This is a genomic window from Bacillus sp. 205(2023) (genome assembly GCF_037027485.1).
Lineage (GTDB): Bacteria > Bacillota > Bacilli > Bacillales > Bacillaceae > Bacillus > Bacillus halotolerans.
In genome coordinates, this window is sequence record NZ_JAXCHF010000001.1 from 115343 (window position 1) to 173013 (window position 57671).

Here is a 57671-nt window from a genome sequence, read left to right on the forward strand (position 1 = left end):
AAGGAGAATTTCTCTCAAAAGAAGATTTGCAAAAGAGAGGGAAAGTATCAAAAACGATTTTAGAGTATTTAGATCGTCACGGCTGTTTGGAGTCATTGCCGGATCAAAACCAATTATCGCTGTTTTAGCATATAAAAGCCGAATTTCTTAAGAAATTCGGCTTTTATGCATACATGAGCGGCAAAAGTGCAATCGTATGAGTAAGAGTCCCTGTGATCAGCTTAACAGCGTAAAGGTAAACGTATATCCATTTGCAATAAAAATATGGTTATGGTATAGTTTTATTGGAAATGCTAACGATTACCGAGGCAAAGAGTGGGGAAACCCGCTCTTTTGTATTGAACAAGACAATTTTGTCTCGACATGTTCATCGTTTACTTTAAAGCCCCTGCTCTTTTGAAGCAGGGTTTTTATGCAGAGTGACGAGACGAATATGATATCGACAGCACAAGGAGGAAGAACATGAGCAAAAAAGTGACTGACACCGTTCAAGAAATGGCTCAGCCAATCGTAGACAGCCTTCAGCTCGAACTCGTTGACATTGAATTTGTCAAAGAGGGTCAAAGCTGGTTCCTTCGCGTGTTTATTGATTCCGATGACGGTGTGGATATTGAGGAATGTGCCAAAGTAAGCGAAGCTCTAAGCGAGAAGCTTGATGAGGCAGACCCAATCAGCCAAAATTACTTTCTTGAGGTTTCATCCCCGGGAGCTGAGCGTCCATTAAAGAAAAAAGCCGATTTCGAAAAATCACTTGGGAAAAATGTATACATTAAGACCTATGAGCCGATTGACGGCGTAAAAGTGTTTGAAGGACAGCTGGCTGAATTCGATGGACAAACAGTGACAGTTGAGATGACAATCAAAACAAGAAAGAAACGGATCGATATTCCGTATGAAAAAATAGCTAACGCAAGATTAGCTGTCACATTCTAATGAATACAAGTTTTAAGGGGGGAGACCGTTAACATGAGCAGTGAATTATTAGATGCTCTCACCATTCTTGAAAAAGAAAAAGGCATCAGCAAAGAAATTATCATTGAAGCAATCGAAGCTGCTTTAATTTCTGCTTATAAGCGAAATTTTAATCAGGCGCAGAATGTACGGGTGGATTTGAACCGTGAAACAGGTACAATCCGTGTATTCGCAAGAAAAGATGTCGTTGATGAGGTATACGATCAAAGACTGGAGATCTCAATCGAAGAGGCGCAAAGCATCCACCCGGAATATATGGTAGGCGATGTTGTAGAGATTGAAGTAACGCCTAAGGATTTCGGACGCATTGCGGCCCAAACAGCGAAGCAGGTCGTGACACAGCGTGTGCGCGAAGCTGAACGCGGTGTGATCTATTCTGAGTTTATTGACCGTGAAGAAGACATCATGACTGGTATCGTCCAGCGCCTGGACAATAAATTTATCTATGTGTCTCTAGGCAAAATTGAAGCTTTGCTGCCGGTTAATGAACAAATGCCGAATGAAAGCTATAAGCCTCATGACCGCATTAAGGTTTATATCACAAAAGTAGAAAAAACGACGAAAGGCCCGCAGATTTATGTGTCAAGAACACACCCAGGCCTCTTGAAGCGTTTATTTGAAATCGAAGTGCCGGAAATTTATGATGGAACTGTAGAGCTGAAATCTGTTGCCAGAGAAGCAGGCGACCGTTCGAAAATTTCTGTTCGCACTGATGATCCTGATGTGGATCCGGTGGGCTCTTGCGTCGGTCCTAAAGGCCAGCGTGTTCAGGCGATTGTCAATGAATTAAAAGGTGAAAAAATTGACATTGTCAACTGGTCGAATGATCCTGTAGAATTTGTCGCGAATGCGCTCAGCCCTTCGAAAGTGCTGGATGTCATCGTGAATGAAGAAGAAAAAGCGACAACTGTTATTGTTCCTGATTACCAGCTGTCTCTGGCGATTGGCAAAAGAGGACAAAACGCACGCTTAGCTGCTAAATTGACAGGCTGGAAGATTGATATTAAGAGCGAAACAGACGCAAGAGAGCTTGGAATCTATCCGAGAGAACTTGAAGAAGAAGACGAAGAGCCGCTCTTTACGGAGCCTGAAACTGCTGAATCGGATGAATAAGAGGTGACCTTAGGTGAATAAACACAAAAAGATCCCGTTACGCAAGTGTGTAGTGACTGGAGAAATGAAGCCTAAAAAGGAACTAATCCGAGTTGTACGTTCAAAAGAAGGCGAAATCTCAGTAGATCCGACCGGGAAAAAGAACGGGCGGGGTGCTTATTTAACGCTGGATAAAGAGTGCATCTTAGCGGCAAAAAAGAAAAACACTTTGCAAAATCAATTTCAATCACAAATCGATGACCAGATTTTCGAAGAATTGCTGGAACTGGCGGAAAAGGTGAAAAAATAAAATGTCTGGAATGGAATGGTTTCCCTTGCTGGGTCTGGCCAATCGAGCTCGTAAGGTCGTGTCAGGCGAGGACTTGGTTATTAAAGAAATCAGGAATGCGCGTGCGAAGCTTGTCCTGCTTACAGAGGATGCATCATCTAACACAGCAAAGAAAGTAACCGACAAGTGCAATTATTATAAAGTTCCTTATAAAAAAGTCGCGGATCGCGCGATTCTTGGACGCTCTATCGGTAAAGAATCCCGTGTCGTTGTCGCCGTCACTGACCAAGGTTTTGCGAATAAGCTGATCAGCTTGCTCGATTAATATTTTTGGGGGTGAACGAATGGCTAAAATGAGAGTATACGAATATGCAAAAGCGTTAAATGTTTCAAGTAAGGAAATTTTGACCGCACTGAAGAACATGGATTTAGAAGTGAATAATCATATGGCCATGCTTGAAGAAAAGGCCATTAAACAGCTTGATGCCAAATTTAAAAAAGGCGGCGCAGCCGTTAAATCTCAAAAGCCTGCGGAAACGAACAAAAACAAACAGCCGCAAGGGGTAAATCAGCAGTCTGCTGGAAATCAACCAAATAAAATTCGAGACGGAAAGAAGAATGACGTGCAGAATAATCAATTTAACAAAAACAAGAAGAATAACAACAACAAAAAAAATAAACGCAACAATAACAACAACAGAAACCAACATCAGCAAAAGCCTGTGAAGCCGAAAAAAGAGCTTCCTGAAAAAATTACGTTCTCAGGCACTTTAACAGTCGGCGCGCTGGCTGAAGAGCTTGGCAAAGAGCCTTCTGAACTCATCAAAAAACTGATGCTTCTTGGAGTTATGGCGACCATTAACCAAGAGCTCGATAAAGACACAATCGAACTGATTGCATCAGAATACGGTGTTGAAACTGAAGAAGTTATTGTCCTTGAAGAAACTGAATTAGAGAAATACGAAGAGCCTGACAAAGAAGAGGATCTTGAAATTCGTCCTCCTGTCGTTACAATCATGGGTCACGTTGACCATGGGAAAACAACGCTTCTTGACAGCATCCGTAAAACAAAGGTTGTTGAAGGAGAAGCTGGCGGAATCACTCAGCATATCGGAGCCTACCAAATCGAAGAAAACGGCAAGAAAATCACTTTCTTGGATACCCCGGGTCACGCCGCATTTACAACAATGCGTGCACGCGGTGCGGAAGTAACTGATATTACGATCCTGGTTGTAGCTGCGGATGACGGTGTAATGCCGCAAACAGTAGAGGCGATCAACCACGCCAAAGCGGCAGAAGTACCGATCATCGTTGCTGTGAATAAAGTTGATAAAGAAGCTGCAAACCCTGACCGTGTGATGCAAGAACTGACAGAATACGGACTTGTGCCTGAAGCTTGGGGCGGAGAAACGATTTTTGTTCCGCTTTCCGCTTTAACTGGAAAAGGCATTGATGAACTCGTTGAAATGATTTTGCTTGTCAGTGAGGTAGAGGAACTGAAAGCGAACCCGAACCGCCAGGCAAAAGGAACTGTTATTGAAGCGGAACTTGATAAAGGCAGAGGGTCAGTTGCGACATTGCTCGTACAGACTGGAACACTGCATGTCGGTGATCCGATTGTAGTCGGCAATACATTTGGCCGTGTCCGTGCAATGGTCAATGATATTGGTCGCCGTGTGAAAACAGCGGGACCGTCTACTCCGGTTGAAATTACCGGTCTAAATGACGTGCCTCAAGCGGGAGATCAATTCCTTGTCTTTAAAGATGAAAAAACAGCTCGTTCTGTTGGAGAAGCCCGTGCTTCCAAACAGCTTGAAGAGCAGCGCAGCGATAAAGCGAAGCTGAGTCTTGACGACTTATTCGAGCAAATTAAACAAGGTGATGTAAAAGACATCAACCTCATCGTAAAAGCTGACGTTCAAGGATCTGCCGAAGCTTTAACAGCCGCACTTCAAAAAATTGAAGTTGAAGGCGTTAAAGTGAAAATCATCCACACAGGCGTTGGTGCAATCACAGAATCTGACATTATTTTAGCATCTGCTTCCAATGCAATTGTTATCGGGTTTAATGTGAGACCGGACGGTAATGCTAAGAGTACGGCTGAAGCTGAAAACGTAGATATTCGTCTTCACCGTATTATTTACAAAGTAATCGACGAGATTGAAGCAGCTATGAAAGGTATGCTTGATCCTGAATATGAAGAAAAAGTAATTGGTCAAGTAGAAGTGCGCCAAACATTTAAAGTATCTAAAATCGGTACGATTGCCGGCGGATATGTTACTGAAGGAACGATTACGCGCGACAGCGGCCTCCGTTTAATTCGTGACGGCGTCGTGATCTTCGAAGGCGAAGTGGACGTTCTGAAACGCTTTAAAGACGATGTGAAAGAAGTTTCACAAGGCTACGAATGTGGTATAACGATTAAGAAATACAATGACATTCGTGAAGGTGACATCCTTGAAGCGTTTGTCATGCAAGAAATTGAAAGAACGTGATCGGATTTGCGGAATGTGAATGCATCATTTATGATGCAGGATCGTTAAAAGAAAAGCGCGCCGTTCTGAAGCGGATCTTAACCAGGGTTCAAAATAAGTTCAATGTTTCGATTTCGGAGATTGGCTATCAGGACACATGGCAAAGAACCAGCTTTGGAATTGCCGCTGTTTCTTCCTCTCGCGTTCAGACAGAAAAAGAGTTGCAGCGTGTTCTTGCGTTTATCGACTCTTTTCCTGAAATTGAACGGACGATCACTAGAACAGAGTGGTTTTAACTTAGAGGTGATTGAATTGAGTATGAGAGCAAACCGTGTCGGCGAGCAAATGAAAAAAGAACTCGGTGATATTATCAGCCGAAAGCTGAAGGATCCGAGAATTGGTTTTCTGACAGTAACGGATGTACGTGTATCAGGTGATTTACAAATTGCAAAGGTGTATATTTCCGTTCTCGGAGACGAGAAAAAACGGGAGGAAGCACTGAAAGGGCTTGCTAAGGCGAAAGGGTTTATTCGCTCTGAAATCGGCAGCCGCATCAGACTTCGTAAAACGCCTGAAATTGAATTTGAGTTCGATGAATCAATTGATTACGGAAATCGAATCGAAACATTGATTCACCAATTGAATTCAGAGAACCCGTCTGAATAACAAATGAAGAGGATAGGCGTTCGTCGTCTGTCCTCTTTTCTGCGTTTTGAAGAAAATCCTCACAACAGAAGGAGTGAAAGGCATATGGTTAACGGAGTTCTCCTTTTACATAAACCGGTCGGCATGACATCACATGATTGTGTCATGAAGATCCGGAAGCTGCTAAAAACAAAAAAAGTCGGACATACGGGAACGCTTGATCCTGAGGTATCAGGTGTGCTTCCGATTTGTGTGGGCCGGGCTACAAAAATTGTCGAATATTTAACTGAGAAGTCTAAAACATATGATGCTGAAATTACGCTTGGTGTTTCAACGACGACAGAGGATCAAACCGGAGAAACCGTTGAAACAAAGCCAGTAGATCAAGCTGTTGATGAAGCAGAAGTAGAAAAGGTTTTAAACAGTTTAAAGGGACAACAAGAACAGATTCCCCCGATGTATTCCGCAGTAAAGGTAAACGGCAAAAAATTATATGAATATGCAAGAGCGGGACTTGAAGTAGAACGGCCAAAACGTCTTATTACCATTGAAGATATTGTGCTCACTACAGGGGTTAAACATAATGGAGAGACAGCGAGTTTCCGGTTTACAGTAACATGTTCAAAAGGAACCTATGTGCGGACATTGGCGGTTATGATTGGCGAAAAGCTCGGATATCCGGCTCATATGTCTCATTTGATCCGTACGGCATCCGGTGACTTTTCTCTTGATGAATGCTTTACGTTTGAAGAGCTGGAAGCTCAAGCCGAGTCCGGAACTGTAGCAGAGCATACAGTCTCTATTGAACGTGCGCTCAATCATTTGCCGAAATGGATCATAAGTGATACATTAGCTAAGAAAGTAGAAAATGGGGCTTTGCTTGAAACACCAGAACAATTCTCGGATCTGACAAGTAACGACCGTCTCGCAGTCTATACGGAATCCGGAAGCTGTCTGGCGATTTATTTCCCTCATCCTACAAAACACGGGCTGTTAAAGCCGGCAAAAGTATTGATGCAAAAAAGCGAACAATAGAAAAAAGGTGACCGTTCTGTGAAGACGATACATATTACACATCCGCATCATTTAATCAAAGAGGAGCAGCCAAAGTCTGTGATGGCGTTAGGTTATTTTGACGGCGTTCATTTAGGGCATCAAAAGGTAATCGGCACAGCTAAACAGATAGCTGAAGAAAAGAATCTGACATTAGCTGTGATGACCTTTCACCCCCATCCTTCCCATGTGCTGGGCAGGGATCAGGAACCAAAGGATCTGATTACCCCTCTTGAAGATAAAATCAGCCAAATTGAACAATTAGGCACGGAGATTCTGTATGTCGTTAAATTCAATGAAGTGTTTGCTTCTCTGACTCCTAAGCAGTTTGTCGATCAGTACATTTTAGGCCTGAATGTACAGCATGCAGTGGCAGGCTTTGATTTTACGTACGGAAAATACGGCAAAGGAACAATGGAAACGATGCCGATTGATTTAGATGGAAAAGCTGATTGCACAATGGTGGAAAAATTGACGGAGCAGGATAAAAAAATCAGCTCCAGCTATATTCGGACTGCACTTCAAAACGGAGACGTTGAACTGGCCAATGTCTTGCTTGGACAGCCCTACTTTATTAAAGGAATTGTCATTCACGGAGATAAAAGAGGGCGGACAATCGGGTTTCCGACGGCCAATATCGGCTTAAATAACAGCTATATTGTCCCGCCGACCGGTGTATATGCCGTCAAGGCGGAAATAAACGGCGAAATTTACAACGGCGTTTGCAATATCGGCTATAAGCCGACGTTTTATGAAAAACGTCCGGAACAGCCTTCAATTGAGGTCAATTTATTTGATTTTGATCAAGAAGTATACGGAGCCGCTATAAAAATTGAATGGTATAAACGTATTCGGAGCGAGCGCAAGTTCAACGGCATTCAAGAATTAACAGAGCAAATTGAGAAAGATAAGCAGGAAGCGATCCGTTATTTCAGCAATTTGCGGAAATAACATGCAGCGCACACAAATTTTATTCTAAAATATTTGCATATAGGCTCGATTTTTAGTATGATAGTTTTCGTAGTCTTAAAACCTTTGCTTGGCAATCCGAAGTCACCGACGGTTGCTAGGTAACTGGGGCTAAATATTATTTGGAGGTGAAACAGGATGGCAATTACTCAAGAGCGTAAAAACCAACTCATCAGCGAGTTTAAAACACACGAATCTGATACTGGATCTCCAGAAGTTCAGATCGCTATCCTAACTGATTCAATTAACAACTTGAACGAGCATTTACGTACTCACAAGAAAGACCACCATTCACGTCGCGGTCTTCTTAAAATGGTAGGTAAGCGTCGTAATCTTCTTACGTATCTGCGTAATAAAGACGTAACTCGTTACCGTGAGTTAATTAACAAACTAGGCTTACGTCGATAATCGTAAAAAGCGGGAGGATTCCCGCTTTTTTATCGTATAAAAGCGAAAAAATTTTCATAACCAATCATTGAAATCCTTTTACATACTACTTTGACATTGATATGTTCAATCCATTTCGTTCATAATAGGAGTAATTGATTATTTCACACAACGAAGAGAGGAGTTCGTAATCGTATGGGACAAGAAAAACATGTCTTTACCATAGATTGGGCCGGCAGAACGCTTACTGTTGAAACCGGCCAGCTTGCCAAACAGGCAAATGGTGCTGTTATGGTTCGCTATGGCGATACAGCAGTACTCAGTACAGCAACCGCTTCAAAAGAACCGAAACCGCTTGATTTCTTCCCGCTTACTGTAAACTATGAGGAAAGATTGTATGCGGTAGGTAAAATACCTGGCGGGTTTATTAAAAGAGAAGGACGTCCAAGTGAAAAAGCCGTTTTGGCGAGCCGTTTAATCGACCGTCCGATCCGGCCATTGTTCGCCGATGGATTCCGTAATGAAGTTCAAGTTATCAGCATCGTCATGAGTGTTGATCAAGACTGCTCTTCAGAAATGGCTGCTATGTTCGGTTCATCGCTTGCACTTTCTGTATCAGACATCCCGTTTGAAGGACCGATTGCAGGGGTAACTGTCGGACGCATTGACAATCAATTTGTGATTAACCCGACGGTTGATCAGCTTGAGAAAAGTGATATCAATCTTGTCGTTGCCGGAACTAAAGATGCAATTAACATGGTGGAAGCAGGAGCAGACGAAGTTCCTGAGGAAACGATGCTAGAAGCGATTATGTTCGGCCATGATGAGATTAAACGCCTGATTGCATTCCAAGAAGAAATTGTTGCAGCTGTCGGCAAAGAAAAATCAGAAATTAAGCTTTATGAAATTGATGAAGAGCTGAGTGAAAAAGTTAAGGCTTTAGCAGAGCAAGATTTGCTGAAAGCAATCCAGGTTCATGAAAAGCATGCTCGCGAAGATGCCATTAATGAAGTGAAAAACACAGTTGTGGCAAAATTCGAGGATGATGAGCATGACGAGGAAACAATCAAACAAGTCAAACAGATTTTGTCCAAGCTTGTCAAAAATGAAGTGCGCCGCCTGATTACTGAAGAGAAAGTAAGACCTGACGGCCGCGGGGTCGATCAAATCCGCCCGCTTTCTTCAGAGGTTGGCCTCTTGCCGAGAACACACGGTTCCGGATTGTTTACAAGAGGACAGACTCAGGCTCTCAGCGTTTGTACGTTAGGTGCTCTCGGAGATGTGCAAATCCTTGATGGTTTAGGTGTCGAAGAATCGAAACGGTTTATGCATCATTACAACTTCCCGCAATTCAGCGTCGGGGAAACTGGACCGATGCGCGGACCGGGACGCCGTGAAATCGGACATGGAGCTCTTGGTGAACGTGCGCTCGAGCCTGTTATTCCGTCTGAAAAAGACTTCCCTTATACTGTCCGTCTTGTATCCGAAGTGCTTGAATCAAACGGTTCCACTTCTCAGGCAAGTATTTGTGCAAGCACACTTGCGATGATGGATGCCGGTGTACCGATTAAAGCACCAGTCGCAGGTATTGCAATGGGACTTGTCAAATCAGGCGAACATTATACTGTTCTGACTGATATTCAAGGTATGGAAGATGCGCTTGGAGACATGGACTTTAAAGTTGCCGGAACTGCAAAGGGCGTAACGGCGCTGCAAATGGACATTAAAATTGAAGGCCTCTCCAGAGAGATTCTTGAAGAAGCGCTTCAGCAGGCGAAAAAAGGAAGAATGGAAATCCTCAACAGTATGCTTGCTACATTAAGCGAATCAAGAAAAGAGCTTTCTCAATATGCGCCTAAGATTTTAACAATGGCTATTAATCCTGATAAAATCCGCGATGTCATCGGACCTAGCGGAAAACAAATCAATAAAATCATCGAAGAGACCGGTGTTAAAATTGATATCGAGCAGGATGGCACAATCTTTATTTCATCGACAGTTGAAAGCAGCAACCAAAAAGCGAAGAAAATCATCGAAGACCTCGTCAGAGAGGTTGAAGTCGGCCAGCTTTACTTAGGTAAAGTGAAACGAATTGAAAAGTTCGGCGCTTTCGTTGAAATTTTCAGCGGAAAAGACGGTTTGGTGCACATTTCAGAGCTTGCGCTTGAGCGCGTAGGAAAAGTTGAAGATGTTGTCAAAATCGGAGACGAGATTCTTGTGAAGGTTACTGAAATCGATAAGCAAGGACGGGTCAACTTGTCTCGTAAAGCTGTGCTCCGTGAAGAGAAAGAAAAAGAAGAACAAAAATCTTAAATGAAAACATAAAAGGAGCCTGGGAGACCCGGCTTCTTTATTTTGACGCTTTAAAAAGCAAGCGGGTTCTACCTTGTCCTTCTCCTTCATAATGTGAGGTGAGGGGGGGACAGAACATGTACAAAAAATTTGTACCGTTTGCCGTTTTTCTATTTCTTTTTTTTGTTTCATTCGAGATGATGAAAAATCCGCACACACTTGATTATATAGGGGCAATGAAACAAGATACGGTGACCGTCTCGGCGTCCAAAGACCCGTTATATGAAGAATTGCTTCAAAAGGCGCCAGATTATGAAGTAAAGCCTCAGAATGCAAGAATAGACAAGGTGTGGAAAAGCATTCCCGGTTACAATGGTTTAAAGGTCAATATTGAAAAATCATATAAAAAAATGAAAAAGCACGGTGAATTTCGGGAAAACGATTTAGTGTACAGTCAAGTAAAACCAAGCGTTCATCTTGAGTCTCTTCAGCCAGAGCCTATTTACAAAGGGAATCCGGAAAAACCGATGGTGGCTTTTTTAATTAATGTGGCATGGGGAAACGAATATTTGGAAAGAATGCTCCCTGTCCTTCAAAAGCATAACGTGAAGGCTACGTTTTTTCTGGAAGGCAATTGGGTGAAAAACAATGAACAGCTGGCTAAAAAGATTGCGGAAAAAGGACATGAAATCGGAAATCATTCATACAATCATCCGGATATGAGCAAACTGACTACAGGAAGAATTTCCGAACAGCTCGACAAGACGAATGAGCAAATAGAAAAAACGCTCGGCGTCAAGCCGAAATGGTTCGCTCCGCCAAGCGGGAGTTTCAGGAAAGCGGTTGTTGACATTGCAGCTGAGAAACATATGGGAACGGTGATGTGGACAGTTGATACAATCGACTGGCAAAAACCGGCTCCGTCTGCACTTCAAACCCGGGTGTTAAGCAAGATACATAATGGTGCCATGATTTTAATGCATCCGACTGATCCCACGGCGGAAAGTCTTGAAGCGCTGATTACAAAGATAAAAGATAAAGGATATGCGCTTGGAACAGTCACTGAACTAATGGATGAAACAAGACTGTTGAAGTAACAGGGCAGGCAGCTAGTCTTTGAATAGGAGGAACAAATTTGATTAAACGATATACGTGTCAAAATGGTGTAAGAGTTGTGCTTGAAAATAACCCGACAGTCCGTTCTGTCGCGATCGGCGTTTGGATTGGCACAGGCTCGCGGCACGAAACGCCGGAGATAAATGGGATTTCCCACTTTTTGGAGCATATGTTCTTCAAAGGGACGAGCACAAGATCTGCACGTGAGATAGCAGAATCTTTTGATCGTATTGGCGGTCAGGTCAATGCGTTTACCTCAAAGGAATATACCTGCTATTATGCAAAGGTGCTTGATGAGCATGCGAATTACGCACTTGACGTATTAGCAGATATGTTCTTTCATTCAACTTTTGATGAAAACGAGCTGAAAAAAGAAAAAAATGTAGTTTACGAAGAAATAAAAATGTATGAAGACGCGCCCGATGATATTGTTCATGATTTACTGAGCAAAGCCACGTACGGGAATCATTCTCTAGGCTATCCGATTCTAGGCACAGAAGAAACGCTTGATTCCTTTAACGGCGACTCTCTCAGACAATACATGCATGATTATTATACGCCGGACCGTGTCGTTATTTCTGTAGCGGGTAATATATCAGAAAGCTTTATAAAAGATGTAGAAAAATGGTTCGGATCATACGAGGCAAAAGGCAAAGCGACAGGTCTACAGAAGCCCGGATTCCATACAGAAAAACTCACAAGAAAAAAAGAAACAGAACAAGCCCATTTATGTCTGGGATTTAAAGGGCTGGAAGTCGGTCATGAAAAAATTTATGATTTGATCGTCCTTAATAATGTGCTCGGAGGCAGCATGAGCAGCCGCCTGTTCCAAGATGTTCGTGAAGATAAAGGGCTCGCTTATTCTGTTTACAGCTATCACAGCTCATATGAGGACAGCGGCATGCTCACCATTTATGGCGGAACAGGTGCAAATCAGCTTCAGCAGCTGTCAGAAACCATTCAAGAAACCCTTGCAACATTAAAGCGCGACGGCATAACGCCAAAAGAGCTGGAAAACAGCAAGGAGCAAATGAAGGGAAGCTTGATGCTGAGCTTAGAAAGCACGAACAGCAAAATGAGCCGAAATGGTAAAAATGAACTGCTGCTCGGAAAACACAAAACATTAGACGAAATTATTAATGAATTAAACGCTGTAAACTTAGAACGTGTCAACGGTCTTGCCAGACAAATGTTTACGAATGACTATTCTCTGGCTCTTATCAGCCCTTCCGGCAATATGCCGTCATAAATCTGAAATGCCTGCCCTGAAACGGAGCAGGCATTTTTTTATCATTTTGATCATACATAGTACAAGGGGGTGACAGAGATGCGGCTCAGTGAATTATCCGGGAAGGAAATTGTCGACATCAAAAGAGCTGAACGGCTGGGAGTACTGGGGCAGACCGATTTAGAAATCAATGAACAGGATGGTCAGATCACAGCGCTCCTCATTCCGACAGTCAAATGGTTTGGTTTGAGAAAACACGGTCAAGACATTCGTGTCCCCTGGAATCATATTCAAAAGATCGGATCAGATATGATCATTTTAGATGTCCCTGAGGAAATTTCTCCTCACCAAGAGTAACTATAGAAAAGGCCCAACTCTGCAGGTTATGGGCTTTCATGAAAACATCCAAACATCGGCTGAGTCAGCCGATGTTTTTTTGTGTGAAAAAAGCGTATGTTTTAATTCACCGCTATTTCCTTTTGATCATAAGATGAAGGGGAGCTTAACAGCTAGGGATCCAGTATATACAAAGAAGGTGAACGTTTAACATGTTAACCGGATTGAAAATTGCAGTTATCGGCGGTGACGCAAGACAGCTCGAAATTATTAGAAAGCTCACTGAACAGCAGACTGACATCTATCTCGTCGGTTTTGACCAATTGGATCACGGTTTTACCGGAGCTGTAAAATGCAATATTGATGAAATTCCTTATCAGCAAATAGACAGTATCATTCTTCCTGTGTCTGCGACAACAGGAGAAGGTGTCGTATCAACCGTATTTTCAAATGAAGAAGTTGTTTTAAAACAGGAGCACCTCGACCAAACGCCTGCACACTGTGTCATTTTCTCAGGGATTTCTAACGCCTATTTAGAAAACATTGCAGCTCAAGCAAACAGAAAACTTGTTAAGCTGTTTGAGCGGGATGACATTGCGATATACAATTCTATTCCGACAGTAGAGGGAACCATCATGCTGGCCATTCAGCACACAGATTATACGATACACGGATCTCAGGTGGCGGTTCTCGGGCTGGGACGCACCGGAATGACGATCGCCCGTACATTTGCCGCGCTTGGGGCGAATGTAAAGGTCGGGGCAAGAAGTTCAGCGCATCTGGCGCGCATCACCGAAATGGGGCTCGTTCCGTTTCACACTGATGAACTCAAAGAGCATGTCAAAGATATAGATATTTGTATTAATACCATACCGAGCATGATTTTGAATCAAACTGTGCTCTCTCGCATGACACCGAAAACCTTAATATTGGATCTGGCTTCACGTCCCGGCGGAACCGATTTTAAATATGCTGAAAAACAAGGGATTAAGGCACTCCTTGCCCCTGGTTTGCCGGGGATTGTCGCTCCTAAAACAGCAGGACAGATCCTCGCCAATGTCTTGAGCAAGCTTTTGGCTGAACTACATGCTGAGGAGGGGAAATAAGAATGTCGTCACTAAAAGGGAAAAGAATCGGATTTGGACTGACCGGCTCGCATTGCACATATGAAGCGGTATTTCCGCAAATTGAGGCGCTAGTCAATGAAGGAGCGGAAGTCCGGCCGGTTGTCACATTTACTGTAAAATCGACTGATACACGCTTTGGAGAAGGAGCGGAATGGGTTAAAAAGATTGAAGACCTTACCGGATATGAGGCAATTGATTCAATTGTAAAGGCTGAACCCCTCGGGCCAAAGCTTCCGCTGGACTGCATGGTAATTGCGCCTTTAACCGGAAACTCGATGAGCAAGCTCGCCAACGCCATGACAGACAGCCCTGTACTAATGGCTGCAAAAGCAACAATAAGAAACAATCGGCCGGTCGTTCTCGGTATATCAACAAATGACGCTCTCGGTTTAAACGGCACTAACCTAATGAGGCTCATGTCTACCAAAAATATCTTTTTTATTCCATTTGGGCAAGACGATCCCTTCAAAAAACCGAATTCAATGGTTGCCAAAATGGATCTGCTTCCTCAAACCGTTGAAAAGGCGCTGATGCATCAGCAGCTTCAGCCGATTCTCGTTGATAATTATCAGGGAAATGACTAAATATACAGAAAATCTTTCCCAAACAAAAAAATTCGGTCATCACCCGCATATTCTATGGTAAAATAAAACGTAAAATTATAGTCAAATCAATTCAATGAAGCTGATTGGCGGAAGGAGTTTTACAGATGGGAAGAGGTTTACACGTAGCTGTTGTCGGAGCGACAGGAGCTGTAGGACAACAAATGCTTAAAACACTTGAAGACAGAAATTTTGAAATGGACACACTTACATTGCTATCTTCAAAACGCTCTGCGGGTACCCAAGTCACATTTAAAGGCCAAGAGCTGACTGTACAGGAAGCTTCTCCTGAAAGCTTTGAAGGAGTAAATATTGCTTTGTTCAGCGCCGGCGGAAGCGTATCACAGGCATTGGCACCCGAAGCTGTAAAACGCGGCGCTATTGTTATAGATAATACAAGTGCGTTCCGTATGGACGAAAATACACCGCTTGTTGTGCCTGAAGTTAACGAGGCAGACTTGCACGAACACAAAGGCATTATTGCCAACCCTAACTGCTCTACAATTCAAATGGTGGCTGCGCTGGAACCGATCCGCAAAGCTTACGGCTTAAACAAAGTTATCGTATCAACTTACCAAGCGGTATCAGGAGCGGGAAATGAAGCAGTAAAAGAGCTGTACAGCCAAACAGGGGCGATTTTGAACAACGAAGAAATCAAACCAGAGATTATGCCTGTAAAAGGGGATAAAAAACACTATCAAATCGCTTTCAATGCGATTCCGCAAATTGATAAATTCCAAGATAACGGCTATACGTTTGAGGAAATGAAAATGATAAATGAAACGAAAAAAATCATGCACATGCCTGAGCTTCAAGTAGCGGCTACATGTGTGAGACTTCCGATTGAAACCGGCCATTCAGAGTCCGTTTACATCGAGGTAGACCGAGATGACGCTACTGCGGAAGATATTAAAAATCTATTAAAAGAAGCTCCTGGCATTACACTTCAGGACGACCCGAGCCAGCAGCTTTATCCGATGCCTGCCGATGCAGTCGGCAAAAACGATGTGTTTGTAGGCCGCATCCGCAAAGACTTGGACAGAGCAAACGGTTTTCATTTATGGGTAGTTTCTGATAACCTATTAAAAGGCGCGGCATGGAACTCTGTTCAAATTGCAGAAAGCCTGAAAAAACTAAACCTCGTATAAAAGAAAGAATTTCCCAAAGACGAATAGAAGAGAGTAAGGCGCAAATAGCCTGCTCTCTTCTGTTACGTCCGAATAATTTGGAGTGAAAACAGTGAAGATAATTGTTCAGAAGTTTGGCGGGACATCTGTAAAAGATGACAAAGGCCGTAAACTGGCTTTAGAGCACATTAAAGAAGCAATCAGTGAAGGATATAAGGTTGTCGTTGTCGTTTCTGCGATGGGCCGGAAGGGTGATCCGTACGCAACAGACTCTCTGTTGGGACTGCTTTACGGCGACCAGTCTGCGATTTCCCCGAGAGAGCAGGATCTGCTTTTATCATGCGGAGAGACGATTTCTTCTGTCGTCTTTACGAGCATGCTGCTGGATAACGGTGTAAAAGCATCTGCACTGACAGGGGCTCAGGCTGGCTTTCTAACGAATGATCAGCATACAAATGCGAAAATCCTTGAAATGAAACCGGAGCGTTTATTCAGTGTGCTTGCGAATCATGACGCAGTAGTCGTCGCAGGATTCCAAGGCGCTACTGAAAAGGGCGATACAACAACGATCGGAAGAGGGGGCAGCGATACGTCTGCAGCTGCACTTGGGGCGGCAATTGACGCTGAATACATCGATATTTTCACAGATGTTGAAGGTGTGATGACTGCTGATCCGAGAGTAGTGGAAAACGCGAAACCGCTTCCTGTGGTAACATATACAGAAATCTGCAACCTGGCGTACCAGGGAGCGAAAGTGATTCATCCGCGAGCTGTGGAGATTGCGATGCAGGCTAAGGTTCCGATTCGCGTCCGCTCAACATATTCCAAAGATAAAGGCACATTGGTGACATCACATCATTCTTCCAATGTCGGCAGTGATGTTTTTGAACGGCTGATTACCGGAATTGCCCATGTCAAAGATGTCACACAATTCAAAGTGCCTTCAAAAATCGGTCAGTATAACGTTCAAACTGAAGTTTTTAAAGCGATGGCGAGTGCAGGAATCAGCGTGGATTTCTTTAACATTACACCTAGTGAAATCGTTTATACGGTGGCTGGGAACAAGACGGAAACAGCTCAGCGCATCTTAATGGATATGGGTTATGACCCGATGGTGACGAAAAACTGTGCAAAAGTTTCGGCGGTCGGTGCCGGTATCATGGGCGTCCCGGGTGTAACGTCTAAAATTGTGACAGCTTTATCAGAGAAAGAGATTCCTATTCTGCAGTCGGCGGACAGCCACACGACCATCTGGGTGCTTGTCCATGAAGAGGACATGGTTCCTGCTGTAAACGCTTTGCATGAAGTGTTTGAACTTTCTAAGTAAATGTGATTGAATCATGATGAGGTGAAAAAAATGAATTTCGGAAATGTGTCTACAGCTATGATTACACCTTTTGACAATAAAGGGAATGTAGACTTTCAAAAATTGTCTACACTGATTGATTACTTGTTGAAAAACGGAACAGATTCTTTAGTAGTAGCGGGAACAACAGGAGAATCTCCAACCCTTTCCACAGAAGAAAAAATAGCGCTATTTGAATATACGGTCAAAGAAGTGAACGGCCGGGTGCCTGTCATTGCGGGTACTGGCAGCAACAATACGAAAGATTCCATTAAGCTGACCAAAAAAGCTGAGGAAGCAGGCGTGGATGCAGTGATGCTTGTTACGCCGTATTATAATAAACCTTCACAAGAAGGAATGTATCAGCATTTTAAAGCTGTTGCTTCTGAAACATCTCTTCCGGTTATGCTGTATAATGTGCCGGGCCGCACCGTTGCTTCTCTTGCTCCTGAGACGACAATCCGTTTGGCGGCGGATATTCCGAATGTTGTTGCGATTAAAGAAGCGAGCGGAGATCTCGAAGCGATTACAAAAATTGTTGCGGAAACGCCTGAAGATTTCTCCGTTTATTCTGGGGATGACGCCTTGACGCTTCCTGTTCTGTCAGTAGGAGGAAGAGGTGTCGTTTCAGTCGCAAGCCATATAGTAGGCTCTGATATGCAGCAAATGATCAAAAATTATACAAATGGGCAAACAGCTAACGCGGCACTGATTCACCAGAAACTGCTGCCGATTATGAAGGAACTGTTTAAAGCGCCTAACCCGGCTCCTGTGAAAACAGCTCTTCAGCTGAAAGGCCTTGATGTCGGTTCAGTGCGTCTTCCTCTCATCCCATTAAACGAAGATGAACGTCTGAGCTTAAGCAGCGCGATCAGCGAACTGTAAGAAAAATTTCATACAGTGAAACAAACGCGGTCATTCTCATTCCACCTGAGTTTGACCGTTTCTTATACATATTGGTTTTCCCTAAACCTTCTGCTTTATCTTGTTTTCTAAATTTACTTTCAGTTATAATAGGAACAAGTGATGATGGACGGGTATGAGACTAGGAGGATATAGATTTTGAAAAAGAAAAATACAGAAAACGTTAGAATTATCGCCCTTGGCGGTGTCGGAGAAATTGGGAAGAACCTTTATGTCATCGAAATTGATTCAGACATATTTGTCGTTGATGCCGGCCTTATGCATCCAGAAAACGAAATGCTCGGTATTGATGTGGTGATTCCTGACATTTCATATTTGATTGAACGATCTGACCGCGTTAAGGCTATCTTTTTAACACATGGGCATGATGAGAATATCGGCGGCGTTTTTTACTTATTAAACAAGCTGTCTGTTCCTGTATACGGAACAAAGCTGACGCTTGCACTATTAAGAGAAAAATTAAAACAATACGGACATAACCGAAAAGCTGATTTAAGAGAAATTCACTCAAAATCTGTCATTACATTTGAATCAACAAAGGTATCGTTCTTTAATACGATCCACAGTATCCCTGATTCAGTAGGCGTCAGTTTAAAAACATCACTTGGATCTATTGTATGCACGGGAGACTTCAAATTTGACCAAACACCCGCACTTAATCAATCGTGCGACATTGGCGAGATTGCCAAAATCGGCAACAGCGGCGTACTTGCTCTGCTTTCTGACAGTGCTAATGCAGAACGTCCGGGTTACACCCCTTCGGAGGCTGCTGTCAGCGGAGAGATTTCGGACGCGCTGTACAATTCAGAGAACCGGGTAATCATTGCCGTTTTCGCATCCAATATTAACCGGATTCAGCAAGTCATTCATGCAGCGGCTCAAAATGGCAGAAAGATTGCCATTGCCGGAAAAAACCTTCAATCGATCCTTCAGCTTGCAAGAAAGCTTGGATATATTGAAGCAGATGATGAACTGTTTATTTCGATTCAGGACGTCAAAAAATATCCGAAGCGCGAAGTAGCGATTGTAACTGCCGGCAGCCATGGTGAACCGTTGGCAGCTCTGACAAGAATGGCAAACAAAGCTCACAAGCAGCTGAATATCGAAGAAGGGGATACAGTTGTCATTGCATCCACTCCGATCCCTGGGCAGGAACTCATTTATTCTAAAACAGTTGATTTGCTTGCCAGAGCCGGCGCACAAGTCATTTTTGCCCAAAAGCGTGTGCATGTATCTGGACACGGCTCACAGGAAGAGTTAAAGCTGATGATCAATCTGCTTAAACCAAAATATTTAATTCCTGTAAACGGCGAATACAGAATGCAAAAGGCTCATTCAAAAATCGCTGAAGAAATCGGCATGAAGCGCAGTGATATCTTCTTAATTGAAAAAGGAGACGTTGTCGAGTTCCGCGGCCAAAACGTAAAGATCGGTGATAAAGTGCCATACGGCAATATTTTAATCGACGGTTTAGGTGTAGGCGACATCGGAAATATTGTGCTGAGAGACCGCCGCTTACTTTCACAAGACGGCATACTGATTGTTGTCATTACACTTGATAAACAAAAGAAACATCTTGTATCAGGTCCTGAGATTATCACACGCGGTTTTGTTTATGTAAGAGAGTCTGAAGGCCTTATCGTACAGGCTACTGAGCTTGTACGTTCTATCGTGACAGAAGCAACTGAAACATCAAACGTTGAATGGTCAACACTTAAGCAGGCAATGCGAGATGCTTTGAACCAATTCCTATATGAAAAAACAAAACGTAAACCGATGATCATCCCAATTATTATGGAAGTCTAATGTAAACGTAAGACCGGACCTGTTCCGGTCTTTATTTTTTTGCCTGTTAAGCCGGGATTGAATTGAAGATCTTTGTTCATAATACAAAGAGAAACTCGGAAAGGGTGAAAGCGAAATGGATCATCGTATGGAAAATACAGAAGAAGAACGTCCCGAAAAAAATGATGCGAAAGACAGCATTATGAATAAAATACAGCAGCTAGGGGAAACGACACTTCCGCAGCTGCCGCAAGATACAAATATCCATTGTCTGACCATTATCGGACAAATAGAAGGCCATGTTCAGCTGCCTCCGCAAAACAAAACAACAAAATATGAGCATGTCATCCCGCAAATCGTAGCCATTGAGCAGAATCCAAAAATTGAAGGTTTGCTTATTATATTAAATACAGTCGGCGGAGATGTAGAAGCAGGTCTTGCAATTGCTGAAATGCTCGCATCATTGTCAAAACCGACCGTCTCCATCGTACTTGGCGGAGGACATTCCATCGGTGTACCAATTGCGGTATCTTGTGATTACAGTTATATCGCTGAAACAGCTACCATGACGATTCATCCCGTTCGTCTGACGGGACTGGTAATCGGTGTGCCTCAAACCTTTGAGTACTTGGATAAGATGCAAGAAAGAGTCGTTAACTTTGTAACAAGCCATTCAAATGTAGATGAAGATAAGTTTAAAGAGCTGATGTTTTCAAAAGGAAACTTAACACGCGATATTGGAACAAATGTCGTCGGCAAGGATGCCGTCGAGTATGGACTGATTGATCACGTCGGCGGAGTCGGACAAGCGATTCATAAATTAAATGAGCTGATCGAGGAAGCGAGAGAAGAAGAAGGACGGATGATTCAATGATTTTGTATACCACGATGCCGCAGGAAATTGTTTTCGCGGAACAGAACCAACAGCCAAGTGCACACGAGCAAATTGAGTATAGAGGTGTTCCGCTTCTTGTCGAGATGAAAGGCAATGAAGCAGAGGTTATTCAAGTCATGAGCACTAATCCTATGCACTTTCTGCATCCGGATATTTCTCCGGGACAAAAGCTAAAATTAAACGTATAAGATTCCGGCCCTTTTTTAAGGGCAAAATATGCTATAATAGGGGAATCCTACAGAAAAACGCAGCCAGTAAACGGCTGCTTTCTTCATTATGTATGAACTTACATTTTTTAACGCAGTAAGGTGATGAGTGTGGCAAAGAAAAAAAGAAAATCGAGAAAAAAACAGGCAAAACAGCTCAACATAAAATTTGAATTAAACGGATTGCTGTGCATTGCTATCTCAATTATCGCCATTTTACAGCTTGGTGTAGTGGGACAAACCTTTATCTACTTGTTCCGTTTTTTCGCTGGTGAGTGGTTTATTTTATGCTTGTTAGGCTTATTCGTTTTAGGGGTTTCCCTATTTTGGAAGAAAAAAACGCCGAGTCTTTTAACGAGACGAAAGGCAGGGCTGTACTGCATCATTGCAAGCATATTGCTGCTTTCTCATGTGCAGCTGTTTAAAAATTTGACGAACAGAGGATCCATTGAGTCTGCCAGCGTGATTCGCAATACATGGGAATTATTTTTAATGGACATGAATGGGAGCTCTGCTTCACCTGATTTAGGCGGGGGGATGATCGGGGCGCTTCTGTTTGCGGCTTCACACTTTTTGTTTGCATCAACCGGTTCTCAAATTATGGCGATTGTAATGATTTTGATCGGAATGATTCTGGTCACGGGGCGTTCTCTTCAAGAAACGCTGAAAAAGTGGATGAGCCCGATCGGCCGTTTCATCAAAGAACAATGGTTTGCTTTTATTGATGATATGAAATCAGTCAAAACAAATATGAAATCATCGAAAAAAGCGAAAGCCAATACTAGTAAAAAACAAAAGCCGGCGCGCAAAAAACAGCAAATGGAGCCAGAGCCCGCTGCTGAAGAAGAGGAGCAGGAAATGGTATCGCCTCTCATTCATTCAGAGCCGATTATCTCAAGCTTTTCAGACCGGAATGAAGCGGAAGAGCCTCCGGCAGCTGCAGTAAAACGAATTGAGCCGGCCACAGAACCGCTTCAGGAAAATCAGTCCGAGGCTGACCAAAATGAAACGGCTGCAGCTCCGCCAATGACTTTTACAGAACTTGAAAATAAAGATTATCAGATGCCGTCATTAGATTTATTAGCTGATCCGAAGCATACCGGCCAGCAGGCTGATAAAAAAAATATTTATGAAAATGCCAGAAAGCTTGAACGCACGTTCCAAAGCTTCGGCGTAAAGGCGAAAGTGACACAGGTTCATCTTGGGCCGGCTGTCACGAAATATGAAGTGTATCCGGATGTCGGAGTAAAGGTAAGCAAGATAGTCAACCTAAGTGACGATTTAGCGCTTGCGTTAGCTGCAAAAGACATCAGGATTGAGGCGCCTATTCCAGGTAAATCTGCCATCGGCATAGAAGTGCCAAACGCGGAAGTGGCTATGGTATCGCTGAAGGAAGTGCTTGAGTCAAAACTTAATGACAGACCTGATGCAAAACTGTTAATCGGACTTGGCCGTAATATTTCGGGTGAAGCTGTGCTTGCTGAATTAAACAAAATGCCTCATTTGCTTGTCGCAGGCGCGACCGGGAGCGGAAAAAGTGTCTGTGTCAACGGCATTATTACAAGTATTCTGATGCGCGCTAAACCGCATGAAGTGAAAATGATGATGATTGACCCAAAAATGGTTGAACTGAATGTGTACAATGGGATTCCGCATTTGCTTGCTCCGGTGGTAACTGATCCGAAAAAAGCATCACAAGCTTTGAAAAAGGTTGTCAATGAAATGGAACGTCGGTACGAATTGTTTTCTCATACAGGAACAAGAAATATTGAAGGGTACAATGATTATATAAAACGCTCCAATAATGAGGGAGAGGCAAAACAGCCAGAGCTGCCGTATATCGTGGTCATTGTGGACGAGCTAGCTGATCTCATGATGGTAGCTTCATCTGATGTAGAAGACTCGATTACGAGATTGTCCCAAATGGCACGGGCTGCCGGCATCCATCTTATTATTGCGACACAGCGTCCGTCAGTTGACGTCATTACAGGGGTCATCAAGGCAAATATTCCGTCACGAATCGCATTCAGTGTCTCTTCACAGACGGATTCAAGGACCATTTTGGATATGGGGGGCGCTGAGAAGCTTTTAGGACGAGGAGATATGCTGTTTTTACCTGTCGGGGCTAATAAACCTGTCCGTGTACAAGGAGCATTTTTGTCAGACGAAGAAGTGGAGCAGGTCGTAGATCATGTCATTACGCAGCAAAAAGCTCAATATCAGGAAGAAATGATTCCTGAGGAAACAACGGAAACCCATACTGAGGTTACCGATGACCTTTATGATGAAGCCGTCGAATTAATCGTCGGCATGCAGACTGCATCCGTATCTATGCTGCAAAGAAGGTTCAGAATCGGGTATACGAGAGCGGCACGCCTGATTGATGCAATGGAAGAACGCGGCGTAGTTGGCCCGTATGAAGGCAGCAAACCAAGGGAAGTCTTAATATCAAAAGAAAAACATGATGAGCTCTCTTCTTAAATGAAGAGAGCTCAGTAACAATAATAACATTATGTAAACAGTACACCTTTCTATTTATTTTTTCGACAAAACATGATATAGTTGTCCCAATTGTTCAATAATTTTTATCGAAAGTGGTTTACGGAGGGGAAACATGTCTACAAAAGCTGATAATCGGCACTTGTATTTAAAAGTGATTGAACGAATAAAAGAGGATATTAAAAATGGAATCTACACTGAGAAAGAAAAGCTCCCTTCTGAATTTGAGCTTTCCAAAAAGCTTGGTGTCAGCCGGGCGACTTTGCGTGAAGCACTGCGGATATTGGAAGAAGAGCATGTGATTATCAGAAGGCATGGTGTAGGAACTTTTGTCCATTCTAAGCCGTTATTTCTTTCGGGCATTGAACAGCTGAACAGTGTAACCAAGATGATTGAACAGGCTAATATGATTCCAGGAACGATTTTTCTTTCATCTCAAGTGCTTATGCCGTCTGATGATGATATCAAGAGATTTCATCTGACATCAGGCCAGGAAGTTTTTTATCTTGAACGTGTCAGAACGGCAAACGGGCAGCCGATTGTGTATTGTATTGACAAAATTCCGATGGATATATTGCCGGATTCTTTTTCTCACCAGCAAGAGTCTATGTTTGACCTGCTTGAGAAAAATTCAGGCTCTGTGATCAGCTACGCCGTAACTGATATTGAGCCGATCGGCTATCATGATACGATTTCTCCAGTGCTGGAATGCGATCCGGAAACAGCTCTTTTGCTGTTAAAACAAACGCATTACGATCAGCATGATAAACCGGTGCTTTATTCATTAAATTATTTCAGAGCCGACAAATTCAGATTCCATGTTTTGCGTAAACGTTTCTAAAACAGACGCCTGTGATGTGTCTGTTTTTTTATTTGCCTGGTTTATGTTTCTTTGTACATACTTTTACTGCGGTTAACGCATGATATAAAGGATGACAAAGTGAATGGGTGAAAATGTTGAAAGAAAAAATAGGAATGAAAAATATTATTGCTCTGGCTTCCGTACCGCTTGTTATGACATTAGGGAACTCCATGCTGATTCCCGTGCTTCCGATGATGGAGAAAAAGCTGTCGGTCAGTTCATTTCAAGTGTCATTAATTATCACTGTATATTCGGTGGTAGCGATCATTTGCATTCCGATCGCGGGGTACCTGTCGGATAGATTTGGCAGAAAAAAAGTATTGCTCCCATGCCTTCTTATTGCGGGAATAGGGGGAGCAGTGGCTGCGTTTGCTTCAACATATATAGACAATCCTTACGCTATGATCTTGGCCGGACGGGTTCTTCAAGGCATCGGATCAGCGGGTGCAGCTCCCATCGTCATGCCGTTTATCGGCGATCTGTTTAAGGGGGATGATGAAAAGGTCAGTGCCGGTCTTGGCGATATTGAAACCGCTAACACCTCGGGAAAAGTGCTGAGTCCCATACTGGGCGCCTTACTTGCCTCCTGGTACTGGTTCGTCCCGTTTTGGTTTATTCCGTTTTTCTGTTTGATCAGCTTTTTGCTCGTATTGTTTCTGGTCGAGAAGCCTGAAGAAGATGAGGATGCACCTACAATTTCAGAGTTTTTCAAGAATGTGCGGAAAATCTTTAAACAGGATGGACGCTGGCTCTACACAGTTTTTATTATTGGGTGCGTCATTATGTTTTTATTATTTGGCGTATTATTTTACTTATCAGATACGCTAGAGAATAAATATACAATTGACGGAGTGGCCAAAGGCGGGCTGCTGGCGATACCTCTTTTATTCCTGTCCAGCAGTTCTTTTATAGCGGGTAAAAAGATCGGCAAAGATAAGGCAAGAATGAAATTTTGCGTCGTTACAGGGATGATTATGTTAAGCCTGTCTTTTATCGGCTTGTGGTGGAACCACAGTTTTTATTTTTTATTTATCTTTTTGAGTTTTGGGGGAATTGGAATCGGAATGGCGCTTCCTGCTTTAGATGCGCTGATAACAGAAGGGATTGAGAGTGAGGAATGCGGAACAATTTCCTCATTTTATAATAGTATGCGCTTTATTGGAGTAGCTCTCGGGCCGCCTGTGTTTGCGGCATTGATGTCTAATGCAAGCTGGCTTATCTTCATTCTTTCCGCGTTTTGCGGGATTATTTCCTTATTTCTGGTGCTCTTTAATGTAGATGCTAAAAAAAGTGAAGAAGAAAAAAACTTAGGGACGGTTTGACACACCGTCTTTTTTTTGCTGAGAAAAATAGCGAATCTCGGCAGAAAACTTGTGATTAAGAGGCATCAAGCAGGAAGCTCTTTTTTATTTCCCATAGCGGACGAACAATTAATACGTAAGAGGTTATTGTTTCCTTATAAATCCTACAGTTGCTATAATTACATGAAAGAGTGTTTCTGCGAATGCTGAAATTTGGTCATAATACATACTAATAAGAAATGAACGAAGGAGGTTTCACATGTCATATGTCAATGAAGTCAAAACAAAGCACGGCGGTTTAACCGCACATATTGTAGAAACAGAAAAATTTAAAACCGTCTCGCTTATCTTTAAAATGCTGGCGCCCTTAACAAAGGAGCAAGTTACGAAAAGAGCGCTGTTCCCGCATGTGCTGCTTCGAGGAACAGAAAGCCGTCCGAAAACTGCAGAATTGCGTTCTTACCTGGATGAACTCTACGGCACGTCTGTTTCGGCTGATCTCTCGAAAAAAGGTGAACAGCATGTAATTACATTCAGACTTGAAATTCCGAATGAAAAATATTTAAAAGATCAGACGCCGCTCCTTGAAAAAGGGCTGCAGCTTCTCGCAGAAATCGTGTTTTCACCTACTTTGGAAGCAGGCGTTTTTCAATCGCAATATGTGGATCAAGAAAAACGAACGCTGAAGCAAAGAATTCAAGCAGTTTATGATGATAAAATGCGTTACTCTAATCTAAGGCTTATACAGGAAATGTGTAAAAACGAACCTTACTCGCTGCACGTCAATGGTGAGATCGACGATGTTGATGCCATTACGGCCGATCAATTATATGAAACATACCGACACGCGATCCAAAAAGACCAGCTTGATTTATATGTCGTCGGCGATGTTGACAGTAAACAAGTGCAAGCTGCTATTGAACAATATTTTCAAACAGAGGAACGCACCCTGGAAGCATTTGCAAACAATCATGCTGAACAACCTGAACCCAAAGAAGTCATTGATGAAGAAGACGTCAAACAAGGCAAGCTGAATATTGGCTATCGGACCAATATTACCTTTACAGATCAGGATTATTCAGCTTTACAAGTTTTTAACGGAATGTTCGGTGGCTTTTCTCATTCCAAGCTTTTCATTAATGTTCGGGAAAAAGCCAGTCTCGCTTATTACGCAGCCTCGCGTATCGATAGCTTTAAAGGTTTATTAATGGTGATGTCAGGAATTGAAGTGAAAAACTACAAACAAGCCGTCTCTATTATTGCCGAGCAATTTCAGGCTATGAAAAACGGGGAGTTCTGTGAGCAAGACATCTCTCAGACGAAAGCCATGATTCGGAATCAGGTGCTGGAAACAATTGATACTGCGTACGGTTTATCTGAATTTCTATATCAGCAGGCCGCTGCCCAAGTCGATATTCCGATCGAAGATTTCCTTGCCAATATTGAGCGGGTGACAAAAGAGGATATCATTAAAGTCGGCGAAAAGATTCAGCTTGATACGACTTATTTCTTAAAAGGGACGGAGGGTGCATCTTGATAAAACCAATCGAATTTGAACAGCTTCAGGAGACGCTGTATCATGAAAAAATGTCAAACGGCCTGGACGTATACGTTTTGCCGAAAAAAGGCTTCAACAAGACATATGCGGTATTCACAACAAAGTACGGGTCTATAGATAATCAGTTTGTCCCTCTTGGAAAAGACGAGATGGTTCAAGTTCCGGACGGGATTGCCCATTTTCTTGAACATAAGCTGTTTGAAAAAGCTGATGGAGATGTTTTTCAAGATTTCAGTAAACAGGGCGCCTCTGCCAATGCGTTCACGTCATTTACAAGAACGGCTTATCTTTTCTCAAGCACGTCAAATGTGGAACGCAATTTGGAGACACTGATTGATTTTGTGCAGGACCCTTATTTTACAGAAAAAACGGTGGAAAAGGAAAAAGGGATTATCGGCCAGGAAATTAACATGTATGATGATAACCCTGACTGGAGGCTTTACTTCGGGGTGATTGAAAACATGTACAAAGATCATCCTGTCAAAATAGACATAGCCGGGACTGTAGAAAGTATATCTCATATCACAAAGGACCTTCTTTACGAATGCTATGAGACGTTTTATCATCCGAGCAACATGCTCCTCTTTATAGTCGGCCCTGTTGATCCTGAAGCTATCATTTCTCAAGTAAGAGAAAATCAGGAAAGAAAACCGTATACAGATCAGCCGGAAATTAAACGAGAAGAAGTAAAAGAGCAAGAAGCTGTTTTCCGGAAAGAAAAAGAAATTAAAATGAATGTTCAGGGACCGAAATGTCTCGTCGGACTGAAATCAAAGCATCCGTATAAATTAGGGAAAGAGCTGCTCAAGCATGAACTTGCAATGAACCTATTGCTTGAATCTTTATTCGGCAAAAGCTCTGCCCAATATGAGTCCCTTTATGAAAAAGGGTATATAGATGAAACGTTCAGCTTTGATTTTACGGCTGAATATGGGTTCGGTTTTGCGGCCATTGGCGGGGACACGCCTGAACCGGATAAATTGGCTGAAGACATTTCAGGCAATCTGCTTCGTGCCGGTGAAATCATCACCGCTGAGAAGATTGAACTTGCCAGAAAGAAAAAAATCGGGTCATTTTTAAAGGCATTAAACTCACCTGAATACATCGCTAACCAATTCACTCGCTATGCATTTTTGGAGATGAGCCTGTTTGATATTGTAACTGTTCTCGAGCAGATCACCCTTGAGGATGTGCAGCAAATCATACAAGAGGAAATTGCTGAGGACAGACTGACTGTCTGCAAAGTGGTTCCTAAATCTTAACATGCATCCCTCCAATGTGAGGGGTGTTTTTCTGCGGAAAGAAGGAAAGAGGATGAAAAAAACAGCATTAGTCACCGGGGCGAGCGGCGGTATCGGCAAAAGCATAAGTGAATCGCTTGCAGCAGAGGGGTATGATCTGCTTTTGCACTACAATCAGAATGAAAGCGCGGCTGCAGAGCTTGCTGAAAAACTGAAACGGTCATTTGGCATATATGCTGATATTTTGCAAGGAGATCTCTCCACTCCCACTGGCGCTGATGAACTAACAAAATCAATTGTTCAGCCGGTTGATGCGATCGTTTTAAACAGCGGCAGAAGCCATTTCGGGCTGATTACTGATGTAGATAATGCTACGGTACAGGAAATGGTTCAGCTGCATGTGGCAAGTCCTTACATGCTGACGAGAAACCTTGTTCCAGGCATGATCCGTAACAAATCGGGAGCGATCGTGGCAGTCAGCTCTATTTGGGGAGAGACTGGCGCATCGTGTGAGGTGCTGTACAGCATGGCAAAGGGAGCGCAGCACTCGTTTGTAAAAGGACTGGCTAAGGAGCTGGCCCCAAGCGGTATCAGGGTTAACGCAGTAGCACCGGGTGCTGTAGATACAAACATGATGAATCAATTCAATCCGGATGAATTAGAAGAGATCGCTGATGAAATCCCGATCGGCAGGCTTGCACAGCCGAAAGAAGTTGCCGAGGCGGCAGCATTTCTCCTGTCTGAAAAAGCTTCCTATATTACTGGACAGATTCTGTCAGTAAACGGCGGCTGGCACTGCTGATGCAAAATAAAATGTGTATAGTTTCTTTTAAGAAGGACAAAATAATTTTGTAACTTCACATGAAATGGAGGAAACTCACATGTCAGTATTAGAAAACTGGGATAACTGGAAGAATTTCCTTGGTGATCGTTTAAACTATGCGCAAGAAAAAGGCATGAGTCAGGACACCATCACTGACCTTGCTACAGAAATCGGCGGTTACCTGGCTAATGAAGTGGATTCTAAGAACGAGCAGGAAAAAGTGCTGGCAGATCTTTGGAGCGTAGCATCTAAAGAAGAACAGCACGCCATTGCCAATATGATGGTTAAGCTTGTTGAAAATAACAGCACTCATTAAGAAGAGAGGAGATTCTTCCTCTCTTTTTTATGTTTTCCCCATCACAGCAACATTCTTCTTTCTAATTAGAGAAAAATGCTTTATGATAAAGGAAGGTAAAATTTTGCCACAATGAAGGGGGTATATCATTTGGCAAAGCTCGAATGGTATTTTGAATATGAAATTCAAGTGAACCGCCCCGGACTGCTCGGGGATATTTCATCTCTTCTCGGGATGCTTTCTATTAACATCGTAACGATAAACGGCGTCGATCTTTCCAGAAGGGGAATGCTGCTCAGGTGCCGCCATATAGATCAAATTAAGCGATTAGAATCAATCTTAAAAACGATGGAAACAATTAAAGTAACGAAGCTGAGAGAACCAAGGCTTCGCGACCGCCTCGCCGTGCGTCACGGCCGGTACATCCAGAGGGATGCCGATGATAAGAAAACATTCCGCTTTGAACGGGACGAGCTGGGCTTATTAGTCGATTTTATGGCCGAACTGTTCAAAAAAGAAGGCCATAAATTAATCGGGATCCGGGGAATGCCGCGCGTCGGGAAAACGGAGTCAATCGTAGCTTCCAGCGTATGCGCCAGCAAAAGGTGGCTGTTTGTGTCATCTACCTTGCTGAAACAGACAATCAGAAGCCAGCTGATTGCCGATGAATACAGCACTGAAAATGTCTTTATCATTGACGGCATTGTATCGACAAGAAGAGGATCAGAACGCCATCTGCAGCTGGTGAGGGAAATCATGAGGCTGCCTGCTACAAAAGTGGTGGAGCATCCGGACATATTCGTTCAAAATACAGAGTATACACTAGATGACTTTGATTATATTATTGAACTGAGAAATGATCCTGATGAGGTTATTACATATGAACATGCTGAAGAACCCCAAATGTTTGATCAATCCGGGTTTTCAAGCTTTGATTTTTAAAATTGGAAGGTGTTTGTTGTGACTGAACTAGGAATCCGGCTGAAAGAAGCCAGAGAGGAAAAAGCAATGTCATTGGATGATCTCCAAGCGGCAACTAAGATTCAAAAAAGGTATTTAACCGCCTTGGAGGAAGGAAATTATGACATTATTCCGGGTAAGTTTTATGTCCGGGCTTTCATCAAGCAATATGCGGAAGCCGTCGGGCTTGATGCTGACCAATTGTTTGAGGAGCATAAAAAAGATATCCCGAATACGTATCATGACGATGTGTCTGAAAAAATCTCCGGCATGAATCTCCAGAAGGAAATGCCAAAGCCTGCTTCTAAGGCGCTGGAATTGCTGCCCACAATACTTGTGATTCTCGGAGTGATTATCGTGATCGCCATTGTTTACGCTATAATTCAGTTTGCGAATCATAAAAACGATGATAATAGCAATGCGGCATCAGAAAAATCAATCGCGAAAAGTGAAAGCAAGTATGAGATCCCTAAAGATTCAACGCTGAAAGAGAATCAAACCAACAGCTCTGAAAAACAGACAGACACGAAAAAAGAAACGAAAGACAAAGAAGATAAAAAAGAAGACAGTGACAGTGACAAACTAGAGATGAAAGCAACTGGCACTGAAGGATCTGTAACAACTTATGAAGTGTCCGGTGCTGATAAAATTGAGCTTGAGCTGAAGGCTTCAGACAGCTCTTGGATTCGAGTGCGTGATGAAAACAGCAGCTCTCTTAAAGAGGGTACACTGAAAAAAGACGAAACGTATAAAAAAGACATAACTGATCAGCAACAAGTTGAAATCCGCACAGGATATGCACCTAACCTGAAAATAAAAATTAACGGTGAGGTTCTTTCATATAAACTTGATCCTAAAGAAGTGATGGCACAAACAATAAAGATTGTAAATAAAAAGGAAGAAAAGTCATCTTAATCACCAGATGACTTTTCTTCACGTCCGAGTATGAAACTGGAGGGGCTTTATGTTTAACTTACCGAATAAAATCACACTAGCAAGAATTGCATTAATCCCAATCTTCATGATTATCATGCTGGCGCCGTTTGACTGGGGCAGGCTCGAATTTGGAGACGAATCCATTCCGGTCACACACTTGGCGGGCGCTATCTTGTTTATTATTGCATCGACGACAGATTGGATAGATGGTTATTATGCCCGCAAACTGAACCTTGTTACAAACTTTGGGAAATTTCTCGATCCGCTTGCGGACAAACTTCTCGTATCGGCAGCGTTAATTATCCTTGTTCAATTTGATCTTGCTCCCGCTTGGATGGTCATTGTGATTATCAGCCGGGAGTTTGCCGTAACAGGTTTAAGGCTTGTATTAGCCGGAACGGGAGAAGTAGTCGCTGCGAATATGCTTGGTAAAATTAAAACCTGGGCACAAATCATTGCAGTATCTGCATTGCTTCTTCACAATCTTCCATTTGAGCTTGTGTCATTTCCGTTCGCTGACCTGGCGTTATGGGTAGCCGTATTCTTTACCGTTGTATCAGGCTGGGACTATTTCGCTAAAAACTGGGAAGCGCTAAAAACATCTAACTAAGAAAGAAGGACATACATGATGGAATTTCCAAAAAAAGCAGAGATTATTGCAGTCGGTTCAGAGCTCTTACTCGGTCAGATTGCTAATACAAATGCTCAATTTATCAGCAAACAGCTGGCAGAAATCGGAGTAAACGTATTTTACCATACAGCAGTCGGTGATAATCCGGAGCGGCTGAAGCAGGTCATCCGCATTGCTGAAGAGCGCTCTGATTTTATTATTTTTTCAGGAGGGCTCGGACCGACAAAAGATGATTTAACAAAAGAAACGATAGCAAATGTGCTGGGACGTCCGCTCGTTTTAAATGATGAGGCGTTTCAATCCATTGAGGATTATTTCAAACGAACAAAACGCACGATGTCACCTAATAACCGAAAACAGGCGCTTGTCATCGAAGGATCTGACGTACTGGCGAATCACTTTGGAATGGCGCCGGGAATGCTTACAGAGCATGATTCGCGCTTTTATATGCTTCTTCCCGGGCCGCCGAGCGAATTGCGTCCGATGTTTGAAAATGAGGCAAAACCGCTTCTTCTTAAAAAGATGGGCTCCAATGAAAAAATTGTATCAACTGTTCTTCGCTTTTTCGGTATCGGCGAATCTCAGCTTGAAGCTGATTTAGAAGATATCATTGATGCACAGACGAACCCGACGATCGCTCCGTTGGCAGCGGACGGCGAGGTGACGCTTCGCCTGACAGCGAAACATGCCGATGAAAAAGAAACAGAGCGTTTGTTAAAAGAAACAGAAGCCGTTATTTTAGAACGTGTCGGTGAATTTTTCTATGGCTACGACGATACATCGCTTGTGAAAGAGCTATCTAAAGCATGTAAGGAAAAAGGCATCACGCTTTCTGCCGCAGAAAGCTTTACCGGCGGGCTGTTTTCCGAATGGCTGACAGACCTTAGCGGCGCTTCAGCATTGTTTTCCGGCGGCGTTGTTTGCTATTCAAACGAAGTGAAGCAAAATGTCCTCGGCGTCAAAAAGGAAACATTGGACCGCTTCGGCGCAGTCAGCGAGGAATGCGCATCTGAGCTCGCAAAGGGTGTTCAGCAGCTCACTGGAAGCGATATTGGCATTAGCTTTACCGGTGTTGCCGGCCCTGATACTCAAGAAGGCCATGCACCTGGACATGTATTTATCGGTATTTCTGCAAACGGAAAAGAAGAGGTTCACGAGTTTCACTTTGCAGGCTCCAGAACAGGAATCAGAAAACGTGCTGCTAAATATGGCTGCCATTTAATTTTAAAACTGTTAGAGCAAAAATAATGTTTTCAGCACACTATCCTCCTCAAAAAACATGATTTCTCTGACTCATTATGATATTTTGGTAGAAATCAGGCCAAGAAAAAATCCGAATATGCGTTCGCTTTTTTCTTGGCAAATCCCTTCAAACAGGGTATAGTATATGTAGTGGTAACATAAAGGAGGAAAAAATAGAATGAGTGATCGTCAGGCAGCCTTAGATATGGCTCTTAAACAAATAGAAAAGCAGTTCGGCAAAGGTTCTATTATGAAACTGGGAGAAAAGACAGATACAAGAATTTCTACTGTCCCAAGCGGCTCCCTCGCTCTTGATACGGCACTGGGAATTGGCGGATATCCGCGCGGACGGATTATTGAAGTATACGGTCCTGAAAGCTCAGGTAAAACAACTGTTGCGCTTCATGCAATTGCTGAGGTTCAGCAGCAGGGAGGACAAGCTGCGTTTATCGATGCGGAGCACGCGCTAGACCCGGTATACGCACAAAAACTCGGTGTCAATATCGAAGAGCTTTTACTGTCTCAGCCTGACACAGGCGAGCAGGCGCTTGAAATTGCAGAAGCGTTGGTTCGAAGCGGTGCAGTTGACATCGTTGTTGTCGACTCTGTAGCGGCGCTCGTTCCGAAAGCGGAAATTGAAGGCGACATGGGAGATTCACATGTCGGTTTGCAGGCACGTTTAATGTCTCAAGCGCTTCGTAAGCTTTCAGGGGCTATCAACAAATCGAAAACTATTGCGATTTTCATTAACCAAATTCGTGAAAAAGTCGGCGTTATGTTCGGAAACCCGGAAACGACTCCCGGCGGTCGTGCGCTGAAATTCTACTCTTCCGTTCGTCTTGAAGTACGCCGTGCTGAACAGCTGAAACAAGGCAACGACGTTATGGGGAATAAAACGAGAATTAAAGTCGTGAAAAACAAGGTGGCTCCTCCGTTCCGTACAGCTGAGGTTGATATTATGTATGGAGAAGGTATCTCAAAAGAAGGCGAAATCATTGATCTCGGAACTGAACTTGATATCGTGCAAAAAAGCGGTTCATGGTACTCTTATGAAGAAGAGCGTCTTGGCCAAGGCCGTGAAAATGCCAAACAATTTTTAAAAGAAAATAAAGATATCATGCTGATGATTCAGGAGCAAATTCGTGAACATTACGGCTTAGATAATAACGGAGTAGTACAGCAGCAGACGGAAGAGACACAGGAAGAACTCGAATTTGAAGAATAAAAATAAAATGAATTTGAAATGATAAAAAAGGCAGAGTGAAAACTCTGCCTTTTTTTCTTTTATATTTTCTGCAAAATAAAGATAAATAAATTGGTTTTTTTGACAACTTTTATAGTACTTCATACGTCTAACAAAACGTGTGTATTTGAAATTAGATTGGGAGGATAAAATGAATGACAAGCCCCACTCGCAGAAGAACTGCGACGCGCAGACGGAGAAAACTAAATAAAAGAGGCAAACTTTTGTTTGGTATGTTGGCCGCAATCATTTGTTTCACGATTTGGAATGCCATTCATCGAGAGGATGAAGAAGCCGAACCATCTCAAGAAGCTGCGGCGGTTTCTGATACCGGTCAGAAGCAAGCTGATCAGAAGAAAAATAAAGCCAAAAAAACAGAGGAACAAATCAAAGCAGTGGACCGCAATCAAAAAATCAGCAGTTATTTAAAAGAGATCGGCTTCAGCGGGACAGCCATGATCGTCAGAAATGGAGAAGTCGTAATCAATAAAGGTTTTGGTTACGCGGACCGCGAGCATCATATAAAAAACAATCCTGCGACATCCTTTTATGTCGGATCGTCACAAAAAGCGCTGATAGCAACCGCTATTTTGCAGCTTGAGGAAAAGGGAAAGCTCCAGACAAGTGATCCGGTCAGCACGTATTTATCTCATTTTCCCAACGGAAAGAATATTACATTAAAGAATCTGCTTACTCATACATCGGGAATAAACGGACATGTTGAAGGGAATGGGGAGATCACTCCGGATGACTTAATAAAAGACATAGAGAAGCAAGGAATCAAACGCCAGCCTGGAATATGGGACTATCAGGATTCTAACTATACAGTTCTCGCTTATATTGTTGCTGAAGTGAGCGGTGAGTCTTATGAACAATACATAACCAATCATATTTTTAAGCCGGCGGGGATGACGCATTCGGGTTTTTACAAGACATACGATAAGCAGCCTTATCCAGCTGTCGGCTACAAGCTGAAAGGCAGCAGGGCCGTCACACCGTATATGCCTGATTTATCTCAGCTTTATGGGGCAGGCGATATATATATGAGTGCTGCCGACATGTACAAATTTGACAAAGCACTGATAGACGGCAAGCTCTATTCGCAAGAAAGCTATGAAAAAATGTTCACGCCAGGGAGCAGTTCCACATACGGGATGGGATTTTATGTTGCTCCCGGAAGCTATTCAAACCACGGAGTCATGCCGGGCTTCAACGTATTGAACAGCTTCAGCAAATCCGGACAAACCGTTGTTGTTTTGTTGTCAAACATTCAAAATAACGCTAAACTTGGACAAGTGAACAATAAAATATACCAGCTTCTAAATCAGGAGTAATTTACGATCTGTTTTTTCAAAAGATTGGCGGATTCACGTTCAGCACGATAAATGGGGGCGGCTCGGCAAACGTTAAGCTGGCAAGCTTGACAAGTATTTCCGACACAATTACAATGAAGTTGTAACATTTGTTTTTTTAACATGATTGTTAAACCATTTAAACTTGACAAGGGCGATGAAACTTTCATTCCCTGTGAAGGTTCTGTATGTTGAGAAAACCAGACAATGTACATGCCGACACTTATTTTGAGCAACAACCAAGTTCATAGCAAGAGGAGGTGAAAGTATGACCCCAATTATGATGGTTCTCATCTCCATTTTGCTGATTCTACTCGGTTTAGTTGTTGGCTACTATGTTCGTAAAACCATTGCCGAAGCGAAAATTGCAGGCGCACGCGGTGCAGCCGAGCAAATTCTTGAAGATGCAAAGCGTGATGCTGAAGCACTGAAAAAAGAAGCTCTGCTTGAAGCAAAGGATGAAATCCACAAACTTCGAATAGATGCTGAACAAGAAGTTCGTGAAAGACGAAATGAGCTTCAAAAACAAGAAAACCGTTTACTCCAAAAGGAGGAAAACCTTGATCGCAAACATGAGGGAATTGATAAACGGGAAGCGATGTTGGAGAAGAAAGATCATTCTCTGAATGAACGACAACAACATATTGAAGAGATGGAAAGCAAAGTGGATGAGATGATTCGTATGCAGCAGTCAGAGTTGGAACGAATTTCGAGTCTGACTCGTGACGAAGCGAAACAAATCATTCTTGACCGGGTTGAAAACGAGCTTTCACATGACATCGCCATCATGACAAAAGAAACTGAGAACCGTGCGAAAGAAGAGGCGGATAAAAAAGCGAAAAACATTCTTTCACTCGCCTTACAGCGCTGCGCAGCGGACCACGTTGCCGAAACAACGGTATCAGTTGTCAATCTTCCAAATGATGAGATGAAAGGACGTATCATCGGTCGGGAAGGGCGTAACATTCGTACGCTTGAAACGCTGACAGGTATTGACCTGATTATCGATGATACCCCTGAAGCTGTCATCCTGTCCGGATTTGATCCGATCAGACGTGAGACAGCAAGGATTGCTCTTGATAAACTCGTTCAGGATGGCCGTATTCATCCGGCACGGATTGAAGAAATGGTTGAAAAATCTCGCCGCGAGGTCGATGACTACATTCGTGAGATGGGTGAGCAAACGACATTTGAGGTTGGCGTTCACGGCCTCCACCCAGATCTGATCAAAATTCTCGGCCGCTTAAAGTTCCGTACAAGCTACGGTCAAAATGTGCTTAAGCATTCCATGGAAGTCGCATTCTTGGCTGGGCTGATGGCATCGGAGCTTGGAGAAGATGCAAAGCTTGCTAAACGTGCGGGACTTCTTCATGACATCGGAAAAGCGATTGACCATGAAGTAGAAGGAAGCCACGTTGAAATCGGAGTCGAGCTTGCGACTAAATATAAAGAGCACCCAGTCGTAATTAACAGTATTGCATCACACCATGGGGACGAGGAGCCGACTTCCATTATCGCTGTGCTGGTAGCTGCAGCAGATGCGCTTTCCGCTGCAAGACCTGGCGCAAGAAGTGAGACACTCGAGAACTACATTCGAAGACTTGAAAAGCTCGAAGAAATTTCTGAGTCCTACGAAGGTGTTGAAAAATCATTTGCGATTCAGGCTGGACGTGAAGTGCGTATTATGGTGAAGCCGGATTCAATAAATGATCTTGAAGCTCATCGCTTGGCGCGAGATATCCGAAAACGAATTGAGGACGAGCTCGATTATCCAGGTCATATTAAAGTGACAGTCATTAGAGAAACTCGAGCCGTAGAGTATGCAAAATAAAGTGATGCGCTAAGCATCACTTTATTTTTTTGAAGGCAGAGGAATAGAAAGGATTTACAAAATGAGAATTTTATTTATCGGAGATGTTGTCGGGTCACCGGGCCGCGACATGGTAAAAGAGTATGTGCCAAAGCTGAAAACAAAATACAAGCCGCATTTTACCATTATAAATGGCGAAAATGCCGCACATGGAAAAGGCTTAACAGAAAAAATCTATCACAGTTTAATACAGTCTGGCGCAGATGCGATCACGATGGGAAACCATACATGGGATAAAAAGGAAATTTTTGATTTTATCGACGATGTCCCGAACTTAGTCCGTCCCGCAAACTTTCCGGAAGGAACACCGGGAAAAGGGATCACATATGTGAAAGCAAACGGTAAAGAACTAGCTGTTATCAACTTACAAGGCCGTACGTTTTTACCGCCGCTCGATGATCCGTTTTTAAAAGCGGATGAATTAATTGCCGAAGCTGCTAAAAGAACACCGTACATTTTTATCGACTTCCATGCGGAAGCGACAAGTGAAAAGCTCGCACTCGGCTGGTACACGGATGGACGGGCATCTGCTGTAGTAGGAACTCACACTCACGTGCAAACAGCGGATAACCGCATTTTGCCGAAGGGCACGGCATATATTACTGATGTAGGAATGACCGGCCCATATGACGGTATACTGGGGATGGACAGAGAAACGATTATCAAACGTTTCAAAACAAACCTTCCTGTGCGCTTTACTGTCGCTGAAGGAAAAACAACCCTGAGTGGAGTCGTCATCGATATAGACGATCAAACGAAAAAAGCCGTTAAAATCGAACGTATTTTAATCAATGATGATCACATGTTCTTTGAATAATTGATCTCATGGTTATTTTATAAAAATATTAAAAAGAAAAGCAGGAATATAGCAACTCCTTAGTGAATATAGTAAAAATGGAAGGTAGCCCGCTATTTTTGAAAAGCATTGTGGGGATGGCTTTTTGGATAGCAACATCTAATAATGATTGTTCTAATGAACACTCACTTATCCATTGTAAAACTAAGGGGGAGCAGAAATGGAAATCTTAAAAGTTTCAGCAAAATCGAGTCCAAATTCAGTGGCAGGTGCGCTTGCAGGTGTGTTAAGAGAGCGCGGAGCCGCCGAGATTCAAGCAATTGGAGCGGGTGCTTTGAACCAAGCTGTAAAAGCTGTGGCAATCGCCAGAGGATTTGTGGCGCCGAGCGGGGTTGATTTGATTTGTATTCCGGCTTTTACTGATATTCAGATCGATGGTGAAGAAAGAACAGCGATTAAATTAATCGTGGAGCCTCGCTAAGAAAATTAAAGTATTCACAACCTGTTTGCATATGCAAGCAGGTTGTTTTTCATTTATTGTGATATTTTCTCTCAATAGTATTTTTATAATATAAATGAACCATATGTCATGTGTAAAAACGATTCCGGCTTTTTATTAAAAAAATTTAGCCCATTTTTCAAGACGGATACTTTTGTCTTTCCTAGGAGGACACAGCTGTTTACGGTGATTCCAGATCATGGTACAATCCGGTTATAACAAGACTTTTAAAGGAGGATTGTACATGCAGAGTGGAAAGATGAAAGCTGTAATGAAAAAACACGGTGCTTTCGGCGCTGTGCTGGCTGAAGTTCCCATTCCTGAAATCGATAAGCATGAAGTTCTTATAAAAGTTAAGGCAGCTTCCATTTGCGGCACGGATGTGCATATTTATAATTGGGACCAATGGGCACGGCAGAGAATAAAAACTCCTTGTGTCTTCGGCCATGAGTTCAGCGGGATTGTCGAGGCTGTAGGCGAGAATGTCAGCAGTGTAAAAATCGGGGAGTATGTTTCTGCGGAAACACACATTGTATGCGGCACATGCGTCCCTTGTTTAACAGGAAAGCCTCATGTATGTAAAAATACGGCCATTATCGGAGTGGACACGGCAGGCTGTTTTGCGGAGTATGTCAAAGTGCCGGCCGAAAACGTTTGGAAGAATCCCGCGGATATGGACCCGGCGATTGCTTCCATTCAAGAGCCTTTAGGAAATGCCGTTCATACAGTTCTTGAGAGTCAGAACGCCGGAGGAACGACTGCCATTATTGGATGCGGTCCGATCGGACTTATGGCGGTAGCGGTCGCAAAAGCAGCAGGTGCAGCGCAGGTGGTCGCCATTGACAAAAATGAGTACAGATTAGCTCTCGCCAAACAAATGGAAGCCACAAGCACGGTCTCCGTCGAAAAAGAAGATCCGCTCAAAATTGTAAGCGCTTTAACGGGCGGGGAAGGAGCTGATCTCGTTTGTGAGATGTCGGGTCACCCTTCAGCTATCGCGCAAGGCCTAGCAATGACTGCAAATGGCGGGAGATTTCATATTCTCAGCCTGCCGGAACATCCGGTTACCATCGACTTGACGAATAAAGTCGTGTTTAAAGGCCTTACCATCCAAGGGATCACAGGGAGAAAGATGTTTACGACATGGCGGCAGGTTTCACAATTGCTTGGATCAAACACACTGGATCTTTCACCTATTGTTACCCATCAGTTTCCATTAGAAGAGTTTGAGAAAGGGTTTGAACTGATGAGAAGCGGGCAGTGCGGAAAGGTTATTTTAATTCCATAAAGGGGGATCAACATGACAAAAGAATTTGAGTTTCTAAAAGCAGAGCTTGAAAGAATGAAAGAAAACCATACATGGCAAGACGTTAAACAGGTTGAATCAATGCAGGGCCCTTCTGTTACAGTGAATCATAAAAAAGTCATTCAGCTTTCTTCTAATAATTACCTCGGATTTACTTCACACCCAAGACTCATCAAAGCTGCACAGGAAGCTGCTCAGCAATTTGGAGCCGGAACCGGTTCAGTCCGGACAATCGCCGGAACGTTTACCATGCATCAAGAATTGGAGAAAAAACTGGCAGCCTTTAAAAAAACAGAGGCGGCACTTGTCTTCCAATCAGGCTTTACAACAAACCAAGGTGTACTTTCCAGCATTCTTTCAAAAGACGATATTGTCATTTCTGATGAATTGAACCATGCCTCTATCATTGATGGAATCAGATTGACTAAGGCGGATAAAAAGGTTTATCAGCATGTAAATATGAGTGATTTAGAGAAGGTGCTGAGAAAATCAATGAATTACCGCATGCGCTTGATTGTCACTGACGGCGTATTTTCAATGGATGGAAATATTGCTCCTCTGCCTGACATTGTGGAGCTCGCTGAGAAATATGACGCTTTTGTGATGGTTGATGACGCCCACGCATCCGGAGTGCTTGGCGAAAACGGCAGAGGGACGGTAAATCATTTCGGTCTTGACGGAAGGGTTCATATTCAAGTCGGAACGTTAAGCAAGGCAATCGGAGTTTTAGGGGGATATGCTGCCGGTTCAAAGGTGTTAATCGACTATTTGCGTCATAAAGGCCGTCCATTTTTATTTAGCACGTCACATCCTCCGGCTGTAACTGCAGCTTGTATGGAAGCAATTGATGTCTTGCTGGAAGAGCCGGAGCATATGGAGCGTCTGTGGGAGAATACACATTATTTTAAATCAATGCTTGTCCAAATGGGTTTTACTCTCACACAGAGCGAGACGCCGATTTTGCCTATTTTAATAGGTGATGAGGGGGCAGCGAAGCAATTTTCTGATCAGCTTCTGTCACAAGGTGTTTTTGCACAAAGCATTGTTTTCCCGACTGTTGCAAAAGGAAAAGCCAGAATACGCACAATTATTACAGCCGAGCACACCAAAGAAGAACTGGATCAGGCGCTTGATGCCATTGAAAAGACAGCAAAGGAGCTTCAGCTATTGTAAGGAGAAGGGAACGCTCTTCTCCCTTTCATTCCTTATTGATTATTATTCTCAATGAGTGTACAATGATAGGTTGCCAGTTGTGCAGAGCTTCAATAACCTTTATACTGGAGGGTGGAAGTTTGGTTTGAAAGGAGAAATATCATATGAATGAAAAGCAAAAATTAGAGAGCGGACAAGTTAATCCATCGGACAAAAAATCCGAGAAGGATTACAGCAAGTACTTTGAAGCTGTCTACATTCCGCCTTCTTTAAAAGATGCGAAAAAACGCGGCAAAGAAGCCGTTACTTATCATAATGACTTTAAAATTTCTGAAGAATTCAAAGGCATGGGTGAAGGAAGAAAATTCTATATCCGGACGTACGGCTGCCAAATGAACGAACATGATACAGAAGTAATGGCAGGTATCTTTATGGCTCTTGGCTATGAAGCGACAAACTCTGTTGACGATGCCAATGTCATTCTGTTAAATACATGTGCGATCCGTGAAAATGCGGAAAACAAGGTATTCGGTGAGCTTGGACACTTAAAAGCACTCAAAAAAAATAACCCGGATCTTATCTTAGGCGTTTGCGGCTGTATGTCACAAGAGGAATCAGTCGTTAACAGGATTTTGAAAAAACATCCGTTTGTCGATATGATTTTCGGTACGCATAATATCCATCGTCTGCCGGAGCTTTTGTCTGAAGCATACCTTTCAAAAGAAATGGTCATAGAAGTTTGGTCCAAGGAAGGCGATGTCATTGAAAACCTTCCGAAAGTCCGCAACGGAAAAATTAAGGGCTGGGTCAACATCATGTACGGCTGTGACAAGTTCTGTACGTATTGCATCGTACCGTATACACGCGGAAAAGAAAGAAGCCGCCGTCCGGAAGAGATCATTCAGGAAGTAAGAAGACTTGCAAGCGAAGGCTATAAGGAAATTACACTTTTAGGCCAAAACGTAAACGCGTACGGAAAAGACTTTGAAGATATGAACTACGGCCTTGGTGATTTGATGGATGAGCTGCGCAAAATCGATATCCCGAGAATCCGTTTCACAACGAGTCATCCGCGTGACTTTGATGATCATCTCATTGAAGTGCTTGCAAAAGGCGGCAATCTGCTCGATCATATTCATCTGCCGGTCCAATCAGGAAGCTCAGAGGTCTTGAAACTGATGGCACGCAAATATGACAGAGAGCGTTACATGGAGCTCGTCAGAAAAATCAAAGCGGCTATGCCAAACGCTTCTTTAACAACTGACATTATCGTCGGCTTCCCTAACGAAACGGACGAACAGTTTGAAGAAACGCTGTCATTATACCGTGAAGTGGAGTTTGACAGCGCCTATACGTTTATTTACTCTCCGCGTGAAGGCACACCTGCAGCAAAAATGAAAGATAACGTTCCGATGAGAGTGAAAAAAGAACGCCTGCAGCGTCTGAACGCATTGGTTAATGAAATTTCTGCTAAAAAAATGAAGGAATATGAAGGCAAGGTTGTCGAAGTATTAGTTGAGGGCGAAAGCAAAAACAACCCTGAGGTTCTTGCCGGCTACACTGAAAAAAGCAAGCTTGTGAATTTCAAAGGACCAAAGGAAGCGATCGGCAAAATCGTTCGCGTGAAAATCCAGCAAGCGAAAACGTGGTCGCTTGACGGAGAAATGGCAGGAGAAGCAATCGAGGTGAAATAAGATGACGCTCTACTCTAAAAAAGACATTGTGCAGCAAGCCCGAAACCTTGCAAAAATGATCTCTGAAACAGAAGAGGTTGATTTTTTCAAACGGGCTGAAGCGCAAATTAACGAGAACGCAAAAGTGTCTGTAATCATTAATCAGATTAAAGCCCTGCAAAAACAAGCTGTTAATCTGAAGCATTACCAAAAACTCGAAGCGCTCAAACAAGTAGAAGAAAAAATTGATGCGCTGCAAGAGGAGCTTGAAGACATTCCTGTCATCCAAGAATTCAGAGATTCTCAGGTTGAGGTGAATGACCTTCTGCAGCTCGTGGCGACCACCATCTCCAATCAGGTCACAAATGAAATCATTACATCAACCGGAGGCGACCTTCTAAAAGGAGAAACCGGTTCGAAGATGAAACATTCAAATAACAGCTGTTCTCTTTAAACACGGTGCCTTTTCAGGCCCGTGTTTTTTTATGTTGAACTATAAAAATAACTAATTGAACTATGTACTAAATATTCAACCTGTTTTGCCGCCTTTAGCCAAATAAACTTTATCGCACTTATGAGTAAAGTTTCTAGGCACCCCTGCATACAATGGAACAGAAACTTTGTATTTTTATATTTTATTTATAAAAATGCACACTAGACGAATGCCCAGCATAAGATAACACGAAGAAGAACAAGGAGGCATGCCGGAATGTCTGAATACAGGGAAATTATCACGAAGGCGGTAGTAGCGAAAGGCAGAAAATTTACACAGTGCACCAATACCATCTCCCCTGAGAAAAAACCGAGCAGCATTTTGGGCGGTTGGATTATCAATCACAAGTATGACGCAGAAAAAATCGGAAAAACCGTAGAAATTGAAGGGTATTACGATATAAACGTATGGTACTCTTACGCAGACAATACAAAAACAGAGGTTGTCACAGAACGAGTGAAGTACGTCGATGTGATTAAACTCAGATACAGAGATAACAATTACTTAGACGATGAGCATGAAGTGATTGCAAAAGTGCTTCAGCAGCCAAACTGCCTTGAAGTCACCATATCTCCAAATGGCAATAAAATTGTTGTGCAGGCGGAGAGGGAATTTTTGGCGGAAGTGGTAGGGGAAACAAAGGTTGTTGTAGAAGTGAATTCTGATTGGGAAGAGGATGACGAAGAGGATTGGGAAGACGAACTTGATGAAGAGCTGGAGGACATCAATCCTGAATTTTTAGTTGGAGATCCTGAAGAATAAAAAAGAGACTAGGGGAGTCGGTACCCCAAGTCTCTTTTTTATATAGACATATCATTCTTTTAACACTTTCTGTTTATGTTATAATGAAGGCTGGCAAATAGAAACGTTGATACATAGTGAGGGATTAAACAATGGCTACTTATACGCCTATGATACAGCAATATTTAAAAATAAAGGCAGAGCATCAGGATGCCTTTTTATTTTTTCGTCTCGGTGATTTTTACGAAATGTTTTTTGAGGACGCTAAAAAAGCGTCACAAGAGCTGGAAATTACGTTAACAAGCAGAGACGGAGGCGCCGCTGAAAAAATACCGATGTGCGGTGTTCCGTATCATTCTGCTTCGGCTTATATCGAGCAGCTTATTAAAAAAGGATACAAGGTGGCCATATGCGAACAAACGGAGGATCCAAAGGCTGCAAAGGGCGTCGTCAAACGTGAAGTCGTTCAGCTGATTACGCCTGGAACTGTAATGGACGGAAAAGGCATCCATGAATCAGAAAACAACTTTATTGCATCAGTTTCGGCCTGCTCAAACGGATACGGGCTGGCGCTGTCCGATTTAACAACGGGTGAAAATGTGGCTGTTTTAATTGAACGGCTGGAAGACGTCATATCAGAAATTTATTCGGTCGGCGCGCGGGAAATTGTCGTATCGGGAAGCCTTGATGAAAAGACGGTTGCTCAGCTGAAGGAGCGGTGCGGCGCTACCATTTCAATTGAAGATGGGGAAACGGATGAGCACGTTCAGATTATTGAGCATTTGCAGAATCCGGACGTAACGAAAACTTTTCTCCGTTTATATACGTATCTGAAAAGGACTCAGAAACGGAGCTTAGATCACCTTCAGCCTGTACAAGTGTATGAGCTTGAAGAAGCCATGAAAATCGACTTATACTCGAAGCGAAATTTGGAGCTGACTGAAACGATCCGTTCAAAAAATAAAAAAGGCTCCTTGTTATGGCTGCTTGATGAAACAAAAACTGCGATGGGAGGGCGGCTGCTGAAACAGTGGATTGACCGTCCGCTTATCAGAGTGAATCAAATTGAAGAGCGTCAAGAAATGGTGGAAACATTAATGTCCCATTTCTTTGAACGGGAAGATCTGCGTGAGCGTTTAAAGGAAGTCTATGATTTAGAACGCCTCGCAGGCCGTGTCGCATTCGGAAATGTCAATGCGCGGGATCTCATTCAGCTGAAAGAATCATTAAAGCAAGTGCCCGGCATTAAACAGCTTGTTGCTTCACTGGCTCATAAGAAAGCGAAGGAGCGTGCTGAGCGGATTGACCCGTGCGGTGATGTTTTAGAATTACTGGAAGGAGCCCTGTACGAAAACCCTCCGATATCAGTAAAAGAAGGGAACCTGATCAAAGACGGGTACAATCAAAAACTCGATGAATACCGCGATGCTAGCAGAAACGGGAAAGACTGGATTGCCCGCCTTGAACAGCAGGAACGTGAATATACAGGCATTCGGTCATTAAAAGTCGGCTTCAATAAAGTATTTGGCTATTATATTGAAGTGACAAAGGCGAATTTGCACCTTCTTGAAGAAGGGCGTTATGAGCGGAAACAGACGCTAACGAATGCAGAACGCTACATTACACCTGAATTAAAAGAAAAAGAAGCGCTCATTTTGGAAGCGGAAAATAACATCTGTGAGCTGGAATACGAGCTCTTCACCGAGCTGCGTGAGAAAGTGAAATTGTATATTCCGCGTTTGCAGCAGCTCGCCAAACAGATGAGTGAGCTCGATGCGCTGCAATGCTTTGCGACAATCAGTGAAAATCGTCATTACACGAAACCTGAGTTTTCTCAAGATGAAGTTGAGGTCATAGAGGGCAGACACCCGGTTGTTGAAAAAGTAATGGACAGCCAGGAATACGTGCCTAACAACTGTGTGATGGGCGATAACAGACAGATGCTGCTCATTACCGGTCCGAACATGTCGGGGAAAAGCACATACATGAGACAAATCGCGCTCATCTCTATTATGGCGCAAATTGGCTGCTTTGTGCCTGCGAAAAAAGCTATGCTTCCGATTTTCGATCAAATTTTCACCCGAATCGGCGCGGCGGATGATTTGATTTCCGGACAAAGTACATTTATGGTGGAAATGCTTGAAGCCAAAAATGCGATTGTAAATGCAACCAAAAACAGCCTCATTTTGTTTGATGAAATCGGGCGGGGAACGTCCACATATGACGGCATGGCCCTTGCGCAAGCGATTATTGAATATGTTCATGACCATATTGGCGCCAAGACGCTGTTTAGTACGCACTATCATGAGCTGACGGTTCTTGAAGAAAAGCTTCCGCAGCTGAAAAACGTCCATGTTCGTGCTGAGGAATATAATGGAACGGTTGTCTTTCTTCATCAAATTAAAGAAGGGGCAGCTGACAAAAGCTACGGTATCCATGTCGCCCAGCTGGCTGAGCTGCCGGAAGATCTGATTTCGCGCGCTCAAGACATTCTAAAAGAACTTGAGCATTCAGGGAACAAACCGGAAGTGCCAGTGCAGAAACCTGAGGCACCAGTGCAGAAACCTGAGGTAAAAGAAGAGCCGGCACAGCTGTCCTTCTTTGACGAATCGGATAAACCGGCGGCATCACCAAAGCTTTCTAAAAAAGAAAAGCAAGTGCTTGATATCTTTAAATCTCTGAATATACTTGATATGACACCGCTGGAAGCGATGAATGAAATGTACAAGCTGCAAAAGAAATTACATTAAAACGGGGTGATGAATGTGGCAAAAGTCATCCAGCTGTCAGATGAACTTTCAAATAAAATTGCGGCGGGCGAGGTTGTGGAACGGCCCGCCTCAGTCGTGAAGGAATTGGTGGAAAATGCCATCGACGCTGACAGCACAGTCATTGAAATCGACATTGAGGAAGCGGGTCTTGCATCCATTCGTGTTCTGGATAATGGAGAAGGAATGGAAAATGAAGATTGCAAGCGTGCCTTCCGCCGCCACGCAACAAGTAAAATAAAAGATGAGAATGATTTATTCAGAGTGAGAACACTTGGCTTCAGGGGAGAGGCACTGCCGAGTATTGCGTCAGTCTCCCATCTGGAGATTACGACAAGCACGGGAGAAGGAGCGGGAACGAAGCTCATGCTCCAAGGCGGAAACATCATTTCTGAATCGCGTTCCTCAAGCAGGAAGGGAACCGAAATTGTCGTTTCCAATCTGTTTTTTAATACACCGGCCCGCTTGAAATATATGAAAACCGTTCATACAGAGCTTGGGAATATTACGGATGTGGTCAACCGGATTGCGCTGGCACATCCGGAGGTATCGATCCGCCTTCGCCATCATGGAAAAAATCTTCTCCAAACGAACGGAAATGGAGACGTGCGCCATGTCCTTGCCGCGATTTACGGTACGGCTGTCGCTAAAAAAATGCTGCCGCTTCATGTCAGCTCACTGGATTTTGAAGTGAAGGGATATATCGCTCTGCCAGAGATTACACGGGCATCGAGAAATTACATGTCGTCTGTCATCAATGGCCGTTATATTAAAAATTTCCCGCTCGTCAAGGCGGTGCACGAAGGATATCACACACTTTTGCCAATCGGACGCCATCCGATCACATTTATAGAAATCACCATGGACCCGATTTTAGTCGATGTCAACGTGCACCCTTCGAAGCTTGAGGTACGGCTCAGCAAGGAAACAGAGCTGCACGACTTAATTCGTGACGGCATAAAAGATGTATTTAAACAGCAGCAGCTGATACCGAGCGCACAGCTTCCGAAAAAGTCAGCACCTGTGATCAAAAATGAGCAGCAGTTCATGACCTTTGATGAAAAACCTGCTGAAAGAAAAGTGCCGGAAAAAGCGCCTGTGCCTTCGTATTCACCAATGAAGCTCAGTTCAGTTGTCAAAGAACCAGTTGAGATAGAAGACGAATTGCCTTCAGAGCAGCTTGAAACTCATTCTGTGGCTGAAACAAAACAAGATATTGCAGAGCCTGCTGTTTCAGAGGAATTGCCTGAAGCCTTCGAACAGGAGCCCGCTCAGGAACTTCAGCAGACATCATCTGAACGTGTGCCGATCATGTACCCGATCGGCCAGATGCATGGGACCTATATATTGGCGCAAAACGAAAACGGCTTATATATTATCGACCAGCATGCCGCCCAAGAGCGTATTAAATACGAATATTTTCGTGAAAAGGTCGGGGAGGTAGAGCCTGAGGTGCAGGACATGATTGTGCCGCTCACGTTCCATTATTCCACGAACGAGGCACTCATTATCGAACAGCATCAACAAGAGCTCGAAAGCGTAGGTGTCTTTTTAGAGTCTTTCGGCTCGAACAGTTACATCGTCCGCTGCCACCCGGCTTGGTTTCCAAAAGGAGAAGAAGCCGAGCTGATAGAAGAAATCATTCAGCAGGTGCTCGATTCGAAAAACATTGATATCAAAAAACTGCGCGAAGAAGCGGCGATTATGATGAGCTGCAAAGGTTCAATCAAAGCAAACCGCCACCTCAGAAACGACGAGATCAAAGCGCTTCTGGACGATCTCCGAAGCACATCAGACCCATTTACATGCCCGCACGGCCGTCCGATTATGATTCATCATTCCACGTATGAGATGGAGAAGATGTTTAAGCGTGTGATGTAGCGGGGGTTGGCGAAGGGGAATATACCCTTTGCTTATGTTGAAGGCAAACCAATATCCCGATCGATGGCGTACAAGATTCTCAGGGCAGCTGCTGAGTATGTAGGTATAGACGAAATTGAAACCCATCCGTTGAGGAAAACATTTGCTATCACTTTTACAAACTGAGATATTTAACCACTCGGACCAGCGTACAACGCTCGTTATATCGGAATCAATTAAGACGCAATGAAGAAATTCAAAATATAACCAGGCTTATCCAAAATAACAAGGATGGGTCTTTTTCTTTTCATTTTTCGTCAATTTTTCAAAAGTAACAGGTATGTAATTCATTTTAGGGATATGGCTTTAAAACAGAGACGACAAGGGATTGAAACAGTTCGACGAGTTACACAGTATAAAACGTATGGGGAGCATAGAAAAAAGGGTATTATAAATAAGAAAAAGGGGTCAGAACTTGAAAATTGATAAAAGAACTGCTGTTGAAATAAGTGTCAAAGAAGCAGCTGAAGAATTACGTAAATTAATGGATGAATTACATTAATTGTACAAGCACTTTGCTTTTGTGAAAGTGCTTTTTTATATTCTCTGTAAACTGCTTCCGGTAAATCTCAGGATAGACAATTGGCGGTACGGTGGCAGTTTAGAAAGAATAAATATGTGATTAAAAGGGAATCGTTCGACAAATTTTGCGAACTGTTTCATTTCTAGTCCTCTTGTCTGATAATAAATCTAGAGGTGAAAGTTTATGAAATTTGAAATTGTTTTTTGGTTTGATAATGAAAATATAAGAACAGCTAAAGTAAGTGCAGAATCTGAGAAAGCACTTATAAAAGAATTGCAAGAATGTGAACATTGGTATGAGTTTCAAGATGGTAAGCGTATAGCAAATGTTAATATGCGACTTGTAACGCAATTTGATGTGAAAAGAAAATAAAAAAGCATCCCTCGGGGTGCTTTTTTATTTGGGTAGTTGCGCGATGCAGTTGCACATGTGAACAGAGGAAAGGAACGTATGGGGGAGGGATTTACTTTTGTCTATTAAAAAGTAGTTTGAAACAATCATGTAAGGTATACTCTTCTCATAATGGAGGGAGTTACATGAAATACATAATAATTACTTTGATATCTATTGGACTGCTTGCTGGCTGTTCAACCAGCAATGAAACGAAAAACAATGACACTACGAAACAGAATGAAATAAACAAGGAATCAAACACAGATGGGTTGTCTATAGTTGATGCTGGTGTTACTCAAGAAGACGAGTCTACAGACACAGCACGTACAGAAGTTAACGAAACAGTAAAGGAAATTGCTACTCAAGCGTCATACAAAGAATTAAATGTAAACGATCCACCAGTTGATAAAGTTGTTAAGATAACTGGCACAATCGAGAGTGTAATGGATGAAGGTGGTGCTTTGGATTCGTTTATAATTTCTCAGGAAGAAGATGGTGAAAAGTGTTTGTATCAAGTGATGAACATGAGTTACTTAACATTAACTAAGGGTGATAAGGTTTCAGCTTACGGCCCTGTGCAAGAAGGTGAAGAGACACCGATGATTACAGGCGTCCTAGTAGAAAGAGAGTAAGACATCCGATTGGGTGTCTTTTTATATTGGCAAAGGAGAGAGATTATGAATAGGATACAAAATATTCGAAGGAGAATTAAAGATGACTAAACAAAATTCATTAAAAAGATTTCATATGTATCTTCACTTGCGAATGAAAGGACAAAGAGTGAGGGCTATGCTCTTAAGCCTTGAACCGCCTCTGGTTGCCCATTCCTGCCTCACCCGTAGCCGGGGCTGTGATGCACACTAGACACAGCAACAAGAAGAAACGAAACCATAACAAGTTTTTAGACATATTTTGATTTTTGTTTTGCATTCGAGGTTTTATTCCTCTAATTGTTTTACACTTTCTCGTTGACTATATAGGAATTGAGGCGACGAACATGTCATTACAGCATAAAACCGCTTGAATCAATCACAAGCGGTTTTTTATCGGTTTATGTTTTAGGCTGATCATCAAATGCTCGTTCAATGAACGCCATAAATGCTGATATGACAAAGAGTAATGCGTCCGGGATATAAATAGAATCCATAAAGTAATCTACTAAACAAATTGTTATGAAATTAGCGATGAAATAAAAAACAAATGTGAAAAGTGCTGTTTTTCTGATAGAAAGTGAATGGATCATGATCAAAGAAACGGCTTTTGTTAGAGGGTCTATAACCAGTCCGGCAGCAAAGCATCCCAATATAAAAAACAATAAGGTTTGATTGGAATCGTATGTGATGCCGAGGATGGCAAATAGCCCTTTCATGCCGAAGAAATAACCGCCGAAGATCACAGCAGCTGCAATTGTGATAAGGAGGGCAATGGATACAATCACTATTATTTTTGAGCTTGGTTTTAAGTCTTTAAATGGCGTGTCGTGTTCTTTCTGGCTCACGTATTACACTCCTTACATGTTAGTGATTCACAATACAGCAGAACTCATCCCGAATATACTAAAATAATAATAAAAACAGGATATGTTTCCTAGGCAAGTGCCTAATGAAAAAAGCGAAAATCCGGCAGGTATACTGAGAAAGCAGTGGCTTTTTTCATATAAGCTCCTTATCTAGATGACTTGCATAAAGTGTAACATATATTTACAAAAGTGAAAAAATCCTTTTTCTATTGAAAAAGGATTTTTTAGCGGGACTAATTTTAACTTCTGAGATTTTTTGAAGCTTTCGCTTTTTTCGGCCAGATAAAATAACTGGCGGTGATCAGGCAATCAATGCCCAGAATGACTGTCCATAGCTTTAAAACACTGCTCAGCGCTTCGGTACGGGCAGCATCATTAATAAAATAAATCATCCCGGCCAGCAGCCCGGCACCAATCAGATAAGCGAGCACATGTCTGATCAAGCTTTTCGCATAATGTTTCGCATGATCCATTCCATAGCGCACAAGCGGTTTTGAGCCTTGCTTTGTTACATAATAACGGAATTTTTCATCCGCCCATTGGATCATTTGCTTGCCGAAAGCGATCGATACGCCGATGTACACTGCCGCAATCGCGTGTGCAGTAGTCGCAACGGCTCCGCGGTATAAGTCCGCAGACGTCATTACTAACAAAATCAGGTCAATGACAGGGGTTAAGGCAAAAAGAAGCAGCCCTAATTTATCTTGTTTAAATAGATAGCGTACGACAAGGCCTAACACTATTACAACCCAAAATCCTATTTCGCAGAAGACAATCATCCAAGCGACACTGTTCAATCTGTTCCCCTCTTTCCAATACAGTTGTATTATTTAATATGATTTTACCATCTGCGTTTTTATAAAACAACTGTATTATAAAAATTGCTCTCTGATTTTTTTCTTGGTAAAATAAAGATATGCCAAAACAAATTGACCATGAAAAAAGAAGAAAACACATTGCAGAAGCGACATGGCGGGTGATTTTAGAACGAGGGATGGAGGGGGCCTCAGTCAGAAACATTGCCAAAGAAGCAGGACTGTCGTTAGGTGCGCTTCGCCATTATTTTTCAACTCAGGATGAATTGCTTGTTTTTGCAATGAAACTTGTGAAAGAAAAGGTGACAGCCCGCATTAATGCAATTGCTGCCCATGATTTGCCGCCTAAAGAAAAAGCGTTACACATACTGCTTGAAATTGTCCCGACAAATGCTGAAACGATTAGAGAGATGGAGGTATGGTTTGCTTTTACTGTTTATGCGAGACATAAAGACAATATGTTTGATGCGGGACATGACGAAATTTACAAAGCAATTCGAAATCTGATTGACTACTTGGACCAGCTTCATTTATTGCAAAAACATGCTGATAAAGAAATAGAAGGAGAGAGGCTGTACGCCTTAATTGATGGCTTGGCTTTACATGCGATGTTTGACCCTCGCCGTGTGAATAAAGAACGGATCAAACGTGTTATGATGCAGCATTTACAATCTATATGCGTGGATGAATCAGCCCAAGAGTGAATAGGTCACTGCAAAAAGTTATTCTTAATGGACAAGTCTCCAAAAAGAATAACTTTTTTTATGAGAATCAAGCCGTAACTGCAAGAATGAATTGAAGAATGGAAAAGCCGCATGCCGTTTGGTAAAGTGGGAATGGAAGAGAGAATGAAAGAACTTCATATTGATAGGAATGGTGAAAATGGTTACTTATGCGGTACATACGATCAAAACATTTCATCACAGGTGGACTAACTATTGTTACATCATTGAAGATATTGTTAGCCGATCTGCGATAGTTGTTGATCCATCATGGGAATTGAGTAAAATAACTAATAAACTTTCTGAGCTGGAGGTTGATTTATCAGCAATTCTTTTAACGCACTCTCATTATGATCATGTAAATCTTGTTGAACCGCTCTCGGCATTATTTCATCCTCAAGTGTATATGTCGAAAACAGAAATCGACTTTTACCAATTCAGATGCAAAAACTTAATTGCTCTTCAAGACCTTGAAACCATCAGCATAGGAATGACGAAAGCGCAATGTCTGCTTACACCTGGGCATACAGCCGGCGGGATGTGTTATTTGTTTTCAGAAAGTATATTCACAGGAGATACGATTTTTACGGAAGGATGCGGGATATGTGAAGATCATGGCAGTTCCGCAGATGATATGTTCGATAGTGTTCAGAGGATAAAATCCATCGTTTCCCCAGAAGTGCGGGTTTATCCGGGGCATTCATTTGGTCAAGCACCAGGGCAAACAATAGGTGAGCTTTTAAAACATAATATTTATTTTCAGATTGATAAAAGAGAATATTTTGTGAAATTCCGCAATAGAAAAAATCAAAGAGGCATTTTTGATTTTAAATAAGTTTTTCCCGAAATCATTCTATTAGACTATTTTCTTTCTGCATCCGAAAGATTTGCCTTTTGAAAAATGATGACAAAGCACGGGTTGATTTTATTAAGTAATGAAATGAAGCTTATGTATCATCATCTTTTGGCACAAATGATATGCAGGTCTATTTTCTTATGTTTTACAGCGTGTCCTGATTCTTTATACCTTTATGGAAAAATGCAGAGAAAAAACGATGGAAAGTGTAGGAAAAATTAACTTGACGGATAATATTTACAGAGGTTACCATCAACATGAACATGCTACTATTTATTCGGGGCAATACTTATATTTTCTATAACGTAAGTCAGCAGGTAATTATATATGCGGGGAAGGGTGGCTTTAATAGAATGATCACATATGTTTTTCCGGGACAGGGTTCACAGAAACAGGGAATGGGCAGTGAGTTATTTGATGAGTTTAAAGAACTGACGGCACAAGCAGATGAGATCTTAGGGTATTCTATCAAACGCCTATGCATAGAGAATCCTTATTCAAACTTAAACAAAACGCAATTTACTCAGCCGGCCTTATATGTAGTGAACGCATTAAGCTACCTGAAAAAAATACAGGAAACAGACATAAAACCCGATTTTGTTGCCGGGCACAGCCTTGGAGAATACAATGCGCTATTTGCGGCTGAAGTCTTTGATTTTGAGACGGGGTTAAAGCTTGTCAGAAAAAGAGGCGAGCTGATGAGCATGGTAAGCAACGGCGGTATGGCGGCCGTTATGGGACTAAATGAAGAACAGGTTTCAGAGGTTTTGATAGATCATCATTTACATGCGATTGACATTGCGAATGTAAATGCTCCTTATCAAATTGTGATTTCAGGTCAAAAAGAAGATATTGGCAAAGCCGCATCCATCTTTGAAGCCAAAACAGACGTTACGATGTTTCTCCCCTTAAACGTCAGCGGTGCGTTTCATTCCAGATACATGAATCATGCAAAGCAGGAGTTTGAACAGTTTCTTGACACTTTTCATTTTGCTCCTTTGTCTATTCCGGTTATTTCTAATGTATATGCCAGACCGTACTCTTCTGAAGTAATTAAGCCGACACTGGCGGATCAAATCAACCATTCGGTAAAATGGACTGAAAGTATACGCTTTTTAATGGAAAAAGGTCAAATGGAGTTTGAGGAAATAGGACCGGGAAATGTGTTAACAGGATTGATCCGCCGCATTGAAACAGATGCGGAACCTATGACACGTTAAACCGATTTCTATACCAAAAGGCCTCAAATTCGGGTCTAAAGTATACGTGATGCATGATTCGATAGACACTGTTAAAACTGAAAGAATTTATATACTGTTACATAAAGAGGCTGATAAAAAAAGTTCGCTCTCTAGCGGACATTTGCACTATCGCAGTCAGTTTTTATATTACGATAAACCATCGCTCTCCTTTCAAGAGAACCGCCCTTTATTTCAAAAACATCTAAGTCATAATAGAGTCGATGTTTTTGGCGATGCCAAAATGATTCACATCAAATTCAGATACTTCCAAGATCACTTCATTAACGAGCTTCCACATCCAGAACAACAAAACCAAAGCATTTTTCCATTCATGTTATAAACCATATAACGAGGCTTTTCTCACAGCCAGCCAGCATCATCATATTTCCGTAACTCACCTTTAAATACATAAAAAAGAAGGTTATACAAATGAATGAACCACTCGTTTTTATGTTTTCCGGACAAGGCTCTCAGTACTATCATATGGGAAAAGAATTATTCAGCGGAAACACCGTTTTTCGCCAATGTATGCTTGAAATGGATGCCATTGTCTCTGGGCGAATCGGCATATCTATAGTCAATGAAATGTATCATCCCGCTAAGCGTGTATCGGATCCGTTTGACCGTGTCCTTTATACGCACCCCGCTATTTTTATGGTTGAGTATTCTTTATATCGGGTTTTCGCAGAAAAGGGAATCCAGCCTGATTACGTGCTTGGGACAAGTCTGGGAGAATTCGCGTCAGCTGCTGCTTCCGGTGTTTTAGACGCAAAAGAGATACTGGAATGCATACTTGAACAGGCTACCGTCATCGAAAAATACTGCGATAAAGGAAAAATGCTGGCTATACTCGACAAACCGCAACTATTACTTGATCATCCGCAGCTATTTGAAAATAGTGAATTAACCTCCATTCATTATGATTCGCACTTTGTCATTTCGGGAGAAAGTGAAAACATACAGCAGATCACTGATGTCCTGAGAGAGAACGAGATTCTCTGCCAGTCGCTGCCTGTATCCTACGGATTTCATTCTTCCCTTATTGATCCTGCAAAAGATGTATATAAAGAATTTTTAAGATCAAAATCTTTTAAACACCCTTCAATCCCGTTGGTATCCTGTTTAACGGGAAGCAGCATTCGCGAGATTCATAACGATTTCTTTTGGGATACTGTAAGAAGACCAATGAGATTTCGAGAAGCTATTCAATTTTTGGAAAGTCAGCATACTTGCCATTTCATTGATTTGGGGCCTTCAGGAACCTTAGCTGCGTTTGTTAAACAATTAATCTCGGGAGATTCAGCGAATCGCTGTCATTCAATCATCACACCATTTCATCAGGAGCTGAAAAATCTGGAGATGGTTGAGCGTTTACAGAAACTAGAAAGGAAGTAAACAAGATGATTACATATGTTTTTCCGGGACAAGGCTCCCAGCAAAAAGGAATGGGACAAGGACTTTTTGAGCAATATCAGCATTTGACGGACCAAGCAGATCAAATACTTGGATATTCAATCAAAAAACTCTGTACTGAAAAAGGCTATTTCGATGTCAATCATACTCAATATACTCAGCCGTCTTTATACGTGGTCAATGCACTCAGTTATTTGAAAAAGCTGGAGGAGACCGGCGAAAAACCTGATTTTGCGGCGGGGCATAGCTTAGGAGAATACAACGCGCTGTTTGCAGCAGGCGCATTTGACTTTGGAACAGGCTTAAAGCTGGTGAAAAAAAGAGGCGAGCTGATGGGACGGATTACTGGAGGCGGTATGGCTGCGGTGATCGGTTTAGATAAGGAACAAGTTACAGCCGTATTAGAAGAACATCATTTACATACGATTGATGTGGCAAATGAGAATACACCTCGGCAAATTGTGATTTCCGGGCAAAAAAAAGATATTGAAAAAGCTGGAGCTGTTTTTGAAACCATCCAGGATGTAAAGCTGTTCCACCCATTAAACGTAAGCGGAGCTTTTCATTCCAGGTATATGAATGAAGCAAAACAAGAATTTAAGCAATTTATAGAAACATTCCATTTTGCGCCTTTGTCTTTTCCGGTTATCTCGAATGTTTATGCAGAGCCTTATCAACAGGAAAGGCTAAAAGAGACCCTGTCTCAACAAATGAACAGCACAGTTAGATGGACAGACAGCATTCGTTTTCTTATGGGAAGAGGAGCAATGGAGTTTGAAGAAGTCGGTCCTGGAAAGGTGTTAACCGGCTTAATTACCCGCATAAAAAATGAAGCGGAGCCGTTAACACATCATGCTGATACAACAGAGAAAAATGCCTTTCCCGGCCAGCAAAATGAACAAGCAGAAACTGACGCCCATTCAGCTCGAATGTCTGCTGAGATTACAGCTCATTCATTAGGAAGTGCCGAGTTTAAAAAAGACTATCAACTTACATATGCTTATCTTGCAGGAGGAATGTACCGCGGTATTGCTTCGAAAGAAATGGTTGTAAAGATGTCAAAAGCGGGGATGATGGGGTTCTTTGGCACGGGCGGTTTGGATCTGAATGACGTTGAGGATGCGATTCTGTCTATTCAAGGCAAATTGGGGAAGGGACAAGCCT

Annotated in this window: 55 protein-coding genes and 2 pseudogenes (2 of these 57 running past the window's edge); 55 read left to right on the plus strand and 2 right to left on the minus strand. The window is 42.6% G+C overall.

The window, feature by feature from the left end; all coding sequences use genetic code 11:
- The 49 genes and pseudogenes from WA325_RS00580 to WA325_RS00820 form a co-directional block, all read left to right on the plus strand.
- Positions 1-128: the end of a PolC-type DNA polymerase III gene (locus WA325_RS00580; protein ID WP_024121426.1), read on the plus strand. Its footprint begins 4186 nt before the window's first position; the window shows 128 of its 4314 coding nt (coding positions 4187-4314); its start codon lies off the left edge, out of view; it ends in the stop codon at positions 126-128.
- A 334-nt stretch (positions 129-462) separates the two neighbouring features.
- Entirely contained in the window at positions 463-933 is a 471-nt protein-coding gene (rimP, locus tag WA325_RS00585) for a ribosome maturation factor RimP (protein ID WP_024121427.1), read from the plus strand.
- Between the two features lie 33 nt (positions 934-966).
- Positions 967-2085: a transcription termination factor NusA gene (gene nusA, locus WA325_RS00590; RefSeq protein ID WP_105954246.1), complete on the plus strand. Its 1119-nt coding sequence runs from the start codon at positions 967-969 to the stop codon at positions 2083-2085.
- Positions 2086-2098: 13 nt separating this feature from the next.
- On the plus strand, positions 2099-2374 hold the full coding sequence (gene rulR, locus WA325_RS00595; RefSeq protein WP_010334283.1) for a glucose-induced regulator RulR: 276 nt from the start codon (positions 2099-2101) through the stop codon (positions 2372-2374).
- 1 nt (position 2375) lies between these two features.
- Positions 2376-2678 (plus strand): YlxQ family RNA-binding protein, encoded by a 303-nt coding sequence (locus WA325_RS00600; RefSeq protein WP_024121429.1) that lies wholly within the window; start codon positions 2376-2378, stop codon positions 2676-2678.
- Between the two features lie 19 nt (positions 2679-2697).
- Entirely contained in the window at positions 2698-4848 is a 2151-nt protein-coding gene (gene infB / locus WA325_RS00605) for a translation initiation factor IF-2 (protein ID WP_105991182.1), read from the plus strand.
- Complete coding sequence (locus tag WA325_RS00610; RefSeq protein ID WP_003220950.1) at positions 4845-5123, plus strand: DUF503 domain-containing protein; 279 nt, start codon at positions 4845-4847, stop codon at positions 5121-5123. The genes infB and WA325_RS00610 overlap by 4 nt, the downstream gene beginning before the upstream one ends.
- A gap of 16 nt (positions 5124-5139) precedes the next feature.
- Positions 5140-5493, plus strand: a complete 354-nt coding sequence (rbfA, locus tag WA325_RS00615) for a 30S ribosome-binding factor RbfA (RefSeq protein WP_010334286.1) — start codon at positions 5140-5142, stop codon at positions 5491-5493.
- Between the two features lie 84 nt (positions 5494-5577).
- Complete coding sequence (gene truB / locus WA325_RS00620; RefSeq protein ID WP_105954248.1) at positions 5578-6507, plus strand: tRNA pseudouridine(55) synthase TruB; 930 nt, start codon at positions 5578-5580, stop codon at positions 6505-6507.
- Between the two features lie 18 nt (positions 6508-6525).
- Positions 6526-7476 (plus strand): bifunctional riboflavin kinase/FAD synthetase, encoded by a 951-nt coding sequence (gene ribF / locus WA325_RS00625; RefSeq protein WP_105954249.1) that lies wholly within the window; start codon positions 6526-6528, stop codon positions 7474-7476.
- Between the two features lie 156 nt (positions 7477-7632).
- Positions 7633-7902: a 30S ribosomal protein S15 gene (gene rpsO / locus WA325_RS00630; protein ID WP_003154182.1), complete on the plus strand. Its 270-nt coding sequence runs from the start codon at positions 7633-7635 to the stop codon at positions 7900-7902.
- Positions 7903-8076: 174 nt separating this feature from the next.
- Entirely contained in the window at positions 8077-10194 is a 2118-nt protein-coding gene (gene pnp, locus WA325_RS00635; protein WP_095713847.1) for a polyribonucleotide nucleotidyltransferase, read from the plus strand.
- Between the two features lie 116 nt (positions 10195-10310).
- Entirely contained in the window at positions 10311-11270 is a 960-nt protein-coding gene (locus WA325_RS00640) for a polysaccharide deacetylase family protein (protein ID WP_024121435.1), read from the plus strand.
- 38 nt (positions 11271-11308) lie between these two features.
- On the plus strand, positions 11309-12538 hold the full coding sequence (locus tag WA325_RS00645; protein WP_024121436.1) for a M16 family metallopeptidase: 1230 nt from the start codon (positions 11309-11311) through the stop codon (positions 12536-12538).
- Between the two features lie 78 nt (positions 12539-12616).
- Positions 12617-12874, plus strand: coding sequence for a YlmC/YmxH family sporulation protein (locus tag WA325_RS00650; protein ID WP_010334291.1), 258 nt, complete (start codon positions 12617-12619; stop codon positions 12872-12874).
- A gap of 191 nt (positions 12875-13065) precedes the next feature.
- A complete protein-coding gene (gene dpaA / locus WA325_RS00655) occupies positions 13066-13959 on the plus strand; it encodes a dipicolinic acid synthetase subunit A (RefSeq protein WP_024121438.1) in 894 nt (297 codons plus the stop codon).
- Positions 13960-13961: 2 nt separating this feature from the next.
- Positions 13962-14564, plus strand: coding sequence for a dipicolinate synthase subunit B (gene dpaB / locus WA325_RS00660; RefSeq protein ID WP_044155854.1), 603 nt, complete (start codon positions 13962-13964; stop codon positions 14562-14564).
- Between the two features lie 125 nt (positions 14565-14689).
- The gene (gene asd, locus WA325_RS00665; protein ID WP_336183055.1) at positions 14690-15730 is read left to right on the plus strand and encodes an aspartate-semialdehyde dehydrogenase; all 1041 of its coding nucleotides are present in this window, start codon (positions 14690-14692) and stop codon (positions 15728-15730) included.
- A 91-nt stretch (positions 15731-15821) separates the two neighbouring features.
- Positions 15822-17036: an aspartate kinase gene (dapG, locus tag WA325_RS00670; RefSeq protein ID WP_024121441.1), complete on the plus strand. Its 1215-nt coding sequence runs from the start codon at positions 15822-15824 to the stop codon at positions 17034-17036.
- A 30-nt stretch (positions 17037-17066) separates the two neighbouring features.
- Positions 17067-17939 carry a 4-hydroxy-tetrahydrodipicolinate synthase gene (gene dapA / locus WA325_RS00675; RefSeq protein WP_024121442.1) on the plus strand — a complete coding sequence of 291 codons (873 nt, stop codon included), beginning with the start codon at positions 17067-17069 and terminating at the stop codon, positions 17937-17939.
- A gap of 177 nt (positions 17940-18116) precedes the next feature.
- Entirely contained in the window at positions 18117-19784 is a 1668-nt protein-coding gene (gene rnjB / locus WA325_RS00680) for a ribonuclease J2 (RefSeq protein ID WP_044155851.1), read from the plus strand.
- A gap of 115 nt (positions 19785-19899) precedes the next feature.
- Positions 19900-20637, plus strand: coding sequence for a translocation-enhancing protein TepA (tepA, locus tag WA325_RS00685; protein ID WP_105954253.1), 738 nt, complete (start codon positions 19900-19902; stop codon positions 20635-20637).
- Entirely contained in the window at positions 20634-20846 is a 213-nt protein-coding gene (locus WA325_RS00690) for a YlzJ-like family protein (protein WP_024121444.1), read from the plus strand. Before tepA ends, WA325_RS00690 begins: the two co-directional genes overlap by 4 nt.
- 129 nt (positions 20847-20975) lie before the next feature.
- Positions 20976-23345, plus strand: coding sequence for a DNA translocase SpoIIIE (spoIIIE, locus tag WA325_RS00695; RefSeq protein WP_336183056.1), 2370 nt, complete (start codon positions 20976-20978; stop codon positions 23343-23345).
- Positions 23346-23478: 133 nt separating this feature from the next.
- A complete protein-coding gene (locus tag WA325_RS00700; RefSeq protein ID WP_059292764.1) occupies positions 23479-24204 on the plus strand; it encodes a GntR family transcriptional regulator in 726 nt (241 codons plus the stop codon).
- A gap of 134 nt (positions 24205-24338) precedes the next feature.
- Positions 24339-25547 (plus strand): MFS transporter, encoded by a 1209-nt coding sequence (locus WA325_RS00705; protein WP_242521248.1) that lies wholly within the window; start codon positions 24339-24341, stop codon positions 25545-25547.
- Positions 25548-25785: 238 nt separating this feature from the next.
- Entirely contained in the window at positions 25786-27063 is a 1278-nt protein-coding gene (yfmF, locus tag WA325_RS00710) for an EF-P 5-aminopentanol modification-associated protein YfmF (protein ID WP_336183057.1), read from the plus strand.
- Entirely contained in the window at positions 27060-28346 is a 1287-nt protein-coding gene (yfmH, locus tag WA325_RS00715; RefSeq protein ID WP_105954257.1) for an EF-P 5-aminopentanol modification-associated protein YfmH, read from the plus strand. Before yfmF ends, yfmH begins: the two co-directional genes overlap by 4 nt.
- A gap of 52 nt (positions 28347-28398) precedes the next feature.
- On the plus strand, positions 28399-29127 hold the full coding sequence (gene ymfI / locus WA325_RS00720) for an elongation factor P 5-aminopentanone reductase (protein ID WP_105954258.1): 729 nt from the start codon (positions 28399-28401) through the stop codon (positions 29125-29127).
- A 79-nt stretch (positions 29128-29206) separates the two neighbouring features.
- Positions 29207-29464, plus strand: a complete 258-nt coding sequence (locus WA325_RS00725) for a DUF3243 domain-containing protein (RefSeq protein WP_024121451.1) — start codon at positions 29207-29209, stop codon at positions 29462-29464.
- Positions 29465-29593: 129 nt separating this feature from the next.
- Positions 29594-30385 carry a DUF3388 domain-containing protein gene (locus WA325_RS00730; RefSeq protein ID WP_024121452.1) on the plus strand — a complete coding sequence of 264 codons (792 nt, stop codon included), beginning with the start codon at positions 29594-29596 and terminating at the stop codon, positions 30383-30385.
- Between the two features lie 18 nt (positions 30386-30403).
- Positions 30404-31318: a cell shape determination protein RodZ gene (gene rodZ, locus WA325_RS00735; protein ID WP_442895276.1), complete on the plus strand. Its 915-nt coding sequence runs from the start codon at positions 30404-30406 to the stop codon at positions 31316-31318.
- A 49-nt stretch (positions 31319-31367) separates the two neighbouring features.
- Entirely contained in the window at positions 31368-31949 is a 582-nt protein-coding gene (gene pgsA, locus WA325_RS00740) for a CDP-diacylglycerol--glycerol-3-phosphate 3-phosphatidyltransferase (RefSeq protein ID WP_010334305.1), read from the plus strand.
- A gap of 18 nt (positions 31950-31967) precedes the next feature.
- Complete coding sequence (locus WA325_RS00745) at positions 31968-33218, plus strand: competence/damage-inducible protein A (RefSeq protein ID WP_059352925.1); 1251 nt, start codon at positions 31968-31970, stop codon at positions 33216-33218.
- Between the two features lie 172 nt (positions 33219-33390).
- The gene (gene recA, locus WA325_RS00750) at positions 33391-34437 is read left to right on the plus strand and encodes a recombinase RecA (RefSeq protein WP_099042952.1); all 1047 of its coding nucleotides are present in this window, start codon (positions 33391-33393) and stop codon (positions 34435-34437) included.
- A 173-nt stretch (positions 34438-34610) separates the two neighbouring features.
- A complete protein-coding gene (locus tag WA325_RS00755) occupies positions 34611-35789 on the plus strand; it encodes a serine hydrolase domain-containing protein (protein WP_227599159.1) in 1179 nt (392 codons plus the stop codon).
- 286 nt (positions 35790-36075) lie between these two features.
- Positions 36076-37638 carry a ribonuclease Y gene (gene rny, locus WA325_RS00760; protein ID WP_010334309.1) on the plus strand — a complete coding sequence of 521 codons (1563 nt, stop codon included), beginning with the start codon at positions 36076-36078 and terminating at the stop codon, positions 37636-37638.
- A gap of 61 nt (positions 37639-37699) precedes the next feature.
- Positions 37700-38494 carry a 2',3'-cyclic-nucleotide 2'-phosphodiesterase gene (ymdB, locus tag WA325_RS00765; protein WP_003245138.1) on the plus strand — a complete coding sequence of 265 codons (795 nt, stop codon included), beginning with the start codon at positions 37700-37702 and terminating at the stop codon, positions 38492-38494.
- A gap of 199 nt (positions 38495-38693) precedes the next feature.
- Positions 38694-38954 carry a stage V sporulation protein SpoVS gene (spoVS, locus tag WA325_RS00770; protein WP_003154135.1) on the plus strand — a complete coding sequence of 87 codons (261 nt, stop codon included), beginning with the start codon at positions 38694-38696 and terminating at the stop codon, positions 38952-38954.
- 262 nt (positions 38955-39216) lie between these two features.
- Positions 39217-40260 (plus strand): L-threonine 3-dehydrogenase, encoded by a 1044-nt coding sequence (gene tdh, locus WA325_RS00775; protein ID WP_336183058.1) that lies wholly within the window; start codon positions 39217-39219, stop codon positions 40258-40260.
- 12 nt (positions 40261-40272) lie between these two features.
- Positions 40273-41451: a glycine C-acetyltransferase gene (locus WA325_RS00780; RefSeq protein WP_044155834.1), complete on the plus strand. Its 1179-nt coding sequence runs from the start codon at positions 40273-40275 to the stop codon at positions 41449-41451.
- Between the two features lie 143 nt (positions 41452-41594).
- Complete coding sequence (gene miaB / locus WA325_RS00785) at positions 41595-43124, plus strand: tRNA (N6-isopentenyl adenosine(37)-C2)-methylthiotransferase MiaB (protein ID WP_024121459.1); 1530 nt, start codon at positions 41595-41597, stop codon at positions 43122-43124.
- Between the two features lies 1 nt (position 43125).
- Entirely contained in the window at positions 43126-43557 is a 432-nt protein-coding gene (locus WA325_RS00790) for a RicAFT regulatory complex protein RicA family protein (protein ID WP_024121460.1), read from the plus strand.
- Positions 43558-43812: 255 nt separating this feature from the next.
- Positions 43813-44358, plus strand: a complete 546-nt coding sequence (gene cotE, locus WA325_RS00795; protein WP_024121461.1) for an outer spore coat protein CotE — start codon at positions 43813-43815, stop codon at positions 44356-44358.
- 131 nt (positions 44359-44489) lie between these two features.
- Complete coding sequence (gene mutS, locus WA325_RS00800) at positions 44490-47087, plus strand: DNA mismatch repair protein MutS (protein ID WP_336183059.1); 2598 nt, start codon at positions 44490-44492, stop codon at positions 47085-47087.
- 15 nt (positions 47088-47102) lie between these two features.
- Entirely contained in the window at positions 47103-48986 is a 1884-nt protein-coding gene (gene mutL, locus WA325_RS00805) for a DNA mismatch repair endonuclease MutL (RefSeq protein ID WP_305934060.1), read from the plus strand.
- A 45-nt stretch (positions 48987-49031) separates the two neighbouring features.
- Positions 49032-49205: pseudogene (locus WA325_RS00810) on the plus strand (site-specific integrase); the annotation flags it as partial.
- 526 nt (positions 49206-49731) lie between these two features.
- Entirely contained in the window at positions 49732-49920 is a 189-nt protein-coding gene (locus WA325_RS00815) for a hypothetical protein (protein WP_336183060.1), read from the plus strand.
- A gap of 164 nt (positions 49921-50084) precedes the next feature.
- Entirely contained in the window at positions 50085-50573 is a 489-nt protein-coding gene (locus WA325_RS00820) for a hypothetical protein (RefSeq protein WP_336183061.1), read from the plus strand.
- A 419-nt stretch (positions 50574-50992) separates the two neighbouring features.
- Here the strand turns inward: WA325_RS00820 and WA325_RS00825 are convergent, their stop codons facing one another.
- The gene (locus WA325_RS00825; RefSeq protein WP_336183062.1) at positions 50993-51439 is read right to left on the minus strand and encodes a YrvL family regulatory protein; all 447 of its coding nucleotides are present in this window, start codon (positions 51437-51439) and stop codon (positions 50993-50995) included.
- Between the two features lie 260 nt (positions 51440-51699).
- Positions 51700-52257 (minus strand): hypothetical protein, encoded by a 558-nt coding sequence (locus tag WA325_RS00830; RefSeq protein WP_336183063.1) that lies wholly within the window; start codon positions 52255-52257, stop codon positions 51700-51702.
- A gap of 119 nt (positions 52258-52376) precedes the next feature.
- Between WA325_RS00830 and WA325_RS00835 the strand changes: the two genes are divergently transcribed.
- From WA325_RS00835 to fabD (WA325_RS00860), 6 genes and pseudogenes are all read left to right on the plus strand, one after another.
- Complete coding sequence (locus tag WA325_RS00835) at positions 52377-52979, plus strand: TetR/AcrR family transcriptional regulator (protein ID WP_336183064.1); 603 nt, start codon at positions 52377-52379, stop codon at positions 52977-52979.
- A 178-nt stretch (positions 52980-53157) separates the two neighbouring features.
- Positions 53158-53832, plus strand: a complete 675-nt coding sequence (locus tag WA325_RS00840) for an MBL fold metallo-hydrolase (protein ID WP_044155824.1) — start codon at positions 53158-53160, stop codon at positions 53830-53832.
- A gap of 178 nt (positions 53833-54010) precedes the next feature.
- Positions 54011-54130 (plus strand): annotated as a pseudogene (locus WA325_RS00845) (hypothetical protein); the annotation flags it as partial.
- A 76-nt stretch (positions 54131-54206) separates the two neighbouring features.
- A complete protein-coding gene (gene fabD, locus WA325_RS00850) occupies positions 54207-55073 on the plus strand; it encodes an ACP S-malonyltransferase (RefSeq protein ID WP_336183065.1) in 867 nt (288 codons plus the stop codon).
- 450 nt (positions 55074-55523) lie between these two features.
- The gene (locus WA325_RS00855) at positions 55524-56489 is read left to right on the plus strand and encodes an acyltransferase domain-containing protein (protein WP_336183066.1); all 966 of its coding nucleotides are present in this window, start codon (positions 55524-55526) and stop codon (positions 56487-56489) included.
- Between the two features lie 5 nt (positions 56490-56494).
- Positions 56495-57671: the 5' portion of an ACP S-malonyltransferase gene (fabD, locus tag WA325_RS00860; protein WP_336183067.1), read on the plus strand. It continues 1127 nt past the right edge of the window; 1177 of the gene's 2304 nt are visible here — the first part of the coding sequence; the start codon lies at positions 56495-56497; the stop codon falls past the right edge of the window.

What these genes read in the sequence shown, in the direction of transcription:
- rimP (WP_024121427.1), top strand. Translation starts at nt 463, where the DNA reads ATGAGCAAAAAAGTGACTGACACCGTTCAAGAAATGGCTCAGCCAATC.
- nusA (WP_105954246.1), top strand. Translation starts at nt 967, where the DNA reads ATGAGCAGTGAATTATTAGATGCTCTCACCATTCTTGAAAAAGAAAAA.
- WA325_RS00600 (WP_024121429.1), top strand. Translation starts at nt 2,376, where the DNA reads ATGTCTGGAATGGAATGGTTTCCCTTGCTGGGTCTGGCCAATCGAGCT.
- infB (WP_105991182.1), top strand. Translation starts at nt 2,698, where the DNA reads ATGGCTAAAATGAGAGTATACGAATATGCAAAAGCGTTAAATGTTTCA.
- truB (WP_105954248.1), top strand. Translation starts at nt 5,578, where the DNA reads ATGGTTAACGGAGTTCTCCTTTTACATAAACCGGTCGGCATGACATCA.
- rpsO (WP_003154182.1), top strand. Translation starts at nt 7,633, where the DNA reads ATGGCAATTACTCAAGAGCGTAAAAACCAACTCATCAGCGAGTTTAAA.
- pnp (WP_095713847.1), top strand. Translation starts at nt 8,077, where the DNA reads ATGGGACAAGAAAAACATGTCTTTACCATAGATTGGGCCGGCAGAACG.
- WA325_RS00640 (WP_024121435.1), top strand. Translation starts at nt 10,311, where the DNA reads ATGTACAAAAAATTTGTACCGTTTGCCGTTTTTCTATTTCTTTTTTTT.
- WA325_RS00650 (WP_010334291.1), top strand. Translation starts at nt 12,617, where the DNA reads ATGCGGCTCAGTGAATTATCCGGGAAGGAAATTGTCGACATCAAAAGA.
- dpaA (WP_024121438.1), top strand. Translation starts at nt 13,066, where the DNA reads ATGTTAACCGGATTGAAAATTGCAGTTATCGGCGGTGACGCAAGACAG.
- dpaB (WP_044155854.1), top strand. Translation starts at nt 13,962, where the DNA reads ATGTCGTCACTAAAAGGGAAAAGAATCGGATTTGGACTGACCGGCTCG.
- asd (WP_336183055.1), top strand. Translation starts at nt 14,690, where the DNA reads ATGGGAAGAGGTTTACACGTAGCTGTTGTCGGAGCGACAGGAGCTGTA.
- dapA (WP_024121442.1), top strand. Translation starts at nt 17,067, where the DNA reads ATGAATTTCGGAAATGTGTCTACAGCTATGATTACACCTTTTGACAAT.
- tepA (WP_105954253.1), top strand. Translation starts at nt 19,900, where the DNA reads ATGGATCATCGTATGGAAAATACAGAAGAAGAACGTCCCGAAAAAAAT.
- WA325_RS00690 (WP_024121444.1), top strand. Translation starts at nt 20,634, where the DNA reads ATGATTTTGTATACCACGATGCCGCAGGAAATTGTTTTCGCGGAACAG.
- WA325_RS00700 (WP_059292764.1), top strand. Translation starts at nt 23,479, where the DNA reads ATGTCTACAAAAGCTGATAATCGGCACTTGTATTTAAAAGTGATTGAA.
- WA325_RS00705 (WP_242521248.1), top strand. Translation starts at nt 24,339, where the DNA reads ATGAAAAATATTATTGCTCTGGCTTCCGTACCGCTTGTTATGACATTA.
- yfmF (WP_336183057.1), top strand. Translation starts at nt 25,786, where the DNA reads ATGTCATATGTCAATGAAGTCAAAACAAAGCACGGCGGTTTAACCGCA.
- ymfI (WP_105954258.1), top strand. Translation starts at nt 28,399, where the DNA reads ATGAAAAAAACAGCATTAGTCACCGGGGCGAGCGGCGGTATCGGCAAA.
- WA325_RS00725 (WP_024121451.1), top strand. Translation starts at nt 29,207, where the DNA reads ATGTCAGTATTAGAAAACTGGGATAACTGGAAGAATTTCCTTGGTGAT.
- pgsA (WP_010334305.1), top strand. Translation starts at nt 31,368, where the DNA reads ATGTTTAACTTACCGAATAAAATCACACTAGCAAGAATTGCATTAATC.
- WA325_RS00745 (WP_059352925.1), top strand. Translation starts at nt 31,968, where the DNA reads ATGGAATTTCCAAAAAAAGCAGAGATTATTGCAGTCGGTTCAGAGCTC.
- recA (WP_099042952.1), top strand. Translation starts at nt 33,391, where the DNA reads ATGAGTGATCGTCAGGCAGCCTTAGATATGGCTCTTAAACAAATAGAA.
- WA325_RS00755 (WP_227599159.1), top strand. Translation starts at nt 34,611, where the DNA reads ATGACAAGCCCCACTCGCAGAAGAACTGCGACGCGCAGACGGAGAAAA.
- rny (WP_010334309.1), top strand. Translation starts at nt 36,076, where the DNA reads ATGACCCCAATTATGATGGTTCTCATCTCCATTTTGCTGATTCTACTC.
- ymdB (WP_003245138.1), top strand. Translation starts at nt 37,700, where the DNA reads ATGAGAATTTTATTTATCGGAGATGTTGTCGGGTCACCGGGCCGCGAC.
- spoVS (WP_003154135.1), top strand. Translation starts at nt 38,694, where the DNA reads ATGGAAATCTTAAAAGTTTCAGCAAAATCGAGTCCAAATTCAGTGGCA.
- tdh (WP_336183058.1), top strand. Translation starts at nt 39,217, where the DNA reads ATGCAGAGTGGAAAGATGAAAGCTGTAATGAAAAAACACGGTGCTTTC.
- WA325_RS00780 (WP_044155834.1), top strand. Translation starts at nt 40,273, where the DNA reads ATGACAAAAGAATTTGAGTTTCTAAAAGCAGAGCTTGAAAGAATGAAA.
- miaB (WP_024121459.1), top strand. Translation starts at nt 41,595, where the DNA reads ATGAATGAAAAGCAAAAATTAGAGAGCGGACAAGTTAATCCATCGGAC.
- WA325_RS00790 (WP_024121460.1), top strand. Translation starts at nt 43,126, where the DNA reads ATGACGCTCTACTCTAAAAAAGACATTGTGCAGCAAGCCCGAAACCTT.
- cotE (WP_024121461.1), top strand. Translation starts at nt 43,813, where the DNA reads ATGTCTGAATACAGGGAAATTATCACGAAGGCGGTAGTAGCGAAAGGC.
- mutS (WP_336183059.1), top strand. Translation starts at nt 44,490, where the DNA reads ATGGCTACTTATACGCCTATGATACAGCAATATTTAAAAATAAAGGCA.
- WA325_RS00815 (WP_336183060.1), top strand. Translation starts at nt 49,732, where the DNA reads ATGAAATTTGAAATTGTTTTTTGGTTTGATAATGAAAATATAAGAACA.
- WA325_RS00820 (WP_336183061.1), top strand. Translation starts at nt 50,085, where the DNA reads ATGAAATACATAATAATTACTTTGATATCTATTGGACTGCTTGCTGGC.
- WA325_RS00835 (WP_336183064.1), top strand. Translation starts at nt 52,377, where the DNA reads ATGCCAAAACAAATTGACCATGAAAAAAGAAGAAAACACATTGCAGAA.
- WA325_RS00840 (WP_044155824.1), top strand. Translation starts at nt 53,158, where the DNA reads ATGGTTACTTATGCGGTACATACGATCAAAACATTTCATCACAGGTGG.
- fabD (WP_336183065.1), top strand. Translation starts at nt 54,207, where the DNA reads ATGATCACATATGTTTTTCCGGGACAGGGTTCACAGAAACAGGGAATG.
- WA325_RS00855 (WP_336183066.1), top strand. Translation starts at nt 55,524, where the DNA reads ATGAATGAACCACTCGTTTTTATGTTTTCCGGACAAGGCTCTCAGTAC.